A 57,671-nucleotide genomic window follows, 5' to 3' on the forward strand; every position below is an offset into this window, starting at 1 on the left:
AAGTCGGATATCGTTGCAGGTAATGCATTTTATTTTTTGAACACGAATGATGGATATGATGCCAGCAGAATCCTAAATGAATCCTGGCTCCGGGAAATGAAGGACAAGGTCGAGGGAACCATGGCCGTGGCCATTCCGCATCAGGATGTCATTATCATTGCCGATGTGAAGAATGATACGGGTTATGATATTCTTGCGCAAATGGCCATGAGCTTCTTTGCCAGCGGTCATGTACCGATAACGGCTCTATCTTTCCTTTACGAAGAAAATGAGCTGGAGCCCATCTTCATTTTGGGTAAAAACAAAAAGCGTGAACTATAAAATCTTGCAAAACATAAGGACCGTGTCAGCATGGAAAACCTCCAGCTTGGCAGCGGTCCTGTTTTTTATGGAGAAGTATATACAAGTTTAATAGAGTTCGACTAAAGAAAGTGAAGCATGAATGACAAAAGCATTAAGAGGGGTATGGCTGATTTTCTCAGGTTCAGAAGATTTTTCGGATTATGCAGAAAAGATTCCAGGCAGCTTCTTTTACATGGGCTGTAAACCGAAAGGGATGGAGAAGGCATAATTCAATCACCATCCTACATTCGATATTGATGAAGATGCCCTTTTGATCGCTTCCAAATCAATGGCGCAGGTTGTAAGCAGCTTGTATGAATGGGAATAGTACTATTGGTCTTTCTTTGCAAAAAAAACGTTGGAACCCACAAAACACCGTTCAGTATTAACGAACGGTGTTTTATAGGCTTCGGAGGTTCCGTGAAGGATGATGCAATGGTTTGACCAGTTTCCACCCGGTTTGGATGTAAACTTAATCTCATTGTAAACGTGATTTAACAGCGGTGTTTTATTTAAATAGTAGACTAGAGGCTGAGGTTATTTCACAATGGACAGGTTTAGACTCATTCCAGAAGGGGTTTAATAGGATAGGAGTTCTGCGAAATAGGTAGAGTTAGTAAAGAATACGATAAAAAAGCAGATACAAAACCCAAATTAGCTTAAATTTTCTCGATATTTTTAAAATAACTGGTAGAATTAGTTACATAACTACAGATGTAGAAAGAGTGATAGGTTTGAAATGGCTAAATAAGATGAAAAAATGGTTCCAAGCAGAGGAAATTATTGAAATCGAAGAAATTATTATAGATGAACCGCTAGATGATGAGACATTAAAAAATATGGATTTTTCGAAGCTTCCGAAGTCAAAGAAAGAAGAAATAAAAGTTTACAATCAAACAGTGGAAAAAATGTCACAGTCACAGACTCCAGATCCGGATACGAAAATCCTGTTTCAATATCCAAAAGGACAGTTCAAGTTTCCGCTCATTCCTGACCGGGAGCAGAAAAAAAGAAAGCCTAGGGAAAGAAACAGGGAAAATAACGAACCAGAGCAGGGGAATGTGACCAAAGAAACGAGAAGGCCTGTTAAGGATCCCGTATCAAAACGGAGAAGCATCGATCGGGAGCAAAACCCAAAAATAGTCCCTTCAAATACTCCATTCCGCCCAACGGAAATCCCCTCACCCATTTATGGGTTCCGTCGTCCGGAAAAAAAGATAGTCCCTTCTGAAGGAATTGTCGAATATGAATTGGAAAGCAAATTGCCCGTCCTTAATAAAGAAGAACCCGATATTGAGATTCAAGGATCCATCCCTGAAACCCCAAAAGCCTATGAGGAATTGAAGATAGCACCATCTGTTCTTGTACCAGAACAAGCGGAAGAAAAAAGGGAAGGCTCGGAGATACCCGCTTTCTTTCGTAAGAAGTCCATTGAGGCACGACCTGAAGTAGCAGTAAGCGAGCCTGGAATAAATGAGCATGAGGAAGAAAAAGAGGCTTATGAACAGGACCCAATTGATTTTGGACGCGAAGTCGCTGTATCCATCGTGGAAAAGACGGCTGAAGCTACTGGGGAGGCCGCTGTACAATCGACTCGACCATCCGTAAGCAACGGGATCCATCCAGAAAGTGATCCGTCAGAGGCAATACCGGAAGAAAAGCCTAACCGTCCGAAAAAACATATCCCATTTAATGTGATGATGCTTAAGCAAGACCGGGAAAAAAATGAGTTCATGAATAAAATGATGCCGGAAAAAAAAAGCCCTAATACGGAAAGGGTAGTCGTTTCAGCTGATAAGCGATCTCTGATTAATGCTGATGAAACGGAGGCAGGACAAGCGAAACCATCCACCATTCCTGAATCGAAAGCGGAGGAAGGCAAAGTTATGCCGAAGGAGGAGACTCCGGTCATTCAAGAACCCTCAACCTTAGTGGATACTGAATATGGCACCGTAACGGTCGCAGTGCCTAACAAAACATCTGAATCCAATATCGGTTCGATTCCGGTCTTTAAGCCTTCATTTGAACAGGGAACCCGCATTTCTGAAAATGGGAATCAAGAAGCTGATAAAACAGAGGCTGCAGCAGAAGGTCGGCAGAGCGATACCCCGGAAGTGTTTGGTTCCGTTGAAGCCGATGATAATCCATACTATGTGTTTCCGAATATCGAGTTGCTGACACCTCCCACTTATGCTGTGCATGATGATGAGTGGCTCGAGGAACAGACTTTATTACTTGATGAGACGTTGAAAAACTTCAATGTCCGTGCTAAGGTCGTCAATGTCACTCAAGGACCGGCAGTAACCCGATTCGAGGTGCATCCGGAACCCGGTGTGAAGGTGAATAAAGTGACGAACCTGATGGATGACATCAAATTAAGCCTTGCCGCTCAGGATATGCGGATGGAAGCGCCTATACCGGGTAAACATACAATTGGCATCGAGATTCCAAACAGGAAAAGCAAGCCGGTATTTTTGCGGGAGGTTTTGGAAAGTAATGAGTTTAAAGAACATGAATCACCGCTTGCTGTGGCTTTGGGTCTCGATATATCCGGTCAGCCGATTATCACGGATTTGAGGAAGATGCCGCATGGATTGATAGCCGGGCAAACGGGATCGGGGAAAAGTGTCTGTATCAACACCATGCTGGTCAGCTTGCTATATAAAGCGACCCCGCAAGAGTTGAAATTGCTGTTGATTGATCCCAAAATGGTCGAGCTTGCCCCATATAATCGAATCCCGCATTTGGTCAGTCCAGTCATAACCGATGTAAAAGCCGCTACGGCTGCGCTTAAATGGGCGGTAGAGGAAATGGAACGGCGTTATGAATTGTTTGTACATGCCGGTGTCCGTGATATCACCCGCTTCAATGAACAAGCGGAAAAAGCCGGTCAATATTCAAGCAAGCTGCCATATATCCTAGTTATCATCGATGAGCTTGCGGATCTAATGATGATGTCCCCTGCTGATGTAGAGGAAGCGATTTGCCGGATTGCCCAAAAGGCCCGGGCCTGTGGCATTCATTTGATTGTAGCCACTCAGAGACCGTCTGTCGATGTCATAACTGGATTGATCAAGGCAAATATCCCGACAAGGATCGCTTTTTCGGTTTCTTCACAAGTCGACTCCCGTACGATCATCGATAGCGGAGGTGCGGAAAAACTGTTGGGAAGAGGAGATATGTTATTTGCTGAAAACGGCTCTTCAAAAACGGTTCGCCTTCAAGGGACTTTTGTAAGTGATGAAGAAATCGATCAAGTTGTCAACCATGCCAAACGGGAGCAGCAGCCCAAATATCTGTTTGAACAGGAAGACTTGTTGAACAGGGCCCAGGTCACGGAAGAAGCGGATGAACTATTTTTCGAGGCATGTGAATTTGTCGTGAGCCAACAGGCTGCATCTGCATCGAGTGTCCAAAGGCGCTTCCGTGTCGGTTACAACCGTGCAGCGCGTTTAATAGAAATGATGGAGCAGCAGGGAGTCGTTTCTGAATCCAGGGGCTCAAGGCCCAGGGATGTTTTAATTACGGAAGAAGAACTGGAATTTTTACATGTTAATTAAGAGAACCTATTAAAAGGAAATTGTATATAATGTGAAAGGGTGAAAACCTTGTTATTATCACGTTAATTGAGGCAAAAGCCAATGATTTTATAAATTGGAACCTCCCTGACATGGATGAATGAATAAAAAAGTGATATAATAGTTTTTTGTTGATGAATGATTGAAAATATAAGCATGAAAAACTATGAAGAAATTGCGTTTCTAACAAGTCTCGTAATGAAAAAACAAATAACAGATGACGTCATATACTGTCATACAGGTAGACGATTGGTGGAGGTTCGCTTTATGACTGCTTACCATTTTGTGGGAATTAAAGGGTCGGGTATGAGTGCTCTTGCACAAATACTGCATGATATGAATATTGAAGTGCAGGGTTCCGATTACGAAAAAGAATTTTTTACACAATTGGCATTAGAAAAAGCCGGGATTAAAATCCTTCCTTTCAACGAGGAAAATATTCAATCTGGAATGACCATCATTGCAGGAAATGCGTTTCCGGATAGCCATCCGGAAATCATGAAGGCAAAGGAACTTGGTTTGCCGATCATCCGTTATCACCGTTTCCTAGGTGATTTCATGAAAAACTTTATCAGCGTAGCCGTTACGGGAGCGCATGGTAAAACATCGACGACCGGCTTACTGGCCCATGTAATGGGCGGGGCTAAACCTACATCCTTTTTGATTGGGGATGGAACGGGTAAAGGAATCGTGAATTCTGATTACTTCGCATTCGAAGCATGTGAATATCGCCGTCATTTCCTTTCATATTATCCGGATTATGCAATCATGACCAATATCGATTTTGACCATCCTGATTATTACGCCAATGTCGAAGACGTGTTCGAGGCTTTCCAAACGATGGCCCTTCAAGTCAACAAAGGCATTTTTGCGTGCGGGGATGATGAGCATTTACCACATATCCAGGCTAAAGTACCAGTTATTTTTTACGGATTTGCTGAAGGAAATGATTTTCAAGCGAAAAATGTTTCCGTCACTCCGGATGGCACCACTTTTGATGTGCACGTAAGGAACAATTACTACGATACATTCACTATTCCTACCTTTGGAAAGCATAATGTGTTGAATGCACTTGGTGTCATTGCACTTTGTAAATATGAAAACTTGGATAAAGAAGCTGTGAAAGCCCAATTGCTGACTTTTGGCGGAGTTAAACGCCGGTTCTCCGAAAAGGAAATCGGAAGCCAGATCATCATTGATGATTATGCGCATCATCCGACTGAAATTTCGGCAACTGTTGACTCTGCTCGTCAAAAATATCCAGAGCGTGAGGTTGTTGCGGTATTCCAACCGCATACTTTCTCGAGAACGCAGGCATTCCTGGATGAATTTGCCGACAGTTTGAATTTGGCCGACAAAGTATACTTATGTGAAATTTTTGGATCTGCCCGTGAACATCAAGGAAAGTTATCGATTGAGGACCTTCAAGATAAAATTCCAGGTGCCGAGCTGATGACGGAGAACACAACTTCAATATTGCAAAATCATGAAAACAGTGTCGTGTTATTCATGGGTGCGGGGGACATTCAAAAGTTCCAAGCAGCCTACGAGCATTCACTGCAGGTAAAATAAAAAAGTGACCGATCCGTTAGCGCGGGTCGGTCGTTTTTTTATTGGTATTTTTGTTATTTTAAATTTTCTGGATTTAAATTTTGCAGTGCGGGTAAAACGAAGCGCCCATCCTTACGTATCAAGACGTCATCAAAATGGATTTCCCCTCCGCCGTATTCCGGGCGTTGAATGTTGATCAGGTCCCAGTGAATGTCTGAATGATTACCATTAAAGGCATCATCATAGCATTGTCCGGGAGTGAAATGAAAACTTCCATCAATTTTTTCATCAAAGAGGATATCTTGCATCGGGTGTAGAATATAAGGATTTACACCAATTGCAAATTCACCGACATATCGTGCGCCTTCATCAGTATCAAAAATTTTGTTGATGCGTTCCGTATCATTCGCAGCCGCTTCAACGATTTTGCCATCCTTGAATGTTAACTTCACGTTTTCAAAAGTAAAGCCATGATAAGGGGAAGGAGTATTATACGAAATCACTCCATTGATGGAATCTTTAACAGGAGCCGTATATACTTCACCGTCAGGAATGTTCAGCTCACCTGCACATTTGATGGCTTTAATGTCTTTGATGGAGAAGGTTAGATCCGTACCGGGCCCAGTTAAGCGGACCTTATCCGTTTTATCCATCAATTCGACAAGGCTGTCCATTGCTGCGCTCATTTTGCCATAGTCGAGGTTGCAGACTTCGAAATAAAAGTCTTCGAATGCTTCAGTGCTCATTTTGGCTAATTGGGCCATGGAATTTGTCGGGTAGCGAAGTACGACCCATTTTGTTTTTGGGACGCGGATATTTCTATGTACTTTACCGACTGTCTGTCCATGAATCGCCATCTTCTCTGGAGGGACATCGGATTGTTCATTGATATTATCCCCGGCGCGAAGCCCGATATAGGCATCCATCTGGTTCATCACGTTTGCTTCAAACTCACCCATCATCTTGTACTGTTCTTCTTTGGCACCCATCAACAAGGCACGATCCACTTGGTGATCCTTTAAGAGGACAAATGGGTAACCGCCTGCTGCATAGGCTTCATTCACAAGGGCATTAACAAGTTCACGCTGCAATCCAAAGTTTTCGATCAAGATTCTTTCACCTTTTTGAAGCTTCACGGAATAATTGATTAAATTTTTGGCCAATGTTTCAATTCTGGGATCTTTCATAAAAATACCTCCATTGTTTAAATTCGACTTATCTTTCTATCATACCCGATTTCCAGCCATAAGTGTCCCCATGAATTTCATGGGGGAACTGGATGCAGGCAACAATATTTCCAGATTAGGGTTTGATGGGGTATATTGAAAAAATAAATACGTTTATAATAATAGGGAAGGGGTAATTAATATCTAACAGCTACTAAATAAGTCGATTTTTTCGGAGGTGTTCCAATGGAGATTATTTTATACGTAAGTGCTGCTGTTGCAGCGATAGCTTTTTTGGTCCTTGTTATTTTCCTGACAAAGGTACTGACGTCACTTCAAACAACCCTGGACAGTGTGGCCCGGACGCTAACAGGATTAGAGAGCCAAATGCAGGGCATAACGCTCGAAACTACTCAGTTATTACATAAAACGAATACGTTGGCTGAAGATTTGCAGCAAAAGTCAGAAAACCTGAACACGGTGGTGGATGCCGTGAAGGATGTAGGTACATCCATCTCTAGCTTTAATTCTTCCATCCAAAAGGTTTCCCATAAAGTGCAAGCTGAGATTGATAATAATCAAGAACGAATCTCTCAGATTGTACAATGGAGTAATGTAGCTTTAGAGATTAGGGATAAATGGAAGACCAGAAGCAAACAGGCTGCCCCAACCCCAACTGAAAGGGCGGAGTTAGAAAGGGAAGCACTGGAAACCGATAACCTGCCTAAAAAAAGGTTTTTACGTTCTAGATCATAAAATCTAGTTAAATAAAAATGAATTGAAAATTGAAAGGGGAATGTATTATGACTCAAAAAGAATTTCAGACAAAGGACTATCAGAAATCATATGAGGACGAACGCGACTCGATCAATTCTAAGGACTTTATGATTGGCGCCTTGATTGGCGGGATGATCGGAGCGGCCACTGCTTTGTTCATGGCTCCCAAAACAGGCAAGGAATTAAGGAATGATTTCAATGAACAAGCTAAAAACATTTCAGAGAAAACGGAAAGATTAAGACAAACGGCGATGGAAAAAGGTACGGTTCTTGCTGATACTGCAAAAGAAAAAACAAGCTCCGTAACGGAAATCGTTTCAAATAAATCTTCAAATATCGTTAATAAAGTGAAAAGCCTAAAAATGGGAAAAGAAAACGGCGACTCTGCTGATGATACGACAAATTCGAGCAATAAGGATATAGATGAGACGGGAGCTTCCGATGCTCCTATCGTATCTGTAGAAACGAATTTTGCTAACGGCAGCAACCCGGAAAATGATCCTGCCGATCCTACAAGCGGAAACAAGAATACGGCAAAATTAAAACTTGATGAAGCGAAAAAGGCATTTGATGAAACAGAGAATAAACTAACGAAATAAACTCTTGACCCTTCCATTCTTTTAATGGGGATGAAGAGACAGAAAGTTACGCAGAATAAGGCGGTGAAGCGCTTCGATGGCTTCACCGCCTTTTTGATGGTAAAATTTATATGTACAAGGAAAGGAGATGCATTATGAAGATTACCAAAATTGAAACAGAAGAACAATTCAATGAGCTTTTAAAAGAGGATACATTCCTACTTTTCAAGCATAGCGTAACATGCCCGGTCAGTGCTGAAGCATATGAACAATATGAAAAGTACATCTTAGAGAACGAACAACTTAAAACGGCCTATTTAGCCGTTCAGGAAGCTCGTCCACTATCCAATTATGTGGCAGAAACATTTGATATCAAACATCAATCACCTCAGGCCATCCTTTTTAAAAGTGGAAAACCGGCCTGGAATGAATCTCATTGGCGGATTACATATGATTCATTGAGCAAAGCCATTACTGAATGATTGATAAAGGCCGGATCCCTCAGATAAGGGAATCCGGCCTTTATTTATCCAATCATTCATTCATTTTACGGTGGGCCAAAGGATTTTCAAACGATCTCCAGGGGAAACCTTTTCTTGAAAGGTTGTTTCCTGTTCATTTTTGATGAGGATGAAGCGGTTATTTCCCTGATTAGGGAAATCGATTTCGACATGGCGAAATAAATCCTGAAAAATGAATGGGTCGGGCTTTTGCTGGATCAAGGCAAGTGAGTCTCCTGCATGGATTACCTCGTTCTCATCCAAAAGCACATCATCCCGCCGGAACTCGGCTAGTTTCCTGGAAAGCATGACTTGATTATCCTCAAAAAAAACAGGTACGGTGAAAGTATGCTGAATATTTAACTTTTTCGCGACATCCCTTAACTTTGGGTGATCCATTGTTGTGATTTCTATTTCATCACCATCCTCAAAGGAGTATGCAAGCTTCGTTTCCAGGCCATTTTTAGTGATCCTTCCTGCAAGGGCTGGAAGTTTGATCTCTTGCCCGTTCAAATGAAAGGAATATGGCTCAAGAGACGCAAGAAGTTCAGGCAGCTGCAGTTCTTTAATCAATTCTTGGATGGTTCCAGGCAAGTGGCAGACGATTTGATCATGATCCTCGACAAATTCATCGCCGGTTACAGCTTCGCCGTTTCTGGTAATCGAAGCCGAAATCCTATGCTCGGTTCCATTGACGGTTACTGTTCTTGTAATCTGGCCATCAAGCAAATCGTGTATCCGTGTCATGGCGGGCTCGCCGTCTGCGCCTTTAGTTGTCATGATGACATCTTCATTCTTAACTTCAGTGTTTAGGGAGGTTTCCACTCCATTTAGGGTGATCAGCGATTTTTCCCCTTGCTTTCCTGGAAGCGTGATCTGCTGACCGTTCATATGTACGATTTTGGCCATCCCCGGTTTACCATACAGTTTACTTATCCGTAAACCGGCTGCAAGCAGGCAATCCCCTACGTTTGTCCGTTTCATCTCGAATAGGCGGATGGGGCGGTCGTCAACGGTTACACTAATATACTGAATCGGATTTTTAACTGCTGCTATGGCAATGCCGATTGGAGTCACCAACTCGGGGCCTTTTTGAATCGTATCCGAAATGTTTAGATTTTGGATGGCATCAATTCCTCGGATGGCGACCCTGTTTTCAGGCAAATTCAATTTTTGGGCCAAAAGGCGAGGGAGATCGGGCGTCTGGCTGCCTCCTCCGATTAGCATGACTGCTTTAGGGGATTTTGCATTATTCAAAGCGAGGATTTCCGTACTGATTGCCTCAGCCAAACGATCGAGTGCGGGATGAATGTTTTGGATGATTTCTTCTCTGGGGAATTCATTGGTGAAACCCAGAATATCCGTAACCATAATATGTTCCTGATTGGTTAAGTCCCTTTTGGCCTGTTCAGCCAGTGGGAAATCAAGAAGCAGGCAGTCACTGATCGACTCGGTTATTTCATCCCCGGCGATCGGCACCATCCCATACGCAATGACAGTTCCAGAATCCGTCAGGGCGATGTCCGATGTCCCGGCTCCGATATCGACTAAAGCGACGTTTAAGCGCCGCATGGATGCCGGAATGAGCACATTGATGGCCGCTATCGGCTCGAGAGTGAGGGCTTGCATTTCCAAATCCGCTCTTTTTAAGGCTGCCAGCAGCGATTCCACGACAACTTTCGGAAGGAAGGTTGCAATGATTTCAACGGATGCTTCATCACCGCTCTGGTCGATTAGACTTCCTAATTCCTGACCGTCGAGGCGATAGTACAAAACGGAATAACCAACACAATAATAGGTGGATTGGGAACTGTTTTGCTTGGCGACAATCGTCTGTGCCTCTTGGACGGCACTGAATTCAAGATGGAGAATATCTTCACGTTTCAGCATCGGCTTGCCGCAGATATTGATTGCCATTTCCGCCCGTTCGGTTTTTAATGCCCTTCCTGCTGCGGCTACGGATACTTCCTTAAATGGGCCATGCACTTCTTCAAGTTGACTTTTTATATCGGAAATGACTTTCGATACGGCCAGGACATCGTGGATTTGTCCATCAAGCATCGCTCTTTCGGAGTGCTCTTGAGATAAAATATCAACTATATTATAGCTCTCATGTTCTTTTTCCAATATAATTCCTACAACAGATCGTGTTCCAATATCTAGTGCAAATAGTTTTTCTTTCATGTGTAACACCTACTTTTATGTATTTATAACTTTAATGCTTAAAAGCGTTTAATTATTAAAGAAAAAGTTAGTGACATTTAAGAGTTCTTCATTTATAATTGATTTAATTATACATGAAATATTCTAAAATTTTCATTGATAAAATAATTGGGGAAATGATCGGAGATTCAAAAGGGATTTTGGATTAATGATTGCTGCACCGATTTCTATTTTAAAAAACGAAGGGATGGATTTGTAATGAGCAACAAAGAGCTTGATGGACTTCGTAATCAACTGGATGATGTGAACCTTCAGTTATTACATCTTATTAATCAACGTGCTGAACTTGTACAGGAAATTGGTCGCGTAAAAGAAAAACAAGGTGTAAACCGTTATGATCCGGTCCGTGAAAGAACAATGCTGGACCTTATCGAAGCTAATCATCAAGGACCGCTTGATCTTGGTTCGATTAAACATATTTTCAAAGAAATCTTCAAATTAGGCTTGGAGCTTCAAAAAGACGATCAGAAGAAAACGCTTCTTGTATCTAGAAAACAAAAGGCTGAAGACACTATCATCGACATTAAGGGTGAATTGGTCGGTAATGGGATCCCTAGCTTTGTTTTCGGACCATGTGCCGTTGAATCTTATGAACAAACTGCTGCGGTGGCGGAAGTCATTAAAGCTAAAGGTTTGAAATTGATGCGCGGCGGTGCATTTAAGCCACGTACATCTCCATATGACTTCCAAGGACTTGGTTTGGAAGGCTTACAAATACTTAAACGTGTGGCTGATGAATACGGCTTGGCTGTCATCAGTGAAATCGTGAGCGCTAACGATATCGAAGCTGCGATCGATCATATTGATGTCATCCAAATCGGAGCACGCAACATGCAAAACTTCGACTTGCTAAAAGCGGCTGGTGCTGTAAATAAACCAGTTCTTTTAAAACGCGGACTGGCTGCAACGATTGAAGAGTTCATTCATGCAGCGGAATATATCATGTCGCAGGGCAATGGCAACATAATCCTTTGTGAACGCGGTATCCGTACTTACGAAAAAGCAACAAGAAACACACTTGATATCTCTGCCGTACCGATTTTAAAACAAGAAACCCATTTACCGGTCATGGTTGATGTGACGCATTCCACTGGTCGTCGCGACCTCTTGCTTCCGACGGCTAAAGCGGCGCTTGCAATCGGTGCTGACGGTGTAATGGCTGAAGTGCATCCGGACCCTTCCGTTGCTTTATCGGATTCTGCACAGCAAATGGACTTCAAACAATTTGATGAGTTCTACGATGAAATTAAACGTTTGAATTGGGTAACTGTATAAGCTGGAAAGTCTTTAAAATATCTACTTACGGCCCTTACCTCCTTGGCAAGGGCTATTTTTAATGGTAAAATACTTGTTTTTGCAGAAAAAGCATCGAAATAAACACTATTGGATTGCAGGAAAGATTCGACTATCGTATGATAAATAACAAGAATGAGAACTGTTCGGAAGATTGAGTCATACATAAAGTGATATCTATGTGAATTTTATACTTGAAAAGGGTATTGAATCTTTGACTGAGAAGAGAGTAGGACTGCATTTTTTATTAGGCAGATCGTTCCTAAAATAATCTTCCTTATAGAGGAAAACGCATAAAAGAATTTTTCCCGAAATAATTCGGGTCTTTTATGGGGAAAATGAAAGAAATGGAGGAATGGATGAATGAATAATATAACCATTTATGATGTGGCGCGTGAGGCGAATGTTTCCATGGCCACCGTTTCCCGCGTAGTTAACGGGAATCCGAATGTAAAGCCTGCAACAAGGAAGAAAGTTTCGGATGTGATTGAGAAGTTAGGGTACCGTCCCAATGCAGTGGCAAGGGGTCTTGCCAGCAAGAGAACGACAACAGTCGGGGTCATAATTCCGGATATCTCGAGCATCTTTTTTGCCGAATTGGCACGAGGTATAGAAGATATAGCCACCATGTATAAATACAATATCATTCTAAGCAGTTCCGATGAGAATATAGATAAGGAATTCCATTTGTTGAATACGATGCTTGGAAAACAAGTGGATGGTATCGTATTCATGGGCGGTAACATTTCTGATGAGCATGTCAAAGAGTTTAAGAATTCACCCGTTCCAATCGTTTTGGCAGGTTCGGTGGATGAAAGCGGACAAGTTCCATCAGTTAATATTGATTATGAGGCCGCGGCATTCGACGCAGTGACTTTCTTTGCTAAAAAAGGCCACAAGCATATCGCTTTTGTAAGCGGAAATCCTTCCGCGCTAATCGATGAAAAGAAATTGACTGGTTATAAACGAGGGTTGAAAGAAGCTGGGCTTACTTTCGATGAAAGCTATATTGTTGAAGGCGATTATACATATGATTCAGGAATCGAGTCTTTTGAAAAGTCCTTGGAAGCTGAAGAGAAACCGACGGCATTCATCGCCAGTGCTGATGAAATGGCGCTTGGGATTGTCCATGCGGCACAGGACAAAGGGTATAATGTACCGGAAGACTTTGAAGTGATCAGCTTCGACAACACGAGATTGACATTGATGGTGCGACCGCAAATCACGACGATCGTTCAACCTTTATATGATATTGGTGCCGTTGCGATGAGGCTTCTGACAAAGTTGATGAATAAAGAACAAGTGGAGGAAGGTCATGAAAAAGTGATCCTGCCACATCGGATTGAAAATCGTCAATCAACGAAATAAGCTGGTTTGGAGAGTGTCCGGGGGGCACTCTCTTTTGTTTCTTAAAAAAAAGATCGTTTTTCAACGATCTTCTGGTTGACTGTGGTCCTTGCTTGTCGATGTTTGCTTGGAAGACCGAATAGGATATAGAACCTTTTCAAGCGTCAGGGCATTTTTCTCGGTAATTTCAGGCTTCCTCGGAATGGGTTCGTATATATCCTCCATGTCATCCCATTCGTTCGGTAGCCGAACAGGGGACTCAGGCTGCCAGCAATCAAGCCATTCTTTTGATAAGGGACCTGATATATCATTATTCGTCATTTCAAGCCAGACCCTCGACCAAGCCCTCGGGACGACGCGCCATATATCATATCCCCCGCCCCCTACTGCAATCCACCGTCCATCGCAATACTTATGAGCCATTTCGTGGGCCAACTTTGGTATTTCCCTATAAATCTTCATGGTGGCCGATAAATGGGTGAGCGGATCGTAATAATGGGAATCGGCTCCGTTTTGCGTTAAAATGACATCCGGTTTGAAGAATTCAATGACCTCTTTAAAGGAAGCGGTATAGCATTCGAGCCAGGAGTCATCTTCCGTGAATGCATCAACCGGGATGTTGAATGAATAACCGTATCCTGTTCCTTGACCCCGTTCGTTAATATTGCCAGTGCCGGGAAATAAGTAGCGTCCCGTTTCATGAATGGATAGGGTGCATACATCCGGATCATCATAAAATGACCATTGGACTCCGTCACCATGATGTGCATCGGTATCGACATACAAGACACGTGCCCCATATTTTTTTTGCAGGTATTTAATCGCGACCGAGCTATCGTTATAAATGCAGAAGCCCGAGGCTTTCCCTCGGAAACCGTGATGCAGGCCCCCTCCAAGATTAAGTGCATGCAAGGACTGACCGGTCATGACGGCATCAACCGCAGTCAATGTACCGCCTACAAGCAAGGCACTTGCTTCATGCATCCTGGGGAAGATTGGGGTATCTTCTGTTCCAAGCCCGTAATTTATGGCCTTTTCAGGGGGGAGCTTACCCTGTCCTGCTAATCTGACAGCGTTTACATAATTGTGATCATGAATCAATTCCAATTCTTCATCTGTAGCCATTCTTGGCTTGATAATTTGATCATCACTGATGGCATGGTGTTTTTTTAACAAATCCAGCGTGAGTTTAAGCCGTTTTTGATTGAACGGATGTTCATCGTTGAATTTATAGGTAAGGAGATCATCCGAATAGACAAAGAGGGGTGTATCATTCATGGGAAATCCCCGGTAGACTAGGCCATAAAACGGTATAGCCTTCTTTCTTCAAATCCTCCACCACCATAAATGGATTCATCGTCTGTACTCGAATTACAAGAATCTTATAATCGGTCCCATCTTTTTCAGGATAAACAAGAGTGCTCAGGATATTGGAATTGCGCCTTTTGAAAATGTGGGCAATATCATGAAGGGTACCAGCCTTATCAGGGATTTTGATTTCGATTTGGGAACCGGGCTGGTTGACTCCGGTCAACTCAACGTATGAATGAAGCAAATCAGAACCGGTTATGATGCCTACTAACTTCCTTTCTTTTACAATTGGAAGGCAGCTGATATTGTTATCGCAAAAAACTGCCCCGATTTCTTCGACGAAATCTAGCGGGTGCCCTGTGATTATATCCGTTCTCATGATGCTTGATAATGTTTTTTGTAATTCATTTTCATTTTCTGCGGTGCGGAATATAGAGGGGGCAGCATCCCGTATATCACGGTCGCTGACTAATCCGACAAGTTGAAAGCTGTCATCGACAATGGGGATATGGCGAATTCGTTTCTCCTTAATGATCAAGACAGCGCTATGGATTGTATCCGATGGAGTGAGAGTGATAATATCCTCATTCATTATTTTTTCAACAATCATATTCCTTCCTCCTCTTATACGCCTTTTTAATACATGAACCGATTCATAAAACGCAATTGGTCGAATTTCTGGATGGATTCCGGCGGCACTCTTTTGCCAATGCGGGCCATCAGGCAGTTGGCCGGATGTGAACTGATTTCAGGATCATCTGTTGCAAAGTAGACTAAGTCGCCGGCACTCATCATTTTTTCCATGACCTTGCGATAGTCCCAAATATTCAGCCCTGTCCCTTTCAAGTCCCAATGCCAATAGTATTCAGTGGTGATGATGATGAAGTCTTCGACCGAATCGTCTTCCATGGAAAGGCTGATTAAGTTCTTCCCGACGGAGGCACCCCGGTATTTAGGGATGACCTCGATTGCACCAAGCTCTATCAGGTCCTCCATCTTGATTTCCGACCAGCGTTCCAAGGGATCGGGATATAAATAAGTTACATAACCCACGATTGTTTCATTTTCACGGGCGATAAAGATCCTGCCTTCAGGCAAGTCTGCAATCTCTATTAACGCTTTATGCTGCAAAGCAGGCGGGCGGAAGGCGACCAAGTCTTCGTGAAACTCATAAGCGGATATTCTTTCGCCGTTTAACGGCCCCTCGATGATGAGCGTTCCGCTTAATGTCTGCAGTTCCTTAGTATAAAAGGTCTTATTATATTCCATTCTTTCACCACCCTTGTAAAATAGTAATCTTATACTTTCGCATTCCGGAGTATAAGAAGCATCGAAAGCTTACATAAATTATACATAAAAACAAGTGGTATAATCCAGAAAGTTCAAGGCATATATGAATCTTTTGTTACAGTAATTCCCATATATCCGCCATCGATATGAACTCATATTAACTATAACAATATACCTGTGATTTCAAAATTCATCAAGAAAGATTTTCCCTAATATGGAAGTGGATAATATTTTAAAAATTGAGATAATTAAGTTTTTATACTATAATGAAAATATAGAACCGAATAGAGGGGGAATTTGTCATATGAATGTGAAAGCGTTGCCAGTAGTGGAAGGTAATTTTAATTTAAAGAATTACGATGAAAAATACAAGAAGTTTGACTGGTCCGAGACGGAAAAGGAATTTTCCTGGTCTGAAACAGGTAAAGTGAATCTTGCATATGAAGCCATTGACCGCCATGTTGAAACATATAAAAAGAACAAAGTAGCCCTTTATTACAAAGACGATAAAAGAAATGAAAAGTATACATTCAAGGAAATGAAAGATTATACGAACCAAGCGGCCAATGTGTTCAAGAACATTGCCAATGTGGAAAAAGGCGATCGCGTTTTCATCTTCATGCCACGCTCCCCGGAGCTTTATTTTGCATTGTTGGGTGCGATTAAAACGGGGGCTGTCGTAGGGCCGTTGTTCGAAGCCTTCATGGAGGGCGCGGTAAGGGATCGCCTTGAAGATAGTGAGGCAAGTGTTATAGTGACGACCCCTGAGCTTTTGCCGCGCGTCCCAGTTGATGAATTACCCCACTTAAAACATATTTTCCTAGTGGGGGAAAATATAAAAGAAGAAGGAAAGTATCATCACTTCAATAAAAAATTAAAAGAAGCGGACAAAAAATTCGAAATTGAATGGGTGGATCGGAATGACGGCCTGATTCTTCACTATACCTCAGGTTCCACAGGAAAGCCAAAAGGGGTGCTACACGTTCATAATGCGATGATCCAGCACTATCAAACGGCAAGGTGGGTCCTTGATTTGCAGGAAGAGGACGTGTATTGGTGCACAGCGGATCCTGGATGGGTGACAGGGACTTCTTATGGTATCTTTGGACCGTGGCTGACAGGTACATCCAATGTCATTGTAGGTGGGCGCTTCAAGCCTGAATCCTGGTATAAAACCTTGGAAGACTTTGGTGTCACGGTATGGTATAGTGCTCCGACTGCCTTCAGGATGCTGATGGGCGCAGGTGACGAAATCGTTAAACGGTTCGATTTGAGTTCTCTCCGCCATGTTTTAAGTGTCGGTGAACCGTTGAACCCGGAAGTGGTGCGCTGGGGAATGAAGGTATTCAATCACCGTATCCATGATACATGGTGGATGACGGAGACGGGGGCTCAGGTCATATGCAATTATCCTTGCCTGGAAATTAAACCGGGTTCGATGGGTAAACCGATTCCTGGTGTGAAAGCGGCAATAGTGGATGATCAAGGCATCGAGCTTCCACCGCATAGAATGGGGAACTTGGCCATCAAGAAAGGATGGCCTTCGATGATGAAGACTGTCTGGAATAATGAATCAAAATATGAATCTTACTTTATGCCCGGTGATTGGTATGTTTCCGGTGATTCCGCTTATATGGATGAAGATGGTTATTTCTGGTTCCAAGGCCGGGTTGATGATGTCATCATGACGGCAGGGGAAAGAGTCGGACCTTTCGAAGTGGAAAGCAAGTTGGTCGAGCACCCAGCCGTAGCTGAAGCGGGGGTCATCGGTAAGCCGGATCCAGTTCGGGGGGAAATTATCAAAGCATTTATTGCCCTCCGTGATGGATACGATGCAAACGATGAGTTGATTGAAGAAATTCGTCAATTCGTAAAGAATGGTCTCGCAGCACATGCGGCGCCGCGTGAAATTGAATTCAGGGATAAACTTCCTAAAACGAGAAGCGGGAAAATCATGCGCCGTGTCTTGAAAGCTTGGGAACTGGATCTCCCAACTGGTGATTTATCATCGATGGAGGATTGAAACGCTGGGTTATCCTGATTTTTAAGAAGGTTAAAAGACATCCATGGTCAATTGCATGGATGCCTTTTTTTGAGTTCGGGAACATTAGCCGAATTAGTGTGGGAGACTATAATGAAACAGGCTGTCGGGAATTCCCCGACAGCCTGTTTCACTTTAAAAAGAGTGTCATTCTTCCTCTTCTTCAGCTTTATCTGTGTCTTTATCTTTATCATTGACTGTATCTTTATCTTTGTCGGTCTCTGTATCTTCTTTGTCTGTATTCTCTTTGTCTTGATTTTGCTCTTTATCGATATCTTTATCTATAACTTTATCTTTATCTTTATTTGTGTCTTTATCTTTTTCTTTATCTGATGTACCATTCTCTTCTTTTGAGTTTGGTTTTTTATCTGCTATTTTATCTGCTATTTTATCTTTTTCGCGATCATCTTTATTCTTTGTGGAATCTTCTTTTGAACTTGTCTTCTTAGCACCGCTTTCAACACGCTGAGAAGGGGCTGATTCTTTACCGACTATGTCTACGGCAGTTACATAATAAGAACCGCCAGAGCTGACTTTGTAAACAAGACTCTCACCAGCATTGATGCTCGCCACTTTTTTGCCGTCTTTATAGACACGATAGCCGACGACGTCTCCTTCAGGATGCAAGCCCCATGTAATCTTATCGTTACTGATCGTTATGGATAGGGGATCGGGTACTTTTCCATTATCATTCAATTTCGCTTTCGCCCCGACGACATTCCCTGATTTTTCGCCTCCGGGAATAACGGATCCCGGGTCATTGACATATTGCAATCCGATATCTGCGAACGAATCTGGATTGAGCATGAACCCGCCGCTTGTGAATTCGCCAGGTGTTTGCGGAAGGGCGGCGTAGCGCTTGCTGCCGACTGATACATATTGCCCGTCTATGAAACTATTATCCGCCTTGGATGGAGCATATTTGGCTATGAATAAATCGGATTTTACAAGACCCGCCTTTTGGCATGCACTTGAAGGCAGCAGTCCTGAAACGCCACAGAAGGAACGGCTGACGATTCCGCCAGGCATTTCAAACCGCTTATCGGGGTCGATGAGTTTCGGGTCGACTTTATATGCGGCATTGATCAGATCTGCCCAATAATACATATTACGTTTATTATATTCAAGACCATTGTAGGTCCCTTTCAAGGATTTCGGTGTATCATAACCCAGCCATGTACCGAATGATACATTCGGGTTGGTGGCGACGAACCAGGCGTCCCAGTAGTTTTGGGAAGTTCCGGTCTTACCGGCCCAATCGCTTGAGAAAGCAAGTCTGTTCCTGACCGAAGCGGCCGTCCCGCTGTTTACGACATCACGCATCATATCAAGCGTCAAGTAAGCGGCTTGTGGTGAGAAAACATCCACTGGTTTCACTTTATGTTCATAGATGACCTTGCCATCCTTCGCTACGATTTTATCGATCATATAAGCATCGATGAATTCCCCTGAATTGGCAAATGTGCCAAATGCATTGACATTTTCTTCAACGGTCACACCGTTCTTCATGGCACCTAATGACATGGAAAGATTGGAGTAATCCTCTTTCGTCACGGTGGAGAATCCCATTTTCTCCAAATAGGAAGCGGGGCTCAGGTTGATTATTTTCTTGTAAAAGAGCGCTGCCGGGATGTTGTAGGAATTCTTTAGGGCCTCGCGGGCAGTCGATACTCCCGTAAAGCTGCCGCCGCCATAGTTTCCTGGACTCCACGCTGGATTTCCTGGAATTGTAATAGGTACGTTGGCTGTTACGCTTCCTGGTGAGATTTTGCCTAGCTCGATGCCTGGACCATATACGAGCAAAGGCTTCATCGTTGACCCGTTTGAGCGCAGTGATCCGGTTGCATGGTTAGTCTGTGACTGTTTGAAATCACGGCCGCCTACGAAACTGATGATTTTTCCTGTTTTATTTTCGATTAGGATCGCCCCGGCTTCAACGGGCTGGCTCACAGTCTTCATTTCCTTCGTATCCGGGTCGATGACTTGTGCCGTTTTATCGTATCCGAAATTCGGATAGTTTTTCGTAACTTCCTGCATTTTATCATATATCTTTTTATTGACCGTCGTATGGATCTGATAGCCGTTTTGACGCAGGTTACGATCGGCAAGTGCTACATATTGTGCTTTTAAATCTTTATCCTTTAAATCTTTCTCTTCATATCCATCTTCTTTTGCCAGACTGACAGATAGGATTTCGATGGAGCGTTTTTCAATTTCAGTGGTGAGCCAAGGATATTTCTCGGATGGCAGCGCCTTTTTACCGATAAAGTCTTTTGTAATGTCGTATGCGCTTGCTTTATCATACTCTTCTTTCGTTATGTATCCGTTACTATACATCCGTTTTAAAACGGTTTTCATCCGGTTGAGGCCGGGTTCTTGATTATCTTTCAGTTTCCCTTGCTGGGTATACGGTGTATAACCGAAAGGACTTTGCGGCAATCCAGCAATAAAGGCAGATTGGGGCAGTGTCAAATCTTTGGCCTCCACGCCGAAAATACCTTCAGCAGCGGACTCGACACCAGCGATGTTACGACCGGAAGAGTTTCGCCCCAGAGTGGAGACATTTAAGTAGGTTTCCAAAATCTCTTCTTTTTCAAAGAACTTTTCGACCCGGAGTGCAAGCAGGATTTCTTTTGCTTTCCGATCAAATGATACTTCGTTGGTCAGGATTTGGTTTTTAATAAGCTGTTGTGTTAAAGTGCTTCCTCCCGATTGGACGGATGCATTCGTAAATTCCTGGTAAATGGCCCGCAGGATAGCTTTCGGGACAACCCCGTCATGTTCATAAAAATATTCATCTTCTGTAGCGATGACTGCATTTTTAAGATACTCCGATATTTTATCGATGGACACTTCTTCACGCTCAAGGTCACTCTTAAGTTTGCCTAAGTATACGTCATCAGCAAAGTAAACCTCAGAGGTCTCTTCGTAATTGTAGATGTCTTTTTTTAAATCCTCTTTTGAGCGTACCGGCTCATCTTTGACGAGGGCAGCGAAATAGCCGGCTCCGACGCCGCCGGCGAATGAGAATCCTAGAACCCCAACAATAATGAGGATCAACGTTAGGTTCCAAATGACTTGGTATGTAACCCTTGCATTTTTTTGTGTTTTTTCATTTTTAAAAAAACGGGTTATCTGTTTCCATGCTGTTTGAAATCTATCTTTTTGATTATTATTCATCCTATCATACCCCCTGAAATCACATATATTATAGCATATAACACGGAAAGGAAAGACGAACTTTCATATTTTTCTAGAATCTGTAAGGGTGATGTTGACAATGAATGTTATGTATGATAAAAATTTATTAATAATAAAATTTATTAAAAAAGCGCGATGATAGGACCCAGTAGTCAAACTATCCCTGTTTTAGAGAGCCGGTGGTCAGTGGAAATCGGTACACATAGTGAGATGAATTACTTCCTGGAGCATTTACTGTGAAATGATTAGTAGCAGGAAACGGTTGACGACCGTTATTCGTCTCGAGCGGAGGACGCATTATGTCCTCAAGTTGGGTGGTACCGCGAATTTATTCGTCCCTTCATATTTATGAAGGGGCGTTTTTGTATGCTTTTTGCGGGATTTTTTCGGATTGAAGGAGGAATTATAAAATGGAATTGCTAAAGGAACTTGAGTGGAGAGGGATTATTTATCAACAAACGGATGAAGAGGGTTTTAAGGACCTTTTAGAAAAAGAGAAAATTTCTTTATACTGTGGTGTAGATCCAACCGCGGATAGTATGCACATCGGACATCTACTGCCATTCTTGACAATGCGCCGTTTCCAGCAGCACGGTCATCGTCCTCTTGTGCTTGTAGGAGGAGCGACTGGACTTATCGGTGATCCAAGCGGTAAAAAAGAGGAACGCCAGCTGCAAACTCTGGAAAAAGTGCTCTATAATGCCGACTGCCTAAAAGGACAGCTATCCCACATCTTTGAATTCGACGGTGAAAATGGTGCTGTCATGGTCAATAACTATGACTGGATAGGTAAAATCGACATGGTTACGTTCTTGCGTGATTACGGGAAATACATCGGCATTAACTACATGTTGGCAAAAGACACGGTTGCTTCCCGTTTGGAAACAGGGATTTCTTTTACGGAATTCGCGTATACAATTTTACAAGGGATCGACTTTGGTCATTTATACGATAATCATGACTGTAAGTTGCAAATTGGCGGAAGTGATCAGTGGGGCAATATTACGACCGGTCTTGAAATGATTCGTAAATCGCATGACGAGGAAGCAAAAGCGTTCGGCATGACGATTCCGCTTGTGACGAAAGCGGACGGAACGAAATTTGGTAAAACGGAAGGCGGAGCGATTTGGCTTGACCCAGAAAAGACGACTCCGTATGAATTTTACCAATTCTGGATCAATACAGCGGATGCTGATGTCGTGAAATACTTGAAATTCTTCACATTCCTATCACGTGAAGTAATTGAAGAGTTAGAGCAATCCGTGCAGACTGAACCGCATTTACGTAAAGCGCAAAAAGCCTTAGGGGAAGAAATGACCCGTTTGATTCATGGTCAGGAAGCTCTTGATCAAGCAATCAAAATCTCTGCCGCCCTATTCAGCGGTGAGGTGAAGAATTTAAGTGCAGCGGAAATCAAAGTGGGCTTTAAAGATGTCCCTAGCTTCGAACGTGAAAGCAAGGAAGATATCGGTTTGGTCGATTTAATCGTTGAAGCGAAAATTTCCCCATCAAAGCGTCAAGCCCGTGAAGATATTCAGAATGGGGCAATCTCCATAAATGGGGAGAAAGTGACTGATCTGCAATATGTAGTGACGGAAGCTGCCAAGATTGAAGGGGAGTTCATCCTCGTTCGACGCGGTAAAAAGAAATATACATTAGTGAAATGATTGTTCAAGGCCCGGCTGAATTACAGCCGGGCCTTATTTTGAAATGTTTAGGTGCAAAAAAAAAGCCCCCATCCAAGGATGGGGGTTTTGAAGTTATTAACGAGAGTAGAACTCAACGATAAGAGCTTCGTTAATTTCAGCAGGCAATTCAGAACGTTCTGGTAAACGAGTGAAAGTACCTTCTAATTTCTCAGCATCGAAAGTAAGGAAATCAGGTACGAAGTTAGTTGCTTCAACTGATTCTTTGATGATTGAGAAGTTGCGTGATTTTTCACGAACTGCGATTGTTTGTCCAAGAGTCACTTTGTAAGATGGAATGTCTACGCGGCTTCCGTCTACAGTGATGTGACCGTGGTTAACAAGTTGACGTGCTTGACGACGTGTACGAGCTAAACCAAGACGGTAAACTAGGTTATCAAGACGTGATTCAAGAAGAACCATGAAGTTTTCACCATGTACACCTTTAAGTTTGCCAGCGCGGTCGAACATTGAACGGAATTGACGTTCAGTGATTCCGTACATGTGACGAAGTTTTTGTTTCTCTTGTAGTTGCATTCCGTATTCAGAAATTTTTCTACGTTGGTTAGGACCATGTTGTCCTGGAGCATAAGGGCGTTTTTCTAATTCTTTACCAGTACCTGTTAGGGAAATTCCTAAACGACGGGATAGTTTCCAGCTTGGGCCAGTATAACGAGCCATAGGATGACTCCTCCTTTAAATGTTTTTATTTTGGTAAAATAAAAACCGTGTGAATGAACGATCATGACCATTTTGTTTTCATGTACCTTCGCCCTAGCAGCAGAGAGTTACGAGATACACCTCTGTATTGAGGAACAAAATGAGAACATAAAGGCTGTCACATAGGCTGCAATATTTTACACAAGGAATATTGTATAATATTCTGCTCAATGAGTCAAGGACAGTTGTGATTAATTAAAAGAATAAGGGGAAGAGAATCGCAGCGGGAAGATATATTACATTTAAAAAATACTATTTTAAAATTTTATGGATGGTTTCCCTTGGGAGCCCTTATAGGTATCGTTCGGGCATAGTTCTTTTGCATCGCTTTTTCCGGATCGTATAAATATCAAAAAAATAGGAAGTAATCGGTGTATCCCATTGGGCACAAGGGCAATCGGATATGTGATAGAGGTTGTCGAAAGGGGCGATGAAGCGTTATATATTGGGAAGAATTCAGGGAAGGACCAGATACATTAATGGAGAGGGGAGCAGGCAAGGATTGCCGCTCCCTTTACCTTTATAATTGCCTGGAAAGGATTTCTGCAAACTTCTCCAGTCCCTGCTGATCGATTTCGTCAAATCGGTCCGTGACCGGGCTGTCGATATCGAGGACACCGAACAATTTGCCATCCTTCATGAGCGGTATGACAATTTCAGATCGCGATGCTGCGTCGCAGGCGATATGTCCAGGGAATTGATGGACATCCTCGATGCGCAGGGTTTTTCCAGTTGCCGCTGATGTCCCGCATACGCCTTTACCCATTGGGATGCGGACACAGGCTGGAAGTCCCTGGAAGGGTCCCAATATTAATTGGCTATCTTCGTATAAATAAAAGCCGACCCAGTTAATCTCATCGAGAAACTGATTAAGTAGAGCTGCTGCATTGCTTAAATTGGCTATCTGGTTCGTTTCATCCTCGATTAAGGCAAAAAGTTGTTTCTGGACAAGATCATAGTTTTTTTCTTTTTTTTCTTGATACTTTTCGACATTAAACAAAAGCGTTCACCTATCTTCCGCATATTAATACAGCACTTTCTAATTATGTTGCTTTATTGTTGGGAAATTGTCGAGAACTTACTAAAGGATTCAGGCTCTTCATTGCAGAAATAGTCCGTAAGACCTGTCTCAAAGAAAGCGAGGGATTGCCTAAATGAATCGCCAGACGCCAACGAAACAAGCCATTGTGGAAGCTGCATTGCATTTATTTCATTTAAAAGGCTATCATGCCACATCCATACGGGATATTGCGAACAAAGCGAAAGTGAACGCTGCAAATATTGCCTACTATTTTAAGAATAAGCAGGGTTTGCTGGAATTCTGTTTCACTTCCTATTTAGAAGAGTATATCCTGGTCCTTGATACGAACATGACACTGCTGGACCTTAAAGGCCCCCAGCATTGCTTGATGAATCTAGTAAAGGATATTCTCGCTTTCCAGAGGGAAAACTTCCTGGCTGCACGGTTCATATATGGGGAATCTTCACTGGATTCCAATTTAAACCGGGAAATTCATTCGACTTATTTTACAAAGGAAAAGTCTTATTTTCAATATGTTTTGGAACAAGGGATTAAGAGCAGGAGTTTCCAGCAGGTCTCCATTCCCATGTATATGCTCCAGTTGAAGGGCCTGCTAACAGCTCCTGTCCTCCATACCCATTATGCGATGGATGTGCTTCACGTGTTCCCGCAGGAAGCCTATTACACGAATATTTATGCCAATGAAGTCGGACGTTTTCTGCAAGATACCCTTTTCATTGCTGAAGACCTACAGCCACTGTTAGCGGGCCGGCCTGAAGTGTATACATGAGTTACCCATTGAACTCTGCAATCAGCGCCTGATGGCCCTGACCCAAATCTTTAGCCTGATGGGCATCGGAACCATAAACAAGCGGAATGCCGAGATCCATTGCACGCTTTGCGAACCTTTCTGGAGGATAAGGCTCACGGCATAGCGGCTTTACAAGGCCAGCTCCATTATAATCAAGTTCATACTTTTGTTCCTTGATCAAATCCAGCACCTTGTAAACGTGCTCGTCAAAACTTAATGCTGGCGGATATCGATGCTGGAATTTATGGACAAGCGTAATATGCCCGATCCGCTTAGGTTTATAAATGCCTAAATCAGCTTTTATCGATTTTTCCAGAGTATCGTAATATTTGGCATACACCGATTCGACTGAACCTAGTTCATCGGCAATCTCACCAAACCCATTTTCACTGTAATCGATGCAATGCCAACTGCTTTGATGCTTGATGAAATGGACGGAAAGTATACTGTCATCAAGGAATTCTCCGATTTCGTCGAGGAATTCTTTTGTTTCTTTTTCATGACCCTCTATAAAGTCGACCTCTAGACCACTTTTGATCCTGATTTTGTCTTTATAGCGTTCTTTCAGTACGTGGAGCTCCTGAAAGTAATCCAGGAGCAGGGCAGCGTCCATGCCGCTGTCTTTTTCAGGCGTAGGATCTTGAAAGTCTCGCGGCAATGGAGCATGTTCCGTAAATGTGATTTCCTTTAATCCTAGCTCGATTCCCCGCGTAATATATTCATCGAATTTATCCGTAGAGCCGTGAGGGCAAAACGGAGTATGTACATGACCGTCAGCTTTCATAGTCCTTCCCTCCCAAAAAACAGGTATTTGTAGCAATTTTCTACAAAAAATTCATTTTTCTCATCAAAAATTATTGTTAACATGGTATCATAAAAGCATTAAATTTAACATTTTTAAAATTGATATATAAACAAGCAAGACTGTAAGGACTAGAACAGGGGGCTTACCATGGATTACATACTTGGGGTAATTGTATTAATTTTGATTTTCATCATTTGGGGTTATTTTTTCAAAAAGAGATATTTTAAAGAGATCGATCGACTGGAATCCTGGAAAATAAGCATCATGCACCGCCCCGTGCTAGAAGAGCTTTCTAAAGTCAAACAATTGAACATGACAGGTGAAACAGAGGAAATGTTCGAAAACTGGCGCATTGAATGGGACGCTATCATTACGGACCATATGCCCGAAGTCGAAGAGCTTTTATTCGATGCCGAGGAGTTCATCGATAAATACCGTTTCAGCCGGTCAAAAGAAGTACAGCGCAAAATTACAGTCAAGCTGAATGAAATCGAGGAAATGATCAAAAAGATTCTATACGAATTGAATGAACTCGTAGGCAGTGAGGAAAAGAACCGATTGGAAATTGAGGATATTAAAGAATCCTACCGTCAATTGAAGAAGTCCTTGCTTGCACACAGGCATAATTACGGGAAAGCGGCTGATAAGCTGGAAAATTCCTTGGATGAAGTATTGGAGATCCTTCAGAAGTATGAAGAAGAGACTGTGAACGGGAATTATTTGAATGCGAGGGAACTCGTTCTCTCCATTAAGGAAAAATTGGCGGTCTTGGCCGTTAAAATGGAGATGCTCCCAAAATTATTGGTTGATAGTCAATCCGATCTGCGTTCCCAGCTTCATGAATTGAAGGATGGGTATGAGGAGATGTCGGGACAGGGGTATTTGTTGAGTCATATCCAATTCGATCAGGAAATAACAAGGCTTGAGGAAGAACTGGATCTTTATAAAACACAATTGGAAAATGCCGAAACGGAAGCTGTGGATAAAGGCATTAAAGATATGCGCGAAAGCATTGAGGTGCTTTATGACCTATTGGAGAAAGAAGTGCTTTCAAAACAGTATATCTTGAAAAATGATGAAGTCCTCAGGAAAACGATAAGTGACCTTGAATACGAAAACGATAAACTTAAAGTTGAAACCATACATGTTCAGCACACGTATCATCTAACGGAAAATGAGCTAGATGCACAACGGAAGATGGAAAAGCAGATTGCCCAGATTTCGAAACGCCATCAATTGCTCGCCTTGAAGATGGAGGATAATGTGATGGCAAGCTCGTTTATCAGCGAAGAGATGCAGGGGCTGGAAGTACAGCTGAAAGAATTACAGGAAAATCAGAAAGAATTCACCATTAAATTACAGGCTTTACGAAAAGATGAAATGGATGCCAGGGATTCACTGGCCGAATTGAAACGCAAAATGGTCGATACTGGCCGTTTGATTGCAAAGAGCAATATTCCAGGTCTTCCTGAAGAGTATAAAGTGGTGCTATCTGATGCCAAGGAAAGCATGGACGACGTTCAGGGTAAACTTGAAGAGAAGCCGCTTGACATGGCCGCTGTTTATATTTATTTGGAAAAAGCGGTTCAACAGGTGAGTAAGGTCCACGAAAAAGCTCATGAATTGATCGAACATATGTATTTGGCCGAAAAAGTGATTCAATTCGGCAACCGTTATCGCAGCAGTCACGATACAGTTGCCGATAGTCTCAGGGAAGCAGAAGCCAAATTCCGAAGCTATGAATACCAGGCTGCATTGGAAACGGCAGCCACGGCCATTGAAAAGGTCGACCCAGGTAGTTTACGAAAAATTGGAGCGAACATAGAAGAAGTTCTCTCCTGAAAACCCGCCATGGCGGGTTTTTTCTTTTACCGGATCCTGAATTAGTTTTCTATCAAAATTGAAAAATGGAATCGACAGGGCGGGAAGTGTATCATTAAGAAAGCATGTCTCCATTTGTTCATGGACCAGTGTTTTACATTCTCTTTCAAATCCAATTATGTTAATATTAGAAGTCGCAACAGCTACACTTGAAACGGCATTTAGAAGAGTGACCAACATAGATACAAAAACATGGAAGGTGAACCCATGATTTATTTTGACAATAGTGCAACAACAAAACCATATCCTGAAGTAATCGAATCATTCATGAAGGTTTCTTCGGACTATTTTGGGAACCCCTCTTCGCTGCATGGACTTGGGGTGCAATCCGAAAAATTACTTTCTGCTGCAAGAAAGCAAATCGCTGATTTATTAAAGGTGAAGAGCTCGGAAATATATTTCACTTCCGGGGGGACGGAAGGGAATAATCTTGCCATTAAAGGAGCCGCCCTTTCTCAAAGAAATCGGGGAAAACACATAATCACGACGGCAATCGAACATCCTTCTGTAGAAGACGCATGCCAATCATTGACGAAAATGGGTTATGAGATCACATATCTTCCCGTTAACGAATTTGGGCAAATTGATATAAACGATCTTAAGCATGCATTGAGGGAAGATACCATTTTAGTATCCGCCATGCATGTTAATAATGAAGTTGGCTCAATCCAGCCGATTGCTGAAATGGGAAAATTGTTAAAGCAATACCCACACGTGCTCTTTCATGTCGATAATGTGCAGGGGGCAGGCAAAGTTTCTTTATCAATACGTGATGCCAATGTGGATTTATGTACAATTTCCGGACACAAGCTGCACGGCTTGAAGGGGACGGGCATCCTTTATGTTCGTGAAGGCGTTCGGGTCGATCCGCTTTTCCACGGTGGCAATCAAGAAACGAAAATCAGGAGCGGCACCGAAAATGTTGCGGGAATCGTCGCCCTTTCGAAGGCTTTTCGTATTAGTATGAGCAATCAATTGCTGTATCATGATAAGCTGCAGCAAATCAAAAATTATTTATATAAAGGTTTGAAGGAACTGGACGGGGTGTTGATTAACAGTCCTGAAAAAGGTGCACCACATATTGTGAATTTTTCCGTACCGGGACTTAAATCAGAGGTATTGCTGCATGCACTTGAATCGGAAGGGATATATGTTTCGACGACTAGTGCCTGTTCTTCGAAAAAAAGGACGGTAAGCAAAACGGTGGATGCGATGTTCCATAACCAAGCTCGTTCCGAAAGTGTCATCCGAATCAGTACTACCTATGGCAATGAGATGGAAGAAGCGAAGCAAGTTCTGGCGGCGATACAGAAAATAGTCGCTAATTTAGAAAAAATAATGAGGGTTGCAAAATGAAATTTGATCATATAATTATCCGTTATGGAGAAATCTCCACGAAAAAAAGAAACCGTAAAGGCTTTGTAGACAAAATGAAGGCGCATATCCGCTGGAGTTTAAAGGATATTGAAGGGGTAGTGCTTACAGCCAACAGGGAGCGGATGTACGTTCTCCTGAACGGTGTGGACCATGAGCCTGTCATTGACCGATTGAAAGGCATTTTTGGGATCCAGTCTTTAAGCCCTGCGATAAAAATTGAACGTGACTTAGAAGTGATGAAAACGGCAGCGTTGTATTACCTTAATCATACTCTTGAGGAGGTAAATACATTCAAAATCACGACAAAACGTGCAGATAAGGATTTCCCATATAATACCGATGAAATTAACAGGGCACTAGGCGGGCATTTGCTTCGGAATACAGAAAATTTAAAAGTGGATGTAAAGAACCCTGATTTGAATCTGCTGGTAGAAGTGAGACGCGAAGCTGTGTATTTGACGGGTGAAATCATCCAGGGGGCAGGCGGTCTTCCATTTGGTTCAAGCGGAAAGGCAATGCTGATGCTTTCAGGCGGGATTGATAGCCCTGTTGCGGGATTCCTTTCGATGAAACGCGGATTGGACGTAGAAGCGATTCATTTTTACAGCCCGCCTTTCACAAGTGAGCGTTCACGTCAAAAGGTCATTGATCTGGCGGGCAAGCTTGCTGAAATAAGTGGAAGCATGAAAGTGCATATCGTTCCATTTACGGAAATTCAATTATTGATTCAAAAGCAGATTCCGGAAAACTACTCAATGACAACAACTCGCCGTTTAATGATGCGGGTCGCCGATCAAATCCGTGAAAAGGAAGAAGCCATGGCACTGATCACCGGTGAAAGCCTTGGACAGGTTGCGAGCCAGACGATGAGCAGCATGTTTGCCATCAATGAGGTAACGAATACACCGATCCTGCGTCCGCTGATTACGATGGATAAAACGGAAATCATCAAAATCGCAAGAGAGCTTGATACTTTTGAAATATCCAATCTGCCGTACGAAGATTGTTGTACGGTCTTTACGCCGGCAAGCCCAAAAACAAAACCGAAACGTGAAAAAGTCAATTACTATGAGAGCTTCGTCGACTTTGAATCATTGATTGAAAAAGCGGTCTCCGAAACAGAAATATTGACGGTTAAACCGGGTCAGACATTTGATAAGGAAGAAGCGATGGAAGACTTGTTTTAATATCCTGTAATTACCAATGATATTGTGCGAATGAAGCCATGTGTTTTAACACACTCTATAATCACAAGGAGGTGAAAAACACATGGCAAACAACAACAGCTCAAACGAATTATTGGTACCTGGAGTAGAACAAGCTCTAGAACAAATGAAATATGAAATCGCTTCTGAATTCGGTGTACAACTTGGTGCCGACACAACATCTCGCGCTAACGGATCAGTTGGAGGAGAAATCACAAAACGCCTTGTTCAAATGGCTGAACAACAATTAGGCGGAGGTTTTAACAGATAATTTAATAATATGGCTACAGAGAGCGGGTTAAAAAACCCGCTCTCTTCAGTTTGCAGACAAAAGGGGTTCGGAATTAAAACTCCGAACCCCTTTTGAAATTCCCTTTGGGACGTGTGTTTTGTAAGCTGCATCTGCTGCCAACCGCTTCAGGTTTTCCAACTTTCTCAATCACTTGTTCAACAAGGGTAAGATAGGGACGATCATACGTATTTCCCGGTGTTACAATCGTCCCCAGCACAAAACCGTTGCGGTCTGCAGCCGATGAAACGAATAAGCAAACTGTTTTGTTCGTTCATCTTTTACATAGTAGCCACTCTCAGAGTCAGTTGTACTTTCTTTAAACTCTTTGGTTTCTTCTTTATCAAATTTATTCGGTGGAAAAGGCTTCTTTCCATTGTTTTCACGATCTTGATTTATTTCTTCTTGAAGGCATGCTCGTGTTTCCTTCCGAACGATTTTCTTTTCGAATTTTCGCTTATTCACACGGGCTTTCACATGTGTTGAATCAACGAATACGTGCTCGGTACTTATATAGAATGATGTTTCGAAAGCATCGTCATCCCCTCAAGTTTTAATACTCCTATTTTAAAATAAAAAAGACTATAGGCAAAAGCGGTTATATTTAAATGTTAAAACAAAGTTGATTGGAGCGGGTGTTCGAGACTCCTGCGGGAAAAGCGAGTCACGGGAGACCCCGCAGGCTGAAAGCGAGTTCCCTACGTTCCAATCAACGGCCACATTGTACAAGCCATAGTATAAAGAGAGCGGGTTCTAAAAACCCGCTCTCTTTATTTATTTGTAAAAATACATGGATATATTAGAGAAGTATCTTGTATAATGAGTAGGTACTAAGAGTTCATAAATGGAGGGGAAGAAAATGAAGCGTAAAGATTTATTAGCTCCGGAACATTACAACTTAGTGAGTGAAATGGAACGTTTTGCAAAAGATCCGGAAAAAGTTGCTGTACTTTGGGAGAACGAAACCGGAGATAAAAAACAACTTACATATGAGAATTTATTAAAGAGTGCAAATAAAATTGGAAATGCCTTCAAGAAAAAAGGGCTGGGTAAAGGTGATACGGTCCTTATCATAATCCCTCGTTTGGTAGAAGCTTATCAAGTGTATTTAGCCGCATTAAAAATTGGCATGATTGTCATACCTTGTTCTGAAATGCTTCGTGCGAAGGACTTGCAGTATCGAGTCAATCACGGTGAAGTTAAAGGAATCATCAGTTTTCATGAATATACTCATGAATTGAATGAAATAGAGGGAGCGGAAAGCCTTCTGAAGTTTTCAATCGGAAAACGAATGGAAAATTGGCTGGATTTGAATGAGCTTGCCGATGATGAATCCGATCAGCTGCCAATGGCCGACACGAAGAGTGAGGATATGGCGTTCTTATCGTATACTTCCGGAACGACAGGTAATCCAAAAGGGGTCGTCCATACACACGGATGGGCTTATGCCCATTTGAAAACGTCTGCTGCAAACTGGCTGGGCATCAGCGAAGGGGATGTGGTTTGGGCAACGGCAGGCCCAGGGTGGCAAAAGTGGATCTGGAGTCCTTTCCTGGCTGTGCTGGGAACGGGTGCAACCGGTCTTGCCTATCATGGGAAGTTCGAGGCGAAAAAATATCTTCAGCTGCTTCAGGACTACAAAGTGAATGCGTTATGCTGCACACCAACCGAGTATCGGTTGATGGCAAAGGTGGATAACCTTGATGACTATAATTTATCCCATCTTCATAGTGCAGTATCAGCGGGAGAGCCTTTAAATCAAAAAGTGTTCGAGGTATTTAAAAACCATTTCCATATTGAAGTGCGCGATGGATATGGACAAACCGAAAATACCCTTTTGGTTGGTGTAACAAAAGGCATGGATATTAAATTGGGTTCCATGGGCAAACCGACTCCGGGCAACCATGTGGAAATCATTGATGATTCAGGTAAACCCTGTTCTCCTGGTGTAGTGGGGGATATTGCCGTACATGTCGATACACCTGCTCTCTTTAAAGAATATTTTAAAGATCCCGAGCGGACATCGAAGCAATTTCGTGGGGACTATTATATCACCGGCGATCAGGCGAAAAAGGATGAAGATGGTTATTTCTGGTTTGAGGGTCGTTCTGATGATATCATCATCAGTTCGGGATATACCATTGGACCGTTTGAAGTGGAAGATGCACTCGTTAAGCATCCATATGTTAAAGAGTGTGCCGTTATAGCAAGTCCTGATGAAATAAGGGGAAATGTGGTCAAGGCGTATGTCGTCTTGATGGATGATATCGATCCGGACAGCCAAGATTTGATCAAAACGCTTCAATCGCACGTGAAAGAATTGACTGCTCCATATAAATATCCAAGGAAAATCGAATTTTTAGATGAGCTGCCCAAAACGACATCGGGTAAAATCAAACGGGTGGATTTACGGAAAAGGGAAGAAGCTCTACTTAATAATTAACGAAAGCATTTCCGTCAGCCCCCGGCTGACGTTTTTTTATTAACAGAGGCTTGCATAAAATCATAAATATGGGAATCCGCGAATTGAGATGGTACACTTACTGCATATCTGAAGGTCAAGAATCATTTAATAAGGAGTGTAGAGCCGGATGGGAACGTTATGGTTCAATGGGTCGATTTATACGATGGTTAAAGAAAAAGATCAAGTGGAGGCACTCTTCACTGAAAAGGGGATAATTGTTGATACCGGCAGCATTGACTATTTAGAAAGTAAATATGCCGGCAATATTTCCAGGGAAATCGACTTAAAAGGACAAACGATGCTGCCGGGGTTAGTGGATAGCCACCTTCATTTGGTCGGACATGGTGAAAGACTGCTTCGGCTAGACCTCTCTTTGATGGATAGCAGGGAGTCCATCATGAATGCCTTGAAGGAAAAGTGTTCAAAGACCCCTGCTGGAAAGTGGATTGTTGCTGAGGGGTGGAATGAAAATGAATGGCCCAGTCCTGAATTGATTTTACGGGATGAGCTTGACGCGATATCGACAGAACATCCCATCGTATTGAAAAGGATCTGCCGTCATGCATTGGTGGTCAATTCCTGCGCCCTTTTGGAAGCGGGTATTAAAGAAGATATAAAAGAACCGTCAGGCGGGGTGATCTGCCGCTATCCAGAAGGACGGTTAAATGGTTTATTTAAAGAAAACCAGGCGCAGAACCTGATTTTAGAAAGCCTTCCAGGCATTGACCAAGAGTATATCGAAAACGCACTCATAGAGGCCATAGAAGACGCATATAAGCTAGGTTTGACTGGCGGGCATACTGAAGACCTGCATTACTATAATGGCTTCCTGTCGACATATCAAGCGTTTAAATCGGTAATCGAGGACCGGGAAATGACCTTTCGCGCCAATTTACTCGTCCATCACGAAGCGTTCGAAGAAATGCTGAAAGCAGGCGGCAGCTATCAAGAGGGTACGCGATATATCAAATTCGACAGCATGAAGATATTTACCGACGGCTCCTTAGGCGGGCGCACAGCCCTGTTGAGCGAGCCTTATGCAGATCAAAGGGATACGAACGGTGTCGCGATATTCACTGAGCATGAGCTTCAGGAATGGGTGAAAAAAGCAAGGGATGCCGGAATGCCGATTGCTGTCCATGCCATTGGCGATCTCGCTTTTGAATACGTCTTGAATGCAGTTGAAGCCATCCCCCCAAAAGAGGGACAGCGGGACCGGCTCATCCATGCGCAGATCGTCCGGCCGGAGCTGTTGGAGCGGGCGGCAAGACTGCAGGTCATTTTTGATATCCAACCAGGTTTCGTCACGTCCGATTTTCCATGGGTGGAAGAAAAGGTTCCAGCCAATCTATTGGATTCCTCCTATGCCTGGAAAACCTATTTGAATATGGGCATCATTTGTGCTGGAGGTTCAGATGCGCCTATAGAGCCATTAAATCCAATTTTGGGCATCCATGCTGCTGTCACAAGGACGAAAATCAACAGTGAGGACAGAACCGTATATGGTTTGGATCAAAGGCTCTCCGTTCATGATGCCTTCGCACTTTATACAAAAGGGAGTGCTGCGGCTATCGGCCAGGAAAAACGCCGAGGTCAGATCCTCAAAGGGTACGATGCAGATTTTACCGTGTTTAATCTGGATGTCTTTGCTGTTGCGCCGGATGATCTCCTGAAAGCTGAGGCGGTCATGACGGTCATCGATGACAGAATCGTGTATGATAAAAAATAACAGTTGCAAAAAAAGAAATGGATATGCAAAATAGTTAGATGGAATTCGATAAAGGAATTAATGGAAAGAAGGCAGGTTATGAAAGTGGATGAACAAAAAGAAGGAGCGATCTATGCAGCTCTTTCTTATATGATGTGGGGAGTCGTGCCAATTTACTGGAAGTTCCTTCAGGGAGTAGGAGCTACAGAAATTTTGGCTCAAAGGGTATTATGGTCTTTCGTCTTCATGCTGGTTTTATTGATGTTCATGAAAAAAGGGCAAGCGTTTCTTGATTATGTCAAAAACATATTGGGAAATCCCAAACTCTTTGCGGCATTACTAACGGCCGCACTGCTCGTTACAGCTAATTGGGGAGTGTTCATCTGGGCCGTTAACTCAGGACGGATCCTCGACACGAGCCTTGGATATTATATCAATCCGCTAGTCAGTGTACTATTGGGAGTGATAGTCTTGAAAGAGAAATTGAGCGGGGCACAGATCATGTCGTTCGTGCTTGCAGGAATCGGGGTCTTGATCCTTGGCATTCATTTCGGTACCATCCCGTGGGTCTCTCTTGTTTTGGCCATGACCTTTGGATTATACGGTCTGGCAAAAAAAATGATCAAAGCCGAATCAGCGATCGGGCTGACGCTCGAAACGATGATGGTAACGCCTCTTGCCTTGGGTTACCTGATATACTTGATGAACCAATCAGAAATGCAATTCTTTACAGCAGGAAGCACAAGTTTGCTGTTGGTGGGCGGTGGGATTGTCACGGCCTTGCCTCTTTTATATTTTGCAAAAGGGGCGGAGAAGATCCCGTTATCGATGCTTGGGATTTTTCAGTATATCGCTCCGACCTTATCCTTATTGATCGGGGTATTCGTCTATCATGAAAGTTTTACAAAAGCGCATCTTTTAGCCTTTTTGTTCATATGGTCAGCCTTGGCTGTTTATACACTATCCATTACGAAATGGGGTCAGGCAAGTGCACGCAGGTTTAAAGGCAAAGGGAATATCGGTGCGTGAATAAGAAAAAATGCTTGGTGGTTCCATCCCCAAGCATTTTTATTTGCCAATATTTAAAGAAACCGGTTTTACAGCGGAAGTGCTTGAGTCATGAAAGGTAAATCTTCGGACCTATTTCAGAAACAATCAAATCAGATAGGCTGACAAGACCGTGGACGGGCTTTGCACGGGAGGGATTTGGTTGGAATTGTCTATAGTAGGAACTATCCAAGCTAATGATATGTTTTGTCAGGAATGCTGAGATGGTGGCATTCGGCTTTCTATTGCTATTTAGTTCATCGATGATACCTTGTGAATTGGTAATCCCGATTCCGTGGCCATAAAGGAGGTCTTCTCCTAATAATATTGCATTCTCACCTTGCCATTCAGGTGTTTCCTCATCGTGATCAGGGTTTTTGAAGTAAAGGCAATCCCCTGGTAAATAATCCGTTCCTTGATGAACATGAAGAGCCATATTCTCTGGAGGGCGCCAGTCATATAGAAAAAGGTTTGAAAAAAGGTAGTCGAAATTCCTAGGGCCGATTAAATCCAAGATGGCCTTTAAAAAAGTGATGACTATCGCTGTACCGCATTCGAAAGCGTAAAGTGTTCCATTCAAGAAAATGTCCAGGAGTGCAGCATGAGGGGCAATCCCTGGCTGAAGTGTGAAGGTGCCATCCTTTGAAAGGCGCCAATATTGTTTATTGGATGCCGATTCCTCAAGTGTGGAAAATTCTGCATCACTTTTATCCAACGCAAAAGCTGCCTCGATGACTCGGTGCCTCAGTTGTATATCGAAATTAAGGTTTCCAAAGCTCCGATATTCAAAAATGTTAGAATCTTCCGCCAGCAATTGGAGAATTTCAAGCGATTTAGCAGGTGCTATACCTGGTTGGATGTGACTGACATCTAACCATTTGTGATTAATCTTAATCATGATCATATCCACCTTTTGCTTTTGAAATTAAGGGTTTATAAAACCAGTACACAAAAATGTCCACAGGTTATGCTCATTATATGAATACCTGCAAGGAAATGACTATTTAAACGTGTCAGGCACATAAACGAGAATGATTGGAATGGCATGAAAACCTTTCTAATTAATGAGAAGAAGCAAATTAGTATTCCCTTTTCTCCATGAATTGATATAATGGGAGAGAAAAGTTCATATGTACGAGAAATGTAGGGGGGCCAGTACTGCTGGCTGAGATTGCGTCCTTTAGATGCTGACTCTTTGAACCTGATCTGGATGATGCCAGCGGAGGGAACATATTATTACTGACTATCTGTTTTGTATGTTAAACGTCCGAATTCATCTTCGGGCGTTTTTTGTTTTTTACCGGTATTGGAATGGACCCTGGCGCCCCATTATGGTACGGCATATGGATCTTATATGATGTGTAGGAGGATAATAGCTTGAATAAATTCTTACCACTGTTAACTTCGTTGTTCCTTTTGGCTGGATGTGGGGCAGGCGGAACTAATGAAAAAGAAGAATCATCTAAAAAAGAAGGCAATAAAGAATTAAAAAAGGTATCGGTCGTGCTTGATTGGACACCGAATACAAACCATACAGGATTGTATGTAGCCAAGGAAAAAGGATATTTCAAAGAACAAGGTCTGGATGTGGAAATTATCATGCCAGGCGAAGCTGGAGCTGATAAGCTTGTGGCTTCAGGGAAGTCTGAATTCGGCGTGAGCTACCAGGAGGGCATTACGCAGGCCCGCGTGCAAGGCGTGCCGATTGTTTCGCTAGCTGCTGTCATCCAGCATAATACCTCTGGATTCGCTTCACCTTCGGCAAAAAAAATTAAAACTCCCAAGGATTTTGAAGGGAAAACGTATGGTGGCTGGGGGTCTCCAGTTGAAAAGGCCGTTATTGATTCACTTATGAAGAAAGAAAATGCCGATGCAAATAAAGTGGATATAGTGAATACAGGGGACACAGATTTTTTCACTTCGGTTAAAAGGGATATAGATTTTGCCTGGATTTATTATGGGTGGACAGGTATCGAGGCTGAGTTGCGAAATGAAAAGCTTAATATGGTTTACTTAACCGAATACTCTGATAAGCTTGATTACTATACGCCTGTTTTGACAACAAATGAAAAGATGATTAAAGAGGATCCTGAAACTGTTAAAGCATTCGTTCATGCAGCTTCGAAAGGGTACCAGTTTGCGATTAAGAATCCTGATGATGCAGCAGACATATTAATTAAGTCTGCACCTGATCTAGATCCAAAACTAGTGAAGAAAAGCCAGGAGTGGCTTGCAGATAAGTATCAGGATGATGCTCCGCGTTGGGGTGAACAAAAGCTTGAAATCTGGAAGAATTACAGTGATTGGATGACGGAAAATAAGCTTCTTGAAGGTGATTTCAATCCTGAAAAGGCATTTACCAATGAATTTTTACCAAAATAGGAGGAAATACAATGGCCAATTCATTAATTAGTATACAGATTATTCCTAAAGGGGAAAATGTCATCCCTTTGGTCGATGAAGCAATCAAGATCATTGATGAATCAGGTGTTAAGTATGAGGTTCACCCGCTAGAAACAACAATGGAGGGTGAGCTATCCGAGCTTCTGTCGGTTATAGAAAAAATGAATGTAAGAATGATTGAAATAGGTTCGCCGAATGTCATTTCCCAAGTGAAGATACTATATCAGCCGAGCGGGATTACGATGGATACGTTAACGGAGAAATATCGGGCATGATCAAAAGGGGAATTTGGAAGAAGGGGGCTCCCTTCTTTCTTTTATTATGTTTACTGATAGTATGGGAGTCAATGACAGTCTTATTAAAGGTTGAAGAATGGCTGCTTCCCGCTCCATCAGCCATTTTCATCGAAGGAATTGAGTCGTCCCGTAATCTTTTTGGACACCTTATATCAACAACTGAGCTTTCGTTATCGGGTTTTCTTATTGGAAGCTGTATCGGCTTATTAATTGCGGCAATCTTACACCTATTTCCAGGTGTGAAGGACGCGGTTTATCCTCTGCTCATACTATCACAAAATATACCAATCATAGTTTTGGCACCGCTTTTAGTGATCTGGTTTGGCTTTGGCATGCTGCCTAAGTTAATTGTGATTTCACTCGTATGTTTTTTTCCGGTTGCGGTTGCTTCATTGGATGGTTTTCGCCAGACACCTTACGAACTTAAGCATTATTTCAAGATGATGGGAGCGGGGAAAAACCAGTTATTTTGGAAGCTGGAACTACCCCACTCGATCCCGTTCATATTCTCAGGCCTGAAAATTGCGGCCACCTATAGTGTAATGGGTGCGGTTATTTCGGAATGGCTTGGGGCAAAATCGGGGATTGGTGTTTATATGACGCTCGCTTCCTCTGCGTTTAGGACAGATCGGGTGTTTGTTGCCATTTTCATCATTATGGGAATGAGCCTTCTCTTTTTTGGAATCATTACATTCCTGGAGAAATATTTAGTTTCATGGAAGAGAAAGGAGGGTGAAAAGGATGAAGCTGGAAATTAAAGATGTCTCCTTTTCTTTCGATGGTAAACAGAATATTTTAGAGAATATGAATTTCCATGTGGATGATGGGGAATTTGTCACAATCCTAGGACCATCTGGCAGCGGTAAAAGTACGTTGTTCCACTTGATCGGCGGTATTTTGAAGCCGGATCAGGGCATCATTTCGTTGGATGGTAAAAGAATAAATGGCTTTAAGGGCCATATAAGCTATATGCCGCAGCAGCCTTCCCTTTTACCTTGGAGAACGGTTTTGGATAATGTTTTGCTTGGAAGTGAGCTTGCTGGGATAAGAGACAAAGAAATGGCAAAAGCCCTTTTGATGAAAGCTGGATTAGAAGAGTATGGGAAGGCATATCCGCACGAATTATCTGGGGGCATGAAGCAAAGGGCCGCATTCATTCGAAGCATCTTAAGTCAACAGGACTTGATGTGCCTGGACGAACCCTTTTCTGCTTTGGATGAACTGACAAGATTGGAAATGCAAAAATGGCTGTTGTCTGTTTGGGAACAAAATCGGAAATCTGTGCTTTTTGTTACCCACAGCATTGATGAAGCGGTATTTCTTTCCAATAGAATATATGTGCTATCTGCAAAACCTGCAACTGTCATTAAAGAAGTGGTGGTGCCATTCCCAAGGCCAAGAAGTGAGGAACAATTTCTTAGTGATGAATTTTTAAATTTGAAGCGAGAATTATATGCCGCACTAAAGCCAACCATTTCTTAAGTCAGGAGGAAATTAAAAATGAAGCTCATCGACAGCCATATCCACTTGGATATGTATGATGAAAGTGAACAGAAAGTGATTCTCTCTGATATGGAAAAGGTGCATTTGGAATCTTTGCTGACAGTTTCCATGAATTTGGCCTCTTCCATTAACAATGACCAGCTTTCACTCAAAGATTCACGAATTAAGCCTGCCTTTGGCTTTCATCCCGAGCAGCCCCTGCCGAGTAAAGAGGAAGTGAACGAATTATTGTATTGGATGTGGGAACATCGTCATAATATGGTTGCTGTAGGTGAGATCGGACTCCCGTATTACTTAAGGCAGGAAAATCCCAATATGGATACGTCAGGTTATGTAGAGATACTGGAGAGGATGCTGGCTTTTGCTAAAGAGGTCGAAAAGCCGGTTATCCTTCATGCCGTCCATGGCGATGCACCCATCGTTTGTGACCTTTTGGAAAAGCATCAAATAACAAAGGCACACTTTCATTGGTTTAAAGGTGATATCCGGACAGTCGAAAGAATGGCCGAAAAGGGGTACCGCATTTCGATTACACCTGATGTTTGTTATGAGAGGGAAATACAGGAATTGGTTTTTGCATACCCACTTAAGCTGATGATGATTGAAACGGATGGCCCATGGCCGTTTGAAGGGGTTTTCAAAGGGAAATGGACGCACCCGGGCATGATGCATGAAAGTGTTCGTCAAATTGCTTCGATTAAAGGATTGCCAATTGAGGATGTCTATGAAACCCTTTATCAAAATACGAAAGATTTTTATCATATATAAAAAGGTACCGGCCATCATGAACTATACCCCGGATAACCGACACACATAAAAATTGTCACTTATGGGCTGTTGATAATCTAAAAGGAATTTCTTAAACCTGTATGGAATTTATTTTATGTAGGTTTAAGAATGTACAATTTGGCCGTTGATTTCCACTTCAGGTACTCGCTTTCCGCGGGCGGTCGGGGAGCCTCCTCGGCTTGCGCCTGCGGGGTCTCCCCTAGACACGCATTTCCCGCAGGAGTCTCGTACCTTCCGTTCCAATCAACTTTGTTTTAACTATTAGATAGAATCGCTTCTAATCTTTTTTGTGTTAATAGGAGTATTAAAACTTGAGGTTAAGACGTTGCTTTCGAAATATCATTCTATTCAGCGAGAACAACTTGAAATGATTACTTTGGATTAACTGGTGCCAGCGAACCATTGGTGCGTAAAATGTTTTAACAATTAGATATAACCGCTTTAGCCTACAGCTTTGAAAGGTTTTCTTACGGAATGCCGTGGAAAAAGGAGTAAAGGACCTTCTTCCAAGCCGCAGTCTGTAGAGGACCAACTTAGGAAGGCCGAAGCGAGAATCCAATTCCTTGAAGCAGAATATGACTTCCTAAAAAAGCTGGAAGAGTTAGAAAGGCGGGCAGTGAAAAAGAAATCATTCTAACTGCAGCCGAGAGGTTCTATCTGATTGAAAGAACGATCAGGCAATACCAGTTAAAGAAGGCTGTTTCCTATCTATACAAATTGGCTGGTGTATGTCGAAGTGGCTACTATGATTGGTTAAAGGCAGCTCCAAACCGTGAGCTACGCGAAGAACAGGATGATTTGGACATAATCGTAAAATGAGGCACAGTTCATCATTGAACTGTGCCTTTTTGGTCAGTTCAAAGAAAGGTCCTTTTAACCTTTTCCCAAAAGGAATTGTCCTTAAGTTTAACGGTCTTGATGACTTTACCGCTTAACCGGACCTTGACCTTTTCGACATGATTGATGCTTAAGGCTTCATTGTCCATTCCAATGATCGGGTAGCTTGGCCCGTTTTGTTCAAGGTGGACGGTCAACGTCTTATTGCCGCTTAGGATGAATGAAGAACCTAGGGTCCGATATGTATTATTATTGATGGAAGCGAGCTCGCTCACTTGAAAGCAAGGGAGAAGGGGATCCACAACGGCCCCGTTGACCGACTTATTATAGGCGGTGCTTCCGGTCGGAGTCGCAATGATGATTCCGTCGCCGCGAAAAGTTTCAAAATGGAGTTGATCAATGAAAATATCCATGATGAACGTTTTGGTTATGGAAGTCCGGATGCTGAGTTCATTGAGGGCATAAAAGGAGGGCTGATCGTCCAACTGGATATCGATGGTTGGATATTTACGCACCTCGATTTGCTCTCTTGTCATGGCATCGATCATTTTATCTGTGTCTTCCAAGTGGAAATCGCAATACATATTCAAGTTACCTGTGGTTGATATGCCTGCATATAAACAATCATCCCTGAACCCGGTTTTACGTGCTGCCTGTAGGAATGTGCCGTCATCACCTATGCTTACGATGATGTTTGCTTTTGTGAAATCTTGGATGACTTCATATGAATGCTGTTTCGCCAAGTCCGACAAGTATTCGATTTTGTTAAGCATGTTTGCATTCGGTGCATGGAAAAAATAAATATTCCTTCGAGTGTTCATCATGTTCCCCCTAGTATTAAAGTGATGAAAGGGCTTTCTTTTTCCTGTTCAGGAAAATGCAGATCGTGCAAAATGCACCAATGCATTTCCAATTAGAGGATTCTTTGCTACAATTTTATATGTCTAGTTTATCATGGAATGAAACATTCGTGTATGCAGTTCGTATGATAAGAAGGATACATATATTTAAGGGGGAAAACAGATGAATGGAAAGCGTTGGGCAGCACTTGGAATTGCAGCCGTGTTATTTTTTGTTTCTATTGCTGTAGGGACGGCAACGACTCTATATACAGCGGATATGGAAAATATCATTGATGAATTATTTGCTTCTGAAAGTGCATTTAGCGAGGAAGTCATAGAAGGCGATGATTTTTCTAATGTTATTGCAGTATTCGATGTAGAGGGAACGATTCAAGATACAGGAGAAGCTTCATTACTAAGTTCAGCAACATATAATCACCGTGCCTTCATGGATAAGCTGAAGATGGCAGAGGAAAATGATGATATCAAAGGAATCATACTAAGGGTGAATTCTCCTGGCGGCGGTGTCGTCGAAAGTGCTGAGATCTATGACAAGATCCTTGATATTAAAAAAGTGAAAAAACCTGTCTATGTTTCAATGGGGTCAATGGCGGCTTCCGGCGGATATTATATTTCTGCGCCAGCCGATAAGATTTACGCCAGCCCAGAAACGATGACGGGGTCACTAGGTGTCATCATGCAAGGGTATAATTACGAGAAATTAGCCAAGAAGTATGGCGTTGAGTTCGAAACCATCAAAAGCGGGCCACACAAAGATATTATGAGCCCGACCCGGGAAATGACTGGAGAAGAACGCGAAATACTCCAAGACATGATTAATAATTCTTATGATCAATTTGTAAAAATCATTGCAGACGGACGCGGTATGACGGAGAAGGAAGTAAGGGAAATCGCCGATGGCCGCATTTATGATGGGCGTCAGGCTAAAGAAAACCATTTAATAGATGATTTCGGCCATTTGGATGATGTAATTGCCGCGATGAAATCGGATATCGGTAAAAAAGATGCTCAAGTTATCCGTTATACCGATGAGGCAGGTTTCGGTTCATTATTCAGTATGGGAGCGCAAAAAATGTTGGGAAATGATGTGGAAACGGCAATCTTGACAAAAATCCTTTCCTCTTCAAATTCTCCACGCTTAATGTATTTGTATGCGGAATAGGGGGGCTGAAGGATGACGGAACGAAATGAAATCAATGAACAAATAGCTTCATCCAATCTAATGGCAGATCAAGAGGTTCCCGTTCAGCAGGAATTTACGCCAGCCAAGCAGGTCGTGGATGATGGCGGAGTCAAGAGAGTGCATTTTGCTGGATTTTGGATGAGGTTTTGGGCCTATTTAGTTGATCTGTTGGTTATCGGAAGTTTGAATCGGATTTTGATTCATCCCATCTTCAAGTTTTATGAAGGAACAGATGATCTTTGGTTTTCCGCAGAAGGCTTACTAACAGGGATCGTATTCTTCTTATACTTTGTTTTGATGACTAAATTCTTGAACCAAACCCTTGGTAAGATGATTTTTGGACTGAAAGTCGTTACATTTAAGGAAGAGACAAAAACCATTTCTTGGGGTACGGTATTGTTCAGGGAGCTGATTGGCCGCTATATTTCAAAAGTCACTTGGATTGGCTATCTCCTGGCAGGCTTATTACCGAATAAACAGGCTTTGCATGATGTCTTTGCAGACACGGGTGTTGTTTTGACCAGAAGATGATATTTTCCATTCATAAATCTGTAAGAGCGTGTTTTTTGCTTTTGCAGGTTTATTTTTTTTTGCATTGGCCGATAATGATAGGCTGAAAGGGTGTGGGGTGCATGATGTGGGTTTTGTTGATTATAGGTATCCTCATTTTGGTGCTGCTTATTCTTATTTTCACTAAAGTAAGAGTGTACATTGACTACAAACGCGTCCAAGCGAATGACAAAATACATATTAAATTATCAGCTTGGTATGGACTTATTCACTATACATTCAAAATCCCGGTCATTAAAAAGGATGATGACTCGGGGGCTATAGTAGTAAAGGAAGAGCAAGAAATGAAGGGAAAAACCAAAAAAGAAGATATGAAAAAAATCACACCCGATGATTTGCGTGACGGATTCGCTGACATGAAGGAGATGCTTCAGCATATAGTCGGATTTCATAGGATCGTCCGTCATTTCATAGGGAAAGTCCAAGTTAAAAAATTCAGCTGGCATAGTATGGTCGGTACTAAAAATGCTGCACATACCGGTGTTTTAACTGGAGCATGCTGGGCACTTAAAGGTTCAATCATCGGTTTGCTGACAACCTATTTCAACTTCCGGATCATGCCCACATATTCCATTACACCTGACTTTCAAAGATGGCAGGCCAATACGTCGATTTCCTGCATATTACAATTTAGAATCGGGCAGGCTATGGTGACTGGAATAAAACTGCTTCGTTATTGGAAAGGCGGAAAGCCGCAATTCAGGTCCAGGAAATTAGCGAAGCTATCAGGTGATTCCAATAAACAATCGTTCTAGAGTGGAGGAATTTAAATGTCAGATCATCCGATTCAAGGTTTAATGAAAGAAGCGATGGAAAATCTGAAAGAAATGGTCGATGTGAACACGATCATCGGTGATCCGGTGGAGACTCCGGATGGAAGTGTCATTTTAACCGTATCCAAAGTTGGATTTGGTTTTGCAGCCGGTGGAAGCGAATTTGTAATGGATGGAAACCATCAAGTACATCAAGGTGATTCCAAGCAGCCTTTTGGCGGCGGTAGCGGCGGTGGGGTTTCCATAACACCAATTGCCTTTTTGATTGTCGGTTCCCATGGGGTGAAAATGATTCATCTTGATGAAGGTACGCATCTTCTCGAAAAAATGATGGATTTAGCTCCTCAAGTCGTCGATAAAATTCAGTCCATGCTATCCAAAAAAGAAAGTAGCAATCAAAGGCAAGGCAGCAGTCAACCAAATGTAAAAAGGTACCAAGAACCTAAACAGGATTTAGATTTCTAACTGCGACTCGGCATCCGCCGAGTTTTCTTTTTGCTGTAATATGCTTGCACCATTTACAAACATGTGAACCGCCAATCCACTTTTCCTAATTCAATTAATTGCAAAATTCCGGTAAAACCAATATTATTATGCTTGTACATATAGCAGAAAGAGGAGGAATTTTTAATGGCTTCAGTAACATTTAAAAACAACCCGGTCACTTTAGTGGGACAAGAACTAAAAGTTGGGGACAAAGCACCTGATTTTACGGTATTGGCTAATGACTTATCACCGGTTACATTAAGCGACTCCAAAGGTTCTGTCCGCATTATCAGTGTAGTTCCATCTGTCGATACAGGTGTATGTGATGCACAGACGCGTAAATTCAATGAAGAAGCGGCAAAATTGGATAATGTAAAAGTTCTGACGATCAGTAATGATCTTCCTTTTGCGCAAAAACGCTGGTGTGCTGCTAGTGGCCTTGACAATGTTCAAGTTCTTTCCGATCACCGTGACCTTTCATTCGGTGAAGCCTATGGTGTCGTCATGCAAGAACTTCGTCTATTGGCGCGCTCTGTGTTCGTTGTAAACAGCTTTGATGAAATCACATATGTAGAATATGTTAGTGAAGGTACCAACCATCCAAATTACGAGGGTGCAATCGAAGCGGCTAAAGCAGCAAAATAAGATGCGAATTCTTAGAAACCGGGCGCAATGTGTCCGGTTTTTTTGTTTTAATGTTTAAAAGGAGAATAGCGTTCATAGGTTATTAAATTCTAACCGCAAATAAAAACTAGAAATCCCCACTTTAGAATCTTTTAGTATTATCCACACTGTAAAACTAATATATTTACCTTTTTTACTAATGATTTAAAATTTTTTAAAAAAAGCGGCTCGATTCAAATAGGAAAACAGTACGTTAAACAAACGAAGAATGATAAGCAGGACGTACGACTTGTATCTCTTTCTTCTTACCTATAAAATAGGGACAGAAGCAAACAGGAGGAATTAATAAGTGAAGTCTACCCCAGTTGAACAATTATTTTATGAATTTGATGAAACAGCCCAAATATTGCAAAGTGAATTATCATGTACGTATCTGGATGCCCTAGGTGAAACGGGTGAGAATTTCTTCCAGGGGAAAGTCCTGCAGGAGGAAATCAGTGAAGTATCGAAGAAAAGGTTAGTTAAGCATTATGCGGATTTTTCACCAGAGAAATATGAGAAGGAAGCAATTCGTAAAGCGTACCAGCTTGCTATTTTAAAAGGCATGCAGGAGAGCGTCCAACCCAATCATCATATGACCCCGGATGCAGTCGGCATGTTCGTCAGCTATTTAGTCGGTAAATTCACCAAGGATCAAAAAGAATTGGTCATGCTCGATCCTGCCGTCGGAACGGGGAACTTACTATTTGCGATCTTGAATCAACTTACTGATAAAAGTATCGCATCATATGGTGTCGAGATTGATGAAACCTTGATCAGGCTTGCTTATGCAGGTGCCAACCTGCAAGAACATCCGCTGCAATTTTTCAACCAGGACAGCTTGGAGCCACTTTTCATCGATCCTTCCGATGTTGTGGTCAGTGATTTGCCGATTGGCTATTATCCGAATGATGTGCGTGCAGCTGAATATGAATTAAAGGCTGATAATGGACATTCGTATGCACATCATTTGTTTATTGAGCAAAGTGTTAAACATGTGAAGGATGGCGGTCACCTTTTCTTCATTGTCCCAAATAATCTGTTCGTCTCGGAGGAAGCGCCGAAACTCAATGATTTCCTGAAGAAGCATACACATATCCAAGGGATGGTGCAACTGCCGCTTTCCATGTTTAAGAGTGAAGCGGCTGCGAAAAGCATCCTGATCCTTCAAAAGAAAAAAGAGGGGATCGAAGCTCCGAAGAAGGCACTGCTTGTACAACTTCCGAAGTTATCGGATTTCGAAGCGACTAGCTCTGTCATGCAGCAGATGGATGAATGGTTTAAAGAGGAAAAGTAGTCAATGAAAGCTGATGTCATAGGCATTGGCTTTCATTTTTTTTTTTGAAAGAGGGTTTATTTCTAATTTTTAGTTTTTATTTGGTTGTATCCGCTTGCCATGATAAAATTGTACAATATACTGCATGTTTCGTTGAGATGATATTGGAAGAACTAGCTTAGAGTAAAGGAGCAGGATGGATGTCAAAAATCATGGCTATTAATGCTGGCAGCTCTTCATTGAAGTTTCAACTTTTTGAGATGCCAAGTGAAAACGTAATTACAAAGGGTCTTGTAGAAAGGATCGGCTTGAAAAATTCCACATTCACTTTGAGCGTCGAAGGCAAAAAGGTATCTGAAACGGTGGATATACCCAACCATGAAGTGGCAGTAGGCCTTTTATTGAAAAAGCTGATTTACCATCGCATCATTGACTCCTTTGAAGAGATAGATGGCGTAGGGCATCGGGTTGTGCATGGTGGTGAGGTGTTCAGTGACTCTGTCTTGATTACGGTGGAAGTAATAGAGGAAATCGAAAAGCTTTCCGAGTTGGCACCCCTTCATAATCCCGCCAATATCACGGGAATCAAAGCCTTCAGGCAAATACTTGATGATGTTCCTGCTGTTGCCGTATTCGATACTGCCTTTCATCAAACGATGGCTGCAGATTCATATTTGTACAGCTTACCTCTTGAATATTATGAAAACTATGGAATAAGGAAGTATGGGTTTCATGGTACTTCACATAAATATGTATCGCAGCGGGCTGCAGAAATGATTGGCCGCCCAATCGAACAGCTTCGCTTGTTATCCTGCCATTTAGGGAATGGTGCAAGCATTACGGCCATAAAGGGCGGTAAATCGATTGATACATCAATGGGATTTACACCATTGGCCGGTGTTACAATGGGAACGCGTTCAGGCAACATCGACCCTGCGCTGATTCCTTATATCATGGAGAAGACGGGAAAAACGGCTGATGAAGTGCTGGATGTCCTGAATAAGAAAAGCGGCATTCTAGCCCTTTCAGGATTTTCCAGCGACCTGCGCGATATACAAGTGGAAGCGGATAAAGGCAATGATCGGGCTGAGCTCGCACTTGAAGTGTTTGCAGATCGGATTCACAAGTACATAGGTTCCTATTCGGCTAAAATGGGAGGTGTGGACGGCATCATTTTTACAGCGGGCATCGGTGAAAACAGTCAAGCTATTAGGGGTCGAATCTTGGAGGGACTTGAATTCATGGGGGTATATTGGGATAAGGATCTCAACCGCACCTCGGGTAAGGAAGCTTTCATCAATACACCTTATTCCCCCGTTAAAGTGATGGTCATCCCCACTAATGAAGAAATCATGATTGTCAGGGATACTATGAGATTGGCTTTTAGCGAAAACGTGACTTCATGATTTTTTATAAAGATCCCTTACCTATTGGTAAGGGATCTTTGAAAGCATTGATTCAAATGGTTTCACCCTCAAACGCACCTTCTTGCCCCACATCATCTTTCTTGAAAAGCGATCCTCTATGGTATACTTAAGGGAGAATCCACCAATTCTGTACATAGGAGGCTTGATGCATGGAATTCACGAATCGGGAAATGAAAGTTTGGAATGAAATTAGTGAATGGCAGGAAAATCTTTATCAATATGAGCGAACGGATTTGTCAGCATTGTATGATAAATGGTTAGGGCAGGGTTTTGACTTGCTTCCGGATAACGTCCAACAACAGTTTTTTGAAAAGCTTGATACTTGGCTGTTTCATTTGCATGCCATGGTTCAGAGCTCACAAATCCAAATAGATGCAAGAGAGCGGATTTTAGCATCTGCGCGCGTGTTTAATGAAGATATTGAAACGCTGGATGACTTGAATCACTTATCGATCGATCAGTTGAATTACATAGCCAACCAGCATATTGCGAAGCATCGGTTGTATTCATTTGCACAAGGCGGGGTAAGCGGATCAGGTAACATGCTCCTGCTAGGGAGTGATATTCCGGCCATGACGGTCATCAATGTCAGGACCGTACAGCTGATTGCGATGTCTTATGGTGTTGAGGTGAATACGCCTTTTGAAATGATGATGGCTCTTAAGGTATTCAATGCAGGAGCGATGCCAAAGAGACTCCAAGGAATGGCCTGGGAAGAATTGATCAGGGAAGTCCAGAACGCGGAAGATGACTATTTTTATTTAGGAGTCGAAGAACTTACAAATCCGACCTGGATGGAACAGCCGCTGAAGCAGCTGTTGAAAGCCGTATCCATAACTGTCTTTCGAAAAAAATTGGTTCGGGGCATTCCATTCATCAGCATGGCCATCGGGGCTGGGTCCAATTATCAAATGACCCGGAATGTCAGTGAATTTGCGCAGAAGTTCTATCAATATCGGTATTTACAGATGAAGAAGGCTGAAGAAGAATGAGTGTCAGGGATCATAAAGAAGGCTTCACGGAGGCCATTCGCTGCATGGTGATAACCGTTAGTGATACGCGTAATGAAGAAACAGATAAAAGCGGGGCACTGATGGTGGAATTATTGAAATCGAATGGGCATGAAGTGACGGAATATGAAATTGTAAAGGATGAAAGGGAAGCGATTCAAAATGCGGTCACTGTTGGCAGCCAAAGCAGCAAGGTGGATGTCATATTGACAAATGGCGGCACTGGCATCGCCAATAGGGATGTAACGATCGAGGCGGTCAAAGAATTGATGACAAAGGAAATTCCAGGTTTTGGCGAGATTTTCCGAATGCTCAGCTTTCAAGAGGATATCGGTTCGGCTGCCATTCTATCGAGGGCGATTGCAGGAGTCGTGAACAACAAAGCGGTTTTTTCCACCCCGGGTTCAACAGGGGCGGTTCGGCTTGCGATGAATAAATTGATTCTCCCGGAATTGGGACATGTAGTTGGTGAGCTTCGGAAGGATTTATAAGAGGGATGCAAAAAAAGCCACAGTTTTAAACTGTGGCTTTTTTTGCATGGAATAGGCCTTAATTATGCATCTTTTCACTCACGCCTTGATTGGCGCGATACCAAAGCCATAAATCATTGATGATGGAAGCAAGTTCCGCAATTTCGGAATTGAGCTGGCATGATTTAGTGAAATTACTTTCATCGGAGAGCTGAAACTGCTTTCGGTTAATGGTGGATTCCAGTTCCTTGATGCGGTCTGGTATGCTCCCCCGGATATTCTCCCATTGTACGAGTATTTGCTGTTGCTCGCCTTTTGTATATTCATCCCACTCCAGATTCAAATCAGGAATGGGGATTCCAAGCCGTTCATCATAGGTAAATAGTTCTCCCATATTCCCACCACTTTTCGATTTTTCATACTCTTAGTTTACTATATTCTTGCGAAAGCATCCAATGTATGAATTCCCTGAAATTATTAACGGATTATTTAGCTAAATCTATAAAATACCCCTTGTATTCCGTTTATAAAGATGATAAAGTACTAATCATAGAATGAATAAAAATAACACTCAATGAATTTTTATTCACAAGAAAGGGACGATTAAAATGGGAAAAAATCAAAAAGTTGTTTTAGCATATTCCGGAGGTTTGGATACTTCCGTTGCAATTAAATGGTTACAAGATCAAGGATACGAAGTTGTGGCATGCTGCCTGGATGTCGGTGAAGGGAAAGATTTGGACTTCATTAAAGAAAAAGCGATCACTGTTGGTGCGGTCAGTTCATATGTAATTGATGCGAAAGACGAATTCGCTGATGAATTCGCATTAACGGCTCTTCAGGCACATACTTTATATGAAGGGAAATATCCATTGGTTTCAGCTCTATCACGCCCGCTGATCGCTAAGAAATTAGTGGAAGTGGCTGAAGCGGAAAATGCGGTAGCAGTTGCGCATGGTTGTACGGGAAAAGGAAATGACCAAGTGCGTTTCGAAGTATCCATCTCGGCATTGAATCCTAATTTAGAAGTTCTTGCACCTGTTCGTGATTGGAAATGGTCTCGTGAAGAGGAGATTGAATATGCAGCGAAAAATGGAATTCCTGTTCCAATCGGCTTGGCAAGTCCATTCTCGATCGACCAAAACCTTTGGGGAAGAAGTAACGAATGCGGAATCCTGGAAGACCCATGGGCAGCTCCACCAGAAGAGGCTTATGATCTGACAACAAGCCTTGAATATACGCCAGATACTGCTGACATCATTGAAATTGGTTTTGAACAAGGTGTACCGGTTACATTGAATAACAAAAACTATAAATTGGCTGACTTGATTGTTGAATTGAACCAAATCGCTGGTAAACACGGGGTCGGACGTATCGATCACGTAGAAAATAGATTAGTAGGAATCAAATCCCGTGAAGTATACGAAGCTCCAGGTGCTATGACATTAATTGCCGCACATAAAGAGCTTGAAGATATCACACTTGTAAAAGAATTGGCTCACTTCAAACCAGTAATCGAGAAGAAAATGACTGAATTGATTTATGAAGGCCTTTGGTTCTCACCGCTTCAAAAAGCATTGGCCGCTTTCCTTAAAGAAACACAAGTGAATGTAACAGGTACAGTCCGTGTGAAACTTTTCAAAGGACATGCGATTGTTGAAGGAAGAAAATCCGAGTACTCTCTATATGACGAAAAACTGGCAACCTATACAAAAGCGGATGAATTCGATCATGATGCAGCAGTTGGTTTCATTAAGTTATGGGGACTTCCAACGAAGGTGAACAGCATGGTCAATAACAAGAAGGTGACAGTGTGAGCAGCAAGCTTTGGGGAGGGAGATTCACCAAGTCTGCCGAAGAATGGGTAGATGAGTTTGGAGCTTCCATCTCCTTTGACCAGGAACTTGTCCTTGAAGATATTCAAGGCAGCTTAGCCCATGTAACCATGTTAAAGCAATGCAGCATTTTACCTAAAGAAGATGCGGACCAGATCATTGCAGGACTGAAAAGTTTACAGGAAAAAGCTGAAAAGGGTGAATTGACTTTTAAGGTTGAGATGGAAGATATCCATCTTAACCTGGAAAGTATGCTTATAAGCGAAATTGGTCCAGTCGGCGGAAAGCTTCATACAGGCAGAAGCCGTAATGACCAAGTTGCAACAGATCTTCATCTGTATATGCGGAACCAAACAAAAGTGATCCTGGAACTCATCAATGATCTGCAAAAAGCGATTTTGGAACAGGCCCAAAAAAATGTGGAAACACTAATTCCAGGTTATACACATTTACAGCGGGCACAGCCCATTTCATTCGCCCACCATTTAATGGCTTATTTTTGGATGCTTGAGCGTGATAAGCAACGTTTCACCGAGAGCTTCAAAAGAATTAATGTTTCTCCATTGGGTGCTGGGGCACTAGCTGGGACGACTTTCCCGATTGACCGTGCCCTCAGTGCCGAGCTATTGGGGTTCGAGGGAATTTATGAAAACAGCCTTGATGCGGTAAGTGATCGTGACTTTGCCATTGAGTTCATGAGCAACAGTGCGACGATGATGATGCATTTATCACGTTTCAGCGAAGAAATCATTCTTTGGTCAAGCCAGGAGTTCCAATTCGTTGAATTGGATGATGCGTTTTCGACGGGAAGCAGCATTATGCCGCAAAAGAAAAACCCTGATATGGCGGAATTGATTCGTGGTAAAACAGGACGGGTTTATGGGAATTTAACGGGGTTATTGACTGTATTGAAAGGACTGCCGCTTGCTTATAATAAAGATATGCAAGAAGATAAAGAAGGCGTTTTCGATACTGTCAAGACCATTGTTGGTTCACTTAAAATATTTGCCGGCATGATTTCAACAATGAAAGTGAAAACGGACGTCATGGAAAAAGCAACTAGAAATGACTTCTCGAATGCGACGGAATTAGCTGATTACCTAGCCTCAAAGGGAATGCCTTTCCGTAAAGCACACGAGGTGGTCGGGAAACTTGTATTGTTCTGTGTCCAGAATGGCTGCTATTTAGTAGACCTAAGCATGGAACAATTCCAGGAAGCCTCCGATTTGTTTGAACATGATATTTACGATGCATTAAATCCTTACGAAGCCGTTAAACGCCGTAACAGTGCGGGCGGTACAGGTTTTGCCCAAGTGTTGCTGGCGATTGAAAAAGCGGAAAAACTGGTAAGTGAATAACAGTGAAAAGCTCGTTCACCAATTTGGCGAACGAGCTTTTTTATGATTATCTTTTATCACAATTCGTACGTACGACAATTACATCACATTTTGAATGACGAACGATACCTTCCGACACACTGCCGATTAGGAAACGTTCGACGGCATTAAGGCCTGTTGCACCGCACACAATTAAATCGATTGAATGTTTTTTCGCAATATCCCTTGGAATTTGAACTTTAGGTGAACCATATGCCACTTCTGTTTGGACTTTTGCAATCCCGGATGCAATGGCTTCCGTTTTATACTTTTCCAATAGCTCATTGGCAAAGGTTTCAGAGCGATCACGGATAGTCATATCATATGCTTCGATAGTAGGGAAATTCCTTGTGTCAACGATATGTGCGAGACATAAGGTCGCGTCACTGAGTTTTGCTAAATAGATAGCCTTTTTTAAGGCCCACTCTGCTTCTTCCGAACCGTCCACTGCTACTAGAATATTTTTATAATCTATACTATTCAAGTGAATCTCCTCCTTCTATTTCATTCCTATTATACTATGATTTACCTGATCGACCTTATTTCAATTATAACAAATTAGCGAATGTTTTAGCCAATGACCAAGAAATCGTAATATGAAACAATATGGGATTTAGAATGTTGAACTTGTAACGAAAAGAAGCTTTACATTAACCAAATTAATAATTATACGTACTTTTGTATGCATTGATCTATTTCTTTTTTATTTTATTCATTAATATGGTACATGCTTCTTCCATTTGTTCCATTACTATTTTTCCAATGGATTTCATGGAAATATACAGATTCACATAATAAAAAGAAAATCAAAATTAGATGTATTACCATTTCAAGCCTTGGCTTTCTTCTGCTGCTTTATTGTGTGGTTATTTTAGGGGTAAATGAATATGAATCAAGGTTCACAACCGAAAGATGGTTAAATGATGATGAAGGAAGAGTATATCTGGTTGATGACTTACTGAATGAACATGAATTGATAGGCAAGACAAAAGAAGAAGTGATTACGCTTTTAGGTTCCCCAACAGAAACGGAATATTTTAAAAAGGAAGATAATGTTGTTTATTACCTTGGTGCCGAGAGGGGAATCATAAGTTGACGGCAATGAACAAGCTGTTAAGTTTGAACTGCGGAACGATTAGTTGAAATGAAATTCGATTAATAGTTACCCCCGCCTTAAATGAGGACGGGGGTATCCGGGTTTCGTTACATTAAACGGTCAATGCATGATCATTTTATGATTTGCAGGCTCTTCGGATATTTGGTCAAAATCTCACAGCCGGTGTCGGTGATTAATAGATCATCTTCAATCCTGACGCCTGCAACATTTGGAACATATATACCCGGTTCGATGGTATAAACCATTCCGGATTGAAGTTCAAGGGAATTCGTTTCGGTCAAGGATGGGTATTCATGGACGCTGATCCCAAGTCCGTGGCCGAGCCTGTGCGGGAAGAATTCACCGTATCCTTTATTCCTGATGATGTTTCTGGCAATCAGATCAATCTCGGAACAGGATACACCCGGTTTACTGGCTGTAACGGCAGCTTCTTGTGCATTTAGTACTGTTTCATATATATCTGCCTGTTTATCATTGATATCTCCGTAAGCAACCGTTCTAGTGATGTCAGAGCAGTACCCTTCATGAACGACCCCCAGGTCAAAGAGGACAAGATCGCCGCGCTGAACCTTCGTATTCCCAGGTGTGCCATGTGGGGAAGCGCCATTTTTACCAGTCAGGACCATGGTGGAGAATGACATTTGGCTTACTCCGGCTTTTTTCAGTTCGAATTCTATCGCTGCAAGGATTTCCATTTCCGTTTTACCTTCATGAATTTCGCTGACACCCACTTCGATCGCAAAGTCGGCAAGGCGACATGCTTCACGGATTTTGACCATTTCATCTTCCGACTTGATCATTCGCATCCTTTGGAGTTTTTCTTCTGCTGAAACGAGTTTTGGTGCTCCGAAGTGATGTTGGACCTTTTCATAGCGTTCTACATTCATATGCTCTTTTTCAATAGCCATTTTATTTATGGTTAACCCGCGATTCACCACTGCTTGCTTAACTTTTTCCCATGGATTTTCAATATCGGTATAACCGATGATATCCCCATTCCACCCAGCATGTTTAGCATCCGGAACTTCCATCTGCGGGCAGACTAGGAATGGGTCGGCATTTGCAAAAATGGCAAGTGCAAGCAGTCTTTCATGAGGATCACTAAAGAACCCGCTTAAATAGAAGATGCTCTCTGTGGATGTAAGTAATGCGGCTTCAACCTCATTGGCCTGAAGCCAATTTTGTAGTTCTGTCAAACGTTCATTCATGACGATACCTCCATTTATAAGATATAATTACCTTAGCAATATTTAAAAGTATAGTAAATGGGAAAAGCCTAATAAGGCTATTTAAAAATTAGTGTATGGGAAGGGAGCATCAGAAATGAAAGTATCTTTTCATGGACATGCAGTTGTAAAAGTCGAAACGAATGGTCAAACGATTTTATTCGATCCGTTCATTAATGGAAATGAATTGACCGATTTGAAGGTAGAAGATGTGAAACCGGATGTGATCATCTTGACACATGGTCATAATGACCACGTTGGTGACACGGTCGAATTGGCCAAAAGGCATGATGCACTTGTCATTGGCATTGCAGAAATTGCCGACTACCTTGGTGCTCAAGGGGTTAGGACTCACGGGATGAGCATCGGCGGAGCTTTCGAGTTTGAATTTGGAAAAGTGAAACTGACGCCTGCTTTCCATGGAACGGGATTTAATAATGAAGATGGGCAAATCATTTATTTAGGAATGCCCGCTGGCGTATTACTTATGATAGAAGGGAAGACGATCTATCATGCAGGGGATACAGCGGTATATTCCGATATGAAACTGATCGGGGAGCGACATCCGATTGACTTGGCATTTTTGCCAATCGGCGACAATTTCACCATGGGACCAGAAGATGCCGCACTTGCAGCGAAATTCCTTCAAGCCAAACAAGTCGTGCCGATTCATTATAATACTTTCCCTGTCATCAAACAGGATCCTAACAAATTCATTGACCTGCTTGAAGATGGAAATGGACTGATTATGGAAGCCGGAGATGAAATTGAATTATAAAAGGAGCGGGAGCCTATGGGGCTCCCGTCACTGTAGACAAACGCGATGATAATGGAGTTTGTCTACAGTCTTTTTAGGTTTGTAAAATTTGACCGTTGATTTCCCGTCCAGGCACTCGCTTTCCATGGGTCCTGCTGGAGTCTCGTACCTTCCGTTTCAATCCACTTTGTCTTAAAACTAAGATGGCCTTCATTTGCCCAAAGTTTTTTTGAGGTTTTATACTTTGAACGTTTTCTTTCCCGTCCAGGCACTCGCTTTCCGCGAGCGGTCCGGGAGCCTCCTCGGCGCTTTTGCGCCTGCGGGGTCTCCTTGACGCATATCTCCCGGAGGAGTCTTGCACACACACACCCGATCCAATCAACTCTGCATTAAAACGAAGATAGAACCTGTTGTTTTACCTTTTCTACTGTTTTCCGTTCTCCTAAGTTTTTCGATTCTCCCCAAAAGTGCCATCCATATTTTTGAGGTTCATTGGGATATATTTTGAACTTCTTTATTATCTGTTTGTTTAGAATCATTTTCCTCTGCCCTTTTATCACTTGCTGCAGAACGCCAGCTATAGTTAGGGCGCTCAAAGCA

51 protein-coding genes, 2 pseudogenes, 1 riboswitch and 1 other annotated feature (2 of these 55 running past the window's edge) are annotated in these 57,671 nt (G+C 42.4%); of the genes and pseudogenes, 37 read left to right on the forward strand and 16 right to left on the reverse strand.

The window, feature by feature from the left end; translation table 11 throughout:
- From ACQKKK_RS00635 to murC, 4 genes and pseudogenes are all read left to right on the forward strand, one after another.
- Positions 1-321, forward strand: the 3' end of a protein-coding gene (locus tag ACQKKK_RS00635; RefSeq protein WP_427613310.1) for a DUF1444 domain-containing protein. The gene continues 486 nt to the left of window position 1, outside the view; only the last 321 of its 807 coding nucleotides appear in the window; the start codon falls outside the window, past its left edge; the stop codon is at positions 319-321.
- A 151-nt stretch (positions 322-472) separates the two neighbouring features.
- Positions 473-670 (forward strand): annotated as a pseudogene (locus tag ACQKKK_RS00640) (amidohydrolase); the annotation flags it as partial.
- Positions 671-1,181: 511 nt separating this feature from the next.
- Positions 1,182-3,902 (forward strand): DNA translocase FtsK, encoded by a 2,721-nt coding sequence (locus ACQKKK_RS00645; protein WP_427614033.1) that lies wholly within the window; start codon positions 1,182-1,184, stop codon positions 3,900-3,902.
- A 285-nt stretch (positions 3,903-4,187) separates the two neighbouring features.
- Positions 4,188-5,492: a UDP-N-acetylmuramate--L-alanine ligase gene (gene murC, locus ACQKKK_RS00650; RefSeq protein ID WP_427613312.1), complete on the forward strand. Its 1,305-nt coding sequence runs from the start codon at positions 4,188-4,190 to the stop codon at positions 5,490-5,492.
- Between the two features lie 53 nt (positions 5,493-5,545).
- Here murC and ACQKKK_RS00655 read toward each other — a convergent pair whose 3' ends face one another.
- Positions 5,546-6,658: an aminopeptidase gene (locus tag ACQKKK_RS00655; protein ID WP_427613314.1), complete on the reverse strand. Its 1,113-nt coding sequence runs from the start codon at positions 6,656-6,658 to the stop codon at positions 5,546-5,548.
- Positions 6,659-6,883: 225 nt separating this feature from the next.
- Between ACQKKK_RS00655 and ACQKKK_RS00660 the strand changes: the two genes are divergently transcribed.
- The 3 genes from ACQKKK_RS00660 to ytxJ all read left to right on the forward strand — a co-directional run bounded on the left by ACQKKK_RS00660 (position 6,884) and on the right by ytxJ (position 8,474).
- On the forward strand, positions 6,884-7,393 hold the full coding sequence (locus ACQKKK_RS00660; RefSeq protein ID WP_427613315.1) for a DUF948 domain-containing protein: 510 nt from the start codon (positions 6,884-6,886) through the stop codon (positions 7,391-7,393).
- Between the two features lie 47 nt (positions 7,394-7,440).
- Complete coding sequence (locus ACQKKK_RS00665; protein WP_427613317.1) at positions 7,441-8,013, forward strand: YtxH domain-containing protein; 573 nt, start codon at positions 7,441-7,443, stop codon at positions 8,011-8,013.
- 134 nt (positions 8,014-8,147) lie between these two features.
- Positions 8,148-8,474: a bacillithiol system redox-active protein YtxJ gene (gene ytxJ, locus ACQKKK_RS00670; protein ID WP_427613319.1), complete on the forward strand. Its 327-nt coding sequence runs from the start codon at positions 8,148-8,150 to the stop codon at positions 8,472-8,474.
- 60 nt (positions 8,475-8,534) lie between these two features.
- Here the strand turns inward: ytxJ and ACQKKK_RS00675 are convergent, their stop codons facing one another.
- Positions 8,535-10,676 carry a cell division protein FtsA gene (locus ACQKKK_RS00675; RefSeq protein WP_427613321.1) on the reverse strand — a complete coding sequence of 714 codons (2,142 nt, stop codon included), beginning with the start codon at positions 10,674-10,676 and terminating at the stop codon, positions 8,535-8,537.
- A gap of 237 nt (positions 10,677-10,913) precedes the next feature.
- On the opposite strand from ACQKKK_RS00675, the gene ACQKKK_RS00680 reads away from it, so the two are divergent.
- A complete protein-coding gene (locus tag ACQKKK_RS00680) occupies positions 10,914-11,990 on the forward strand; it encodes a bifunctional 3-deoxy-7-phosphoheptulonate synthase/chorismate mutase (protein WP_061464410.1) in 1,077 nt (358 codons plus the stop codon).
- A gap of 381 nt (positions 11,991-12,371) precedes the next feature.
- Positions 12,372-13,376: a catabolite control protein A gene (ccpA, locus tag ACQKKK_RS00685; RefSeq protein WP_427613323.1), complete on the forward strand. Its 1,005-nt coding sequence runs from the start codon at positions 12,372-12,374 to the stop codon at positions 13,374-13,376.
- A gap of 60 nt (positions 13,377-13,436) precedes the next feature.
- On the opposite strand, the gene ACQKKK_RS00690 is transcribed toward ccpA, so the two are convergent.
- From ACQKKK_RS00690 to ACQKKK_RS00700, 3 genes are read right to left on the reverse strand one after another with little or no spacing between them, the layout of a single operon-like run.
- Positions 13,437-14,633: an acetoin utilization protein AcuC gene (locus ACQKKK_RS00690; RefSeq protein ID WP_427613325.1), complete on the reverse strand. Its 1,197-nt coding sequence runs from the start codon at positions 14,631-14,633 to the stop codon at positions 13,437-13,439.
- Positions 14,626-15,276: an acetoin utilization AcuB family protein gene (locus ACQKKK_RS00695; protein ID WP_427613327.1), complete on the reverse strand. Its 651-nt coding sequence runs from the start codon at positions 15,274-15,276 to the stop codon at positions 14,626-14,628. The genes ACQKKK_RS00690 and ACQKKK_RS00695 overlap by 8 nt, the downstream gene beginning before the upstream one ends.
- A gap of 26 nt (positions 15,277-15,302) precedes the next feature.
- Positions 15,303-15,935 (reverse strand): GNAT family N-acetyltransferase, encoded by a 633-nt coding sequence (locus ACQKKK_RS00700; RefSeq protein ID WP_427613329.1) that lies wholly within the window; start codon positions 15,933-15,935, stop codon positions 15,303-15,305.
- 325 nt (positions 15,936-16,260) lie between these two features.
- On the opposite strand from ACQKKK_RS00700, the gene acsA reads away from it, so the two are divergent.
- Positions 16,261-17,979, forward strand: a complete 1,719-nt coding sequence (gene acsA, locus ACQKKK_RS00705; protein ID WP_427613331.1) for an acetate--CoA ligase — start codon at positions 16,261-16,263, stop codon at positions 17,977-17,979.
- A gap of 165 nt (positions 17,980-18,144) precedes the next feature.
- On the opposite strand, the gene ACQKKK_RS00710 is transcribed toward acsA, so the two are convergent.
- Positions 18,145-21,177, reverse strand: coding sequence for a transglycosylase domain-containing protein (locus tag ACQKKK_RS00710; RefSeq protein ID WP_427613333.1), 3,033 nt, complete (start codon positions 21,175-21,177; stop codon positions 18,145-18,147).
- A 147-nt stretch (positions 21,178-21,324) separates the two neighbouring features.
- Positions 21,325-21,541 (forward strand) — a binding site (T-box leader).
- 67 nt (positions 21,542-21,608) lie between these two features.
- On the opposite strand from ACQKKK_RS00710, the gene tyrS reads away from it, so the two are divergent.
- The gene (gene tyrS, locus ACQKKK_RS00715; protein ID WP_427613335.1) at positions 21,609-22,865 is read left to right on the forward strand and encodes a tyrosine--tRNA ligase; all 1,257 of its coding nucleotides are present in this window, start codon (positions 21,609-21,611) and stop codon (positions 22,863-22,865) included.
- Between the two features lie 96 nt (positions 22,866-22,961).
- On the opposite strand, the gene rpsD is transcribed toward tyrS, so the two are convergent.
- Both rpsD and ACQKKK_RS00725 read right to left on the reverse strand, forming a co-directional pair.
- On the reverse strand, positions 22,962-23,564 hold the full coding sequence (gene rpsD / locus ACQKKK_RS00720; protein ID WP_427613337.1) for a 30S ribosomal protein S4: 603 nt from the start codon (positions 23,562-23,564) through the stop codon (positions 22,962-22,964).
- Positions 23,565-24,123: 559 nt separating this feature from the next.
- Complete coding sequence (locus ACQKKK_RS00725; RefSeq protein ID WP_427613338.1) at positions 24,124-24,603, reverse strand: GAF domain-containing protein; 480 nt, start codon at positions 24,601-24,603, stop codon at positions 24,124-24,126.
- A gap of 154 nt (positions 24,604-24,757) precedes the next feature.
- Between ACQKKK_RS00725 and refZ the strand changes: the two genes are divergently transcribed.
- The gene (gene refZ, locus ACQKKK_RS00730) at positions 24,758-25,414 is read left to right on the forward strand and encodes a forespore capture DNA-binding protein RefZ (RefSeq protein ID WP_427613339.1); all 657 of its coding nucleotides are present in this window, start codon (positions 24,758-24,760) and stop codon (positions 25,412-25,414) included.
- 1 nt (position 25,415) lies between these two features.
- On the opposite strand, the gene hisJ is transcribed toward refZ, so the two are convergent.
- On the reverse strand, positions 25,416-26,219 hold the full coding sequence (gene hisJ / locus ACQKKK_RS00735) for a histidinol-phosphatase HisJ (RefSeq protein WP_427613341.1): 804 nt from the start codon (positions 26,217-26,219) through the stop codon (positions 25,416-25,418).
- A 168-nt stretch (positions 26,220-26,387) separates the two neighbouring features.
- On the opposite strand from hisJ, the gene ezrA reads away from it, so the two are divergent.
- The 4 genes from ezrA (at position 26,388) to ACQKKK_RS00755 (ending at position 30,974) form a co-directional block, all read left to right on the forward strand.
- Complete coding sequence (ezrA, locus tag ACQKKK_RS00740; RefSeq protein WP_427613343.1) at positions 26,388-28,082, forward strand: septation ring formation regulator EzrA; 1,695 nt, start codon at positions 26,388-26,390, stop codon at positions 28,080-28,082.
- Between the two features lie 246 nt (positions 28,083-28,328).
- The gene (locus ACQKKK_RS00745; protein WP_427613344.1) at positions 28,329-29,477 is read left to right on the forward strand and encodes a cysteine desulfurase family protein; all 1,149 of its coding nucleotides are present in this window, start codon (positions 28,329-28,331) and stop codon (positions 29,475-29,477) included.
- On the forward strand, positions 29,474-30,685 hold the full coding sequence (gene thiI, locus ACQKKK_RS00750) for a tRNA uracil 4-sulfurtransferase ThiI (RefSeq protein WP_427613345.1): 1,212 nt from the start codon (positions 29,474-29,476) through the stop codon (positions 30,683-30,685). The genes ACQKKK_RS00745 and thiI overlap by 4 nt, the downstream gene beginning before the upstream one ends.
- 82 nt (positions 30,686-30,767) lie before the next feature.
- Positions 30,768-30,974: an alpha/beta-type small acid-soluble spore protein gene (locus ACQKKK_RS00755; RefSeq protein WP_125160175.1), complete on the forward strand. Its 207-nt coding sequence runs from the start codon at positions 30,768-30,770 to the stop codon at positions 30,972-30,974.
- Positions 30,975-31,088: 114 nt separating this feature from the next.
- On the opposite strand, the pseudogene ACQKKK_RS00760 reads toward ACQKKK_RS00755, so the two are convergent.
- Positions 31,089-31,535 (reverse strand): annotated as a pseudogene (locus tag ACQKKK_RS00760) (transposase); the annotation flags it as partial.
- A 316-nt stretch (positions 31,536-31,851) separates the two neighbouring features.
- On the opposite strand from ACQKKK_RS00760, the gene mbcS reads away from it, so the two are divergent.
- From mbcS to rarD, 3 genes are all read left to right on the forward strand, one after another.
- Positions 31,852-33,435, forward strand: a complete 1,584-nt coding sequence (mbcS, locus tag ACQKKK_RS00765; RefSeq protein ID WP_427613347.1) for an acyl-CoA synthetase MbcS — start codon at positions 31,852-31,854, stop codon at positions 33,433-33,435.
- A gap of 148 nt (positions 33,436-33,583) precedes the next feature.
- On the forward strand, positions 33,584-35,185 hold the full coding sequence (locus ACQKKK_RS00770; protein ID WP_427613349.1) for an amidohydrolase: 1,602 nt from the start codon (positions 33,584-33,586) through the stop codon (positions 35,183-35,185).
- Between the two features lie 78 nt (positions 35,186-35,263).
- A complete protein-coding gene (gene rarD / locus ACQKKK_RS00775) occupies positions 35,264-36,193 on the forward strand; it encodes an EamA family transporter RarD (protein ID WP_427613351.1) in 930 nt (309 codons plus the stop codon).
- 88 nt (positions 36,194-36,281) lie between these two features.
- On the opposite strand, the gene ACQKKK_RS00780 is transcribed toward rarD, so the two are convergent.
- Complete coding sequence (locus ACQKKK_RS00780; RefSeq protein WP_427613353.1) at positions 36,282-37,109, reverse strand: protein-glutamine gamma-glutamyltransferase; 828 nt, start codon at positions 37,107-37,109, stop codon at positions 36,282-36,284.
- A gap of 237 nt (positions 37,110-37,346) precedes the next feature.
- A riboswitch (TPP riboswitch) is annotated at positions 37,347-37,456 on the forward strand.
- 132 nt (positions 37,457-37,588) lie between these two features.
- Here ACQKKK_RS00780 and ACQKKK_RS00785 point away from each other — a divergent pair.
- The 5 genes from ACQKKK_RS00785 to ACQKKK_RS00805 are packed head-to-tail and all read left to right on the forward strand — an operon-like array spanning position 37,589 to position 41,181.
- Positions 37,589-38,593, forward strand: coding sequence for an ABC transporter substrate-binding protein (locus ACQKKK_RS00785; RefSeq protein ID WP_427613354.1), 1,005 nt, complete (start codon positions 37,589-37,591; stop codon positions 38,591-38,593).
- Positions 38,594-38,604: 11 nt separating this feature from the next.
- Positions 38,605-38,889, forward strand: a complete 285-nt coding sequence (locus ACQKKK_RS00790; protein WP_427613356.1) for a thiamine-binding protein — start codon at positions 38,605-38,607, stop codon at positions 38,887-38,889.
- Positions 38,886-39,668, forward strand: a complete 783-nt coding sequence (locus ACQKKK_RS00795; protein WP_427613358.1) for an ABC transporter permease — start codon at positions 38,886-38,888, stop codon at positions 39,666-39,668. The genes ACQKKK_RS00790 and ACQKKK_RS00795 overlap by 4 nt, the downstream gene beginning before the upstream one ends.
- Positions 39,652-40,392, forward strand: coding sequence for an ABC transporter ATP-binding protein (locus tag ACQKKK_RS00800; protein WP_427613360.1), 741 nt, complete (start codon positions 39,652-39,654; stop codon positions 40,390-40,392). The genes ACQKKK_RS00795 and ACQKKK_RS00800 overlap by 17 nt, the downstream gene beginning before the upstream one ends.
- 18 nt (positions 40,393-40,410) lie before the next feature.
- The gene (locus tag ACQKKK_RS00805) at positions 40,411-41,181 is read left to right on the forward strand and encodes a TatD family hydrolase (protein WP_427613362.1); all 771 of its coding nucleotides are present in this window, start codon (positions 40,411-40,413) and stop codon (positions 41,179-41,181) included.
- An 878-nt stretch (positions 41,182-42,059) separates the two neighbouring features.
- Here the strand turns inward: ACQKKK_RS00805 and ACQKKK_RS00810 are convergent.
- Entirely contained in the window at positions 42,060-42,860 is an 801-nt protein-coding gene (locus ACQKKK_RS00810; RefSeq protein WP_427614034.1) for an NAD kinase, read from the reverse strand.
- Positions 42,861-43,062: 202 nt separating this feature from the next.
- Here ACQKKK_RS00810 and sppA point away from each other — a divergent pair, with 202 nt between their 5' ends.
- The 9 genes from sppA to ACQKKK_RS00855 all read left to right on the forward strand — a co-directional run bounded on the left by sppA (position 43,063) and on the right by ACQKKK_RS00855 (position 50,781).
- Positions 43,063-44,064 (forward strand): signal peptide peptidase SppA, encoded by a 1,002-nt coding sequence (sppA, locus tag ACQKKK_RS00815; RefSeq protein WP_427613364.1) that lies wholly within the window; start codon positions 43,063-43,065, stop codon positions 44,062-44,064.
- Positions 44,065-44,076: 12 nt separating this feature from the next.
- A complete protein-coding gene (locus ACQKKK_RS00820; protein WP_427613365.1) occupies positions 44,077-44,616 on the forward strand; it encodes an RDD family protein in 540 nt (179 codons plus the stop codon).
- Positions 44,617-44,717: 101 nt separating this feature from the next.
- On the forward strand, positions 44,718-45,410 hold the full coding sequence (locus ACQKKK_RS00825) for a DUF2953 domain-containing protein (protein WP_427613367.1): 693 nt from the start codon (positions 44,718-44,720) through the stop codon (positions 45,408-45,410).
- A gap of 15 nt (positions 45,411-45,425) precedes the next feature.
- Positions 45,426-45,893 carry a GerW family sporulation protein gene (gene ytfJ / locus ACQKKK_RS00830; protein ID WP_427613369.1) on the forward strand — a complete coding sequence of 156 codons (468 nt, stop codon included), beginning with the start codon at positions 45,426-45,428 and terminating at the stop codon, positions 45,891-45,893.
- 165 nt (positions 45,894-46,058) lie between these two features.
- Positions 46,059-46,559, forward strand: coding sequence for a thiol peroxidase (gene tpx, locus ACQKKK_RS00835; protein ID WP_427613371.1), 501 nt, complete (start codon positions 46,059-46,061; stop codon positions 46,557-46,559).
- Between the two features lie 328 nt (positions 46,560-46,887).
- A complete protein-coding gene (locus tag ACQKKK_RS00840) occupies positions 46,888-47,874 on the forward strand; it encodes a class I SAM-dependent methyltransferase (RefSeq protein WP_427613373.1) in 987 nt (328 codons plus the stop codon).
- Between the two features lie 179 nt (positions 47,875-48,053).
- A complete protein-coding gene (locus tag ACQKKK_RS00845; RefSeq protein ID WP_427613375.1) occupies positions 48,054-49,259 on the forward strand; it encodes an acetate kinase in 1,206 nt (401 codons plus the stop codon).
- A gap of 170 nt (positions 49,260-49,429) precedes the next feature.
- Positions 49,430-50,272 carry an EcsC family protein gene (locus tag ACQKKK_RS00850; protein ID WP_427613377.1) on the forward strand — a complete coding sequence of 281 codons (843 nt, stop codon included), beginning with the start codon at positions 49,430-49,432 and terminating at the stop codon, positions 50,270-50,272.
- The gene (locus ACQKKK_RS00855; RefSeq protein ID WP_427613379.1) at positions 50,269-50,781 is read left to right on the forward strand and encodes a MogA/MoaB family molybdenum cofactor biosynthesis protein; all 513 of its coding nucleotides are present in this window, start codon (positions 50,269-50,271) and stop codon (positions 50,779-50,781) included. Before ACQKKK_RS00850 ends, ACQKKK_RS00855 begins: the two co-directional genes overlap by 4 nt.
- A 58-nt stretch (positions 50,782-50,839) precedes the next feature.
- On the opposite strand, the gene ACQKKK_RS00860 is transcribed toward ACQKKK_RS00855, so the two are convergent.
- A complete protein-coding gene (locus ACQKKK_RS00860) occupies positions 50,840-51,154 on the reverse strand; it encodes a hypothetical protein (protein WP_427613381.1) in 315 nt (104 codons plus the stop codon).
- A 214-nt stretch (positions 51,155-51,368) separates the two neighbouring features.
- Here ACQKKK_RS00860 and ACQKKK_RS00865 point away from each other — a divergent pair, with 214 nt between their 5' ends.
- Both ACQKKK_RS00865 and argH read left to right on the forward strand, forming a co-directional pair.
- Positions 51,369-52,577 (forward strand): argininosuccinate synthase, encoded by a 1,209-nt coding sequence (locus ACQKKK_RS00865; protein ID WP_427613383.1) that lies wholly within the window; start codon positions 51,369-51,371, stop codon positions 52,575-52,577.
- Positions 52,574-53,953 carry an argininosuccinate lyase gene (gene argH / locus ACQKKK_RS00870; protein ID WP_427613385.1) on the forward strand — a complete coding sequence of 460 codons (1,380 nt, stop codon included), beginning with the start codon at positions 52,574-52,576 and terminating at the stop codon, positions 53,951-53,953. Before ACQKKK_RS00865 ends, argH begins: the two co-directional genes overlap by 4 nt.
- A gap of 46 nt (positions 53,954-53,999) precedes the next feature.
- Here argH and ACQKKK_RS00875 read toward each other — a convergent pair whose 3' ends face one another.
- Positions 54,000-54,446, reverse strand: a complete 447-nt coding sequence (locus ACQKKK_RS00875) for a universal stress protein (protein WP_427614036.1) — start codon at positions 54,444-54,446, stop codon at positions 54,000-54,002.
- Positions 54,447-54,833: 387 nt separating this feature from the next.
- Here ACQKKK_RS00875 and ACQKKK_RS00880 point away from each other — a divergent pair, with 387 nt between their 5' ends.
- Entirely contained in the window at positions 54,834-55,067 is a 234-nt protein-coding gene (locus tag ACQKKK_RS00880; protein WP_427613386.1) for a hypothetical protein, read from the forward strand.
- A gap of 131 nt (positions 55,068-55,198) precedes the next feature.
- Here ACQKKK_RS00880 and ACQKKK_RS00885 read toward each other — a convergent pair whose 3' ends face one another.
- Positions 55,199-56,296, reverse strand: a complete 1,098-nt coding sequence (locus ACQKKK_RS00885) for a M24 family metallopeptidase (protein ID WP_427613388.1) — start codon at positions 56,294-56,296, stop codon at positions 55,199-55,201.
- Positions 56,297-56,411: 115 nt separating this feature from the next.
- Between ACQKKK_RS00885 and ACQKKK_RS00890 the strand changes: the two genes are divergently transcribed.
- Positions 56,412-57,092, forward strand: a complete 681-nt coding sequence (locus ACQKKK_RS00890) for a metal-dependent hydrolase (protein WP_427613389.1) — start codon at positions 56,412-56,414, stop codon at positions 57,090-57,092.
- Positions 57,093-57,460: 368 nt separating this feature from the next.
- Here ACQKKK_RS00890 and ACQKKK_RS00895 read toward each other — a convergent pair whose 3' ends face one another.
- Positions 57,461-57,671, reverse strand: partial view of a hypothetical protein gene (locus tag ACQKKK_RS00895; protein WP_427613391.1) — the 3' portion only. 29 nt of this gene lie beyond the right edge of the window; 211 of the gene's 240 nt are visible here — the last part of the coding sequence; its start codon lies beyond the right edge, outside the window; the stop codon is at positions 57,461-57,463.

The sequence above is a fragment of the Peribacillus sp. NPDC006672 genome (assembly GCF_050274955.1).
Taxonomy (GTDB): domain Bacteria; phylum Bacillota; class Bacilli; order Bacillales; family DSM-1321; genus Peribacillus.

What these genes read in the sequence shown, in the direction of transcription:
- ACQKKK_RS00800 (WP_427613360.1), top strand. Translation starts at nt 39,652, where the DNA reads ATGAAGCTGGAAATTAAAGATGTCTCCTTTTCTTTCGATGGTAAACAG.
- ACQKKK_RS00695 (WP_427613327.1), bottom strand. Translation starts at nt 15,276, where the DNA reads ATGATTGTTGAAAAAATAATGAATGAGGATATTATCACTCTCACTCCA.
- ACQKKK_RS00755 (WP_125160175.1), top strand. Translation starts at nt 30,768, where the DNA reads ATGGCAAACAACAACAGCTCAAACGAATTATTGGTACCTGGAGTAGAA.
- ACQKKK_RS00805 (WP_427613362.1), top strand. Translation starts at nt 40,411, where the DNA reads ATGAAGCTCATCGACAGCCATATCCACTTGGATATGTATGATGAAAGT.
- ytxJ (WP_427613319.1), top strand. Translation starts at nt 8,148, where the DNA reads ATGAAGATTACCAAAATTGAAACAGAAGAACAATTCAATGAGCTTTTA.
- ACQKKK_RS00825 (WP_427613367.1), top strand. Translation starts at nt 44,718, where the DNA reads ATGATGTGGGTTTTGTTGATTATAGGTATCCTCATTTTGGTGCTGCTT.
- sppA (WP_427613364.1), top strand. Translation starts at nt 43,063, where the DNA reads ATGAATGGAAAGCGTTGGGCAGCACTTGGAATTGCAGCCGTGTTATTT.
- ACQKKK_RS00885 (WP_427613388.1), bottom strand. Translation starts at nt 56,296, where the DNA reads ATGAATGAACGTTTGACAGAACTACAAAATTGGCTTCAGGCCAATGAG.
- ACQKKK_RS00820 (WP_427613365.1), top strand. Translation starts at nt 44,077, where the DNA reads ATGACGGAACGAAATGAAATCAATGAACAAATAGCTTCATCCAATCTA.
- ezrA (WP_427613343.1), top strand. Translation starts at nt 26,388, where the DNA reads ATGGATTACATACTTGGGGTAATTGTATTAATTTTGATTTTCATCATT.
- ACQKKK_RS00710 (WP_427613333.1), bottom strand. Translation starts at nt 21,177, where the DNA reads ATGAATAATAATCAAAAAGATAGATTTCAAACAGCATGGAAACAGATA.
- ACQKKK_RS00860 (WP_427613381.1), bottom strand. Translation starts at nt 51,154, where the DNA reads ATGGGAGAACTATTTACCTATGATGAACGGCTTGGAATCCCCATTCCT.
- ACQKKK_RS00770 (WP_427613349.1), top strand. Translation starts at nt 33,584, where the DNA reads ATGGGAACGTTATGGTTCAATGGGTCGATTTATACGATGGTTAAAGAA.
- tyrS (WP_427613335.1), top strand. Translation starts at nt 21,609, where the DNA reads ATGGAATTGCTAAAGGAACTTGAGTGGAGAGGGATTATTTATCAACAA.
- ACQKKK_RS00795 (WP_427613358.1), top strand. Translation starts at nt 38,886, where the DNA reads ATGATCAAAAGGGGAATTTGGAAGAAGGGGGCTCCCTTCTTTCTTTTA.
- tpx (WP_427613371.1), top strand. Translation starts at nt 46,059, where the DNA reads ATGGCTTCAGTAACATTTAAAAACAACCCGGTCACTTTAGTGGGACAA.
- refZ (WP_427613339.1), top strand. Translation starts at nt 24,758, where the DNA reads ATGAATCGCCAGACGCCAACGAAACAAGCCATTGTGGAAGCTGCATTG.
- ACQKKK_RS00745 (WP_427613344.1), top strand. Translation starts at nt 28,329, where the DNA reads ATGATTTATTTTGACAATAGTGCAACAACAAAACCATATCCTGAAGTA.
- ACQKKK_RS00845 (WP_427613375.1), top strand. Translation starts at nt 48,054, where the DNA reads ATGTCAAAAATCATGGCTATTAATGCTGGCAGCTCTTCATTGAAGTTT.
- acsA (WP_427613331.1), top strand. Translation starts at nt 16,261, where the DNA reads ATGAATGTGAAAGCGTTGCCAGTAGTGGAAGGTAATTTTAATTTAAAG.
- ACQKKK_RS00660 (WP_427613315.1), top strand. Translation starts at nt 6,884, where the DNA reads ATGGAGATTATTTTATACGTAAGTGCTGCTGTTGCAGCGATAGCTTTT.
- rarD (WP_427613351.1), top strand. Translation starts at nt 35,264, where the DNA reads ATGAAAGTGGATGAACAAAAAGAAGGAGCGATCTATGCAGCTCTTTCT.
- murC (WP_427613312.1), top strand. Translation starts at nt 4,188, where the DNA reads ATGACTGCTTACCATTTTGTGGGAATTAAAGGGTCGGGTATGAGTGCT.
- ACQKKK_RS00680 (WP_061464410.1), top strand. Translation starts at nt 10,914, where the DNA reads ATGAGCAACAAAGAGCTTGATGGACTTCGTAATCAACTGGATGATGTG.
- hisJ (WP_427613341.1), bottom strand. Translation starts at nt 26,219, where the DNA reads ATGAAAGCTGACGGTCATGTACATACTCCGTTTTGCCCTCACGGCTCT.
- ACQKKK_RS00780 (WP_427613353.1), bottom strand. Translation starts at nt 37,109, where the DNA reads ATGATTAAGATTAATCACAAATGGTTAGATGTCAGTCACATCCAACCA.
- ACQKKK_RS00790 (WP_427613356.1), top strand. Translation starts at nt 38,605, where the DNA reads ATGGCCAATTCATTAATTAGTATACAGATTATTCCTAAAGGGGAAAAT.
- ACQKKK_RS00865 (WP_427613383.1), top strand. Translation starts at nt 51,369, where the DNA reads ATGGGAAAAAATCAAAAAGTTGTTTTAGCATATTCCGGAGGTTTGGAT.
- rpsD (WP_427613337.1), bottom strand. Translation starts at nt 23,564, where the DNA reads ATGGCTCGTTATACTGGCCCAAGCTGGAAACTATCCCGTCGTTTAGGA.
- mbcS (WP_427613347.1), top strand. Translation starts at nt 31,852, where the DNA reads ATGAAGCGTAAAGATTTATTAGCTCCGGAACATTACAACTTAGTGAGT.
- ytfJ (WP_427613369.1), top strand. Translation starts at nt 45,426, where the DNA reads ATGTCAGATCATCCGATTCAAGGTTTAATGAAAGAAGCGATGGAAAAT.
- ACQKKK_RS00655 (WP_427613314.1), bottom strand. Translation starts at nt 6,658, where the DNA reads ATGAAAGATCCCAGAATTGAAACATTGGCCAAAAATTTAATCAATTAT.
- ACQKKK_RS00645 (WP_427614033.1), top strand. Translation starts at nt 1,182, where the DNA reads ATGGATTTTTCGAAGCTTCCGAAGTCAAAGAAAGAAGAAATAAAAGTT.
- ACQKKK_RS00700 (WP_427613329.1), bottom strand. Translation starts at nt 15,935, where the DNA reads ATGGAATATAATAAGACCTTTTATACTAAGGAACTGCAGACATTAAGC.
- ACQKKK_RS00665 (WP_427613317.1), top strand. Translation starts at nt 7,441, where the DNA reads ATGACTCAAAAAGAATTTCAGACAAAGGACTATCAGAAATCATATGAG.
- thiI (WP_427613345.1), top strand. Translation starts at nt 29,474, where the DNA reads ATGAAATTTGATCATATAATTATCCGTTATGGAGAAATCTCCACGAAA.
- ACQKKK_RS00675 (WP_427613321.1), bottom strand. Translation starts at nt 10,676, where the DNA reads ATGAAAGAAAAACTATTTGCACTAGATATTGGAACACGATCTGTTGTA.
- ACQKKK_RS00810 (WP_427614034.1), bottom strand. Translation starts at nt 42,860, where the DNA reads ATGAACACTCGAAGGAATATTTATTTTTTCCATGCACCGAATGCAAAC.
- ACQKKK_RS00855 (WP_427613379.1), top strand. Translation starts at nt 50,269, where the DNA reads ATGAGTGTCAGGGATCATAAAGAAGGCTTCACGGAGGCCATTCGCTGC.
- ACQKKK_RS00690 (WP_427613325.1), bottom strand. Translation starts at nt 14,633, where the DNA reads ATGAATGATACACCCCTCTTTGTCTATTCGGATGATCTCCTTACCTAT.
- ACQKKK_RS00850 (WP_427613377.1), top strand. Translation starts at nt 49,430, where the DNA reads ATGGAATTCACGAATCGGGAAATGAAAGTTTGGAATGAAATTAGTGAA.
- ACQKKK_RS00890 (WP_427613389.1), top strand. Translation starts at nt 56,412, where the DNA reads ATGAAAGTATCTTTTCATGGACATGCAGTTGTAAAAGTCGAAACGAAT.
- ccpA (WP_427613323.1), top strand. Translation starts at nt 12,372, where the DNA reads ATGAATAATATAACCATTTATGATGTGGCGCGTGAGGCGAATGTTTCC.